The following is a 55,973-nucleotide window of genomic DNA, read 5'->3' as shown; positions in this document are numbered from 1 at the left end:
ACACCGGCATCCTGGAACTCTTCTACGGCACGCCGCGCACCCAGACTTCATGGGAACTCGGCACCGACGCCGTCATCCGCACCTCCACCGCCAAGGACGTCAACGGGGCGAAGCGCCTGTACGGCCTGGTCAACGGAGATCTCGGCTGGGTCGAGGAGCGCGCGATGATGGGGCAGTCCCTGCAGCCGCACGCCTCGGCGATGCTCACCCGCGTGGTCGGCTGACCGTAGGCTGAGCGGCATGCGATGGCTGCCGTACGGCCCGGACGCGGCCCTGCTGGAGTGCGACTCCTCCGACCGGATGGCCGCGGCCCGCGCCGTCGTCGCGGACGCCCGGCCGGACGGGCTCGTCGAGCTGGTTCCCGGCGCCCGGACGTTGCTCGTCGCCGCCCGTCCCGGATCGGGGGCGTTGGCCGCCGTACGCGCTCTCCTCGACGGGGCCGACCTGGCGCACCCGCCGGAGGGCCGGGGCCGGGAGGTCACCATCGACGTGCGCTACGACGGCGCCGATCTCGACCAGGTCGCCCGTACCGCGGGGATCTCCGCGGACGAGGTGGTCGATCTGCACACCGGCGCCGAGTACACGGTCGCCTTCACCGGTTTCGCCCCGGGATTCGGCTACCTGACCGGACTCGCCGAGCCATTGCGGCAGGCCCGGCTGGACAGCCCGCGCACCTCGGTGCCCGCGGGCTCGGTCGGTGTCGCGGGGGAGTTCACCGGCGTCTACCCGCGTTCCTCACCCGGCGGCTGGCGGCTGATCGGGCACACCGGCACCGTGCTGTTCGATCCGCGCGCGCGGCGTCCGGCGCTGCTGTCGCCGGGCGACACCGTCCGCTTCCGGAGCCGCTGATGCGGGCCGTCGAGGTGGTGTCGGCGGGGGCGCAGGCGCTCGTGCAGGACCTGGGCAGGCCCGGTCACGCGGAGTTGGGCGTGCCGCCGTCGGGTGCGCTGGACGTGCCCGCGCTGCGGCTGGCGAACCGGCTGGTGGGCAACGCGGAGGACGCGGCCGGGATCGAGGCGCTGCTCGGTGGGCTGTCGCTGCGGGCACGGACGCCGGTCACCGTCGCCGTCACCGGGGCACCGGTCGCGGTGGACGTCGACGGGGCGGCGGCCGGCTCGAACGTCCCGGTGCACCTGGCGGCCGGGTCGACGGTCACCCTCGGCAACCCGGACGAGGGGCTGCGGTGCTACCTGGCGCTCTCCGGCGGCGTCGACGTTCCCGCGGAGCTGGGCAGCCGGTCGCGGGACGTGCTGTCCGGGATCGGCCCGGCGCCACTGGCGGAGGGGGACGTGCTGCCGCTCGGACGGCCGGGCGTGCCATGCGGGGCGGACGTGGTCGCGCCCGCCCGGGTACCGGCGGAACTCGGCGTGCCGGTGTGGCTCGGCCCCCGCGAGGACTGGTTCGCCGAGGCCGCGTCCGCCCTCGCCGGGCCGTGGACGGTGACCCCGGAGTCGAACCGGGTGGGCCTGCGCCTCGACGGCACGCCGTTGCGCCGGACGCCGGATCGCGCGGACGCGGAGCTGCCCAGCGAGGGCCTGCTCACCGGTGCGATCCAGGTGCCGCCGAACGGCCTGCCGGTGCTGTTCCTCGCCGACCACCCGACGACGGGCGGCTACCCGGTGATCGGGGTGGTGGACGCGGACGCCCTGCCCGCGCTCGCGCAGGCCCGTCCTGGCAGCACCGTCCGGTTCCTGCCCTCGGCCGCGCCGTCCTCCGGCTGACTCCCCGGTGACGCCCGGTCAGGCGTACTCGGCCTCGTAGGCGGCCGAGAGTTCGGCGTGCGCCTCCGTCGCGGCGGGCAGCGCGGTGCCGTCGAGCGAGCGGACGCGGGTGAGCTTGCGCACCGAGGAGGCGAGGAACAGCCCGTCGCCGGTGAGCAGGTCGTCCACCCGCAGCGGTTCCACCTTGGTCGCGAACCCGGCCTTCTCCGCGCCGCGGAACACCCCGGCCTGCGTGGTGCCGGGCAGGATGCCGATGTGCTCGGGCGGGGTGAGGATGGTCCGGCCGCGCAGCAGGATGACGGTGGAGGTCGGGCCCTCCAGCACCGAGCCGTCGCTCGCGGTGAACACGACGTCGTCCGCGCCGCGCCGGACCGCCTCGCGGATGGCCGCCATGTTGATGCCGTACGACAGCGACTTCGCGCCCAGCAGCAGCCACGGCGCCCGTTCGGCCAGGCCCGGGTCGATGCCGCGGTCGAGGGTGATCGCGGCGACGCCCTCGGCCCTGCCGCGCAGCACCGCCGCACCGATCTCCATGCCCAGGGCGAACCCGGTCGGCCGCTGCTCCGGATCGCCGTCGATCCCGCGGGTGAGCACCAGCTTCAACGCGAGCTCCGCGCCGCCGGACCAGTTGTCCAGTACCGCGCGCACGGCCCGCTCCCAGGCCGCCCGGTCCGGTTCGGGCAGGTCGAGCATCTTCGCCGAGCGTGCGAGCCGGTCGAGGTGCGGGCCGAGTTCGCGGGGCCGGCCGTCGGTCACCAGGATCGTCTCGAACACCCCGTCCCCGCGCATCAGCCCGAGATCGTCGACACGGATGTGCGCCGCGTCGGGGTCGGCGAGGGTTCCGTCCAGGAAGGCAAGCACGCGCATAACCCCACACGGTAGTCCCGGCCGCCGCGAGACCTCACCACGGCGTCACGGCGACTACGATGGGAGATATGCCGCAGCCGTCGCCACTTCTCGATTTCCCGGGTTCGATCGCCGCCCCGGAGGGGCATCCGGAGTACGGCGTCCCGTGGCACTGGGGCGACCCGTTCGCCGAGCAGCGCACGGCCACCCGCGGCGCCGTGGTGATCGACCGTTCGCATCGGGAAATCCTTGCGGTGCAAGGAGATGAGCGACTCTCCTGGCTGCACCTGGTGATCTCCCAGCACGTGACGCAGCTTCCGGAGAACAGCGGGACCGAGGCGCTGGTGCTGGACAGCCACGGCCGGGTGGACGCCCACTTCGTGCTCGCGCACGTGGACGGCACCGTGTGGATCGACAGTGACCCCGGTGCCGAAGCCACCAGCGCCCTGCCCAAGGGCGGCAAGCAGACCCTGCTGCAGTACCTCGAAGCGATGAAGTTCTGGGCGAAGGTGGAGATCCGCGACGCGAGCGACGAACTGGCGCTGCTGACCGTCCTCGGCCCGGACACCGCTCGAATTCTGTCCACTGTGGACGTCGACCTGCCGGACGAGCCGTACGCCGCCGTCGCGCTCCCCGGCGGCGGGTTCGCCCGCCGCATGCCATGGCCCACCCGTTCCAGTGTCGACCTCGCCGTCCCGAGGGCCGAACTGGCCGACTGGTGGCGCCTGCTGACCGACGCGGGCGCCCGCCCGGCCGGGAGCTGGGCCTTCGACGCGCTGCGCGTCGAGTCGCTGCGCCCCCGGCTCGGCATCGACACCGACGACCGCACCATCCCGCACGAGGTGAACTGGATCGGCTCGGCCGCGCACGTCGCGAAGGGCTGCTACCGCGGCCAGGAGACGGTGTCGAAGGTGCACAACGTCGGCAGGCCGCCCCGGCGGATGGTGCTGCTGCACCTGGACGGCTCGCCGGAGATCGCTCCGGAGACCGGCGACCCGGTGGTGCTCGGCGAGCGCACGGTCGGCCGGGTCGGCAGCGTCATCCAGCACCACGAACTGGGCCCGATCGCGCTGGCACTGGTCAAACGGTCCGTGCCGACGGACCAGGAACTGCTGGCGGGCGGCGAGGATCGGGTGGTGCAGGCCGTCGTGGATCCGGACTCGGTGCGGGCGGAGGGGCCGGCACCCGGCCGGGAGGCCGCCGCCCGTCTGCGCGGATGAACACCTGGTGAAGCGCTCTGTACGCGCGAGTAGGAAAGGTGAAGAATGCGGCGATCCGCTGTGGCGGACACCTTGGCCGTGTGAGAACTAGGTAGAGCAGGATGATCGCGTGATCGAAGTCCGACCCGGCGGCCGTCGCCGGATCGACCGGGTACTGGCCGAGGACTACGTACGCGCGCTCGGCGACCTGCCCCTCGCCGACCTGCGCGACCGCCGCAACGAGGCCGCCCAGGAAGAGACCGACCTCTCCTACCTGCGCAGGCTGCTGCACGTCCGGATCGACATCGTGCTGGCCGAGCAGACCCTGCGCAGCTCCGGCGGCACGGGCAGCGTCGTCGACCGGCTCGCCTCGATCCTCGCCGACAACGCACTCGGCCCCGCCACGGGCTCGGGCAGGCATCAGCCGCTGGAGCCGTCCCGCGCGGGCGAGCACCGCAGGCAGGCGGAGGCGCTGGTCGGCGACTCCGACCTCTCCGACGTGAGCGCGCTCTCCGACGACAAGCTGGTCGGGACGCTCGGCACGTACCGGGAACAGGAGGCCTCCGTGTCGCAGCGCAGGCGCGAGGTGCAGGATGTCGTGGACACCCTCAACGCCGAGATCGCCGGGCGCTACGCCACCGGCATGGCCTCGGTGGACGAGCTGATCAGCCGTGAACGCGGCCGCCCCGGGAAGGACGAACGCACCGAGTGACCGAGCTTGCGCGCGAACACGACCAGCACAGCAACCCCGTCCTCGTCGAGGCGGTCCGTTCCGGATTCGTCGAAAGCGTGCATCGCGGTTCGGTCGTGATCACCGATCCGGACGGTTCCGTGCGTTTCGCCATCGGCGAGGTCGCCGCGCCGATGTTCCCGCGCTCGTCGAACAAGCCGTTCCAGGCACTCGGCATGCTGCACGCGGGCCTGGAGATCGGCGAGGCCGACCTGGCCCACGCCTGCGCCTCGCACAACGGCGAGCCCGGTCATGTCGCCCGCACCATCGCCATGCTGGAGCGGGCCGGGCTGGACGAGTCGGCGCTGTCCTGCCCGCCGGACTTCCCACTGCTGGAGTCCGCGCGGCACGAGGTCGTCCGGGCGGGTGGCGACCGCAGGCGAGCGGCGATGAACTGCTCCGGCAAGCACGCGGCGATGGCGGCGACCTGCGCCCAGCTCGACTGGCCCGTCGCGGGATACGCGGAGTCCGGGCACAAACTTCAGCAGGTGATCGCCGGGACGGTGGCGGACCTGACCGGGGAGCCGATCGCCGCGACCGGTGTCGACGGCTGCGGCGCGCCGCTGTTCGCGTTCTCGCTGACCGGCCTGGCGCGCGCGTTCGGCAGGCTGGTCACGGCGGAGCCGGGTTCGGATCGCCGCCGGATCGCCGACGCCATGCGGGCACACCCGTGGCTGGTCGGCGGCACCGGCCGGGAGGACACGCTGCTGATGCTGGCCGTCGAGGGCCTGCTGATCAAGGGCGGCGCCGAGGCCGTGCACGCGATGGCCCTGCCGGACGGCACGGCGGTGGCGCTGAAGGTCGACGACGGTGGGGCCCGCGCGCGCAATCCCGTGCTGGTGGCCGTACTGCGAGCGCTCGGCGTCGAAGCGGCCACACCCGCAGCGGAGTCCACTCTGGACGGGCTGGGCAGCGGGGCGGGCGAGATCGTCGGCGCGGGCGGTCAGGTGGGCGAGCTCCGCGTCCCCGCCGGACTGTTCGACGGCCTCGGAGCCCAGCCGGTGGGCTGAGGGCCCGGCCCGGTCAGTTGAAGCGTTCGCGGGCGGCGAGTTCGGCCCAGTAGCCGCGCAGGTCCTCGAACAGCTCGGCCAGATCCTCCGGCGATCCGGTACGCAGCGCGTCGACCATCCGGTGCACCTCCTCCGCCGAGCTGTCCGACTCCAGGATCGGGTCGGCGATGAGCTGCACGATGCCGCCGTAGTCGAGTTCGACGGCGGAGGCGGGGTGGAAGTTGTCCAGCCAGTGCGCGGTCTCGGCGAGGATGCGCGCGGGCCCGGCGTCCTCGCCGAACGTCCCCTCCACGAGCATTTGCGCCTCCAGTGCCCGCTCGCGCGCGTCCGGCATGGCCACCCGCCAGGACAGTTCGCGCGCGGGGTCGTACTGACCGGAGCCGAGCACCAGCCTGCGCTGCTCCGGATCGACCAGCGCGAACCACGGCAACGGCACCGTCCACGTCGTGGACAGCACGTGCATGGCGGCGGTCCGCAGGTCGCCGAGCGCGGCCGTGGTCCTGGACCGGACGGCGTCGTCGGAGACGCCGCCAGAGATGAGTACGGACGCCTTCAGCGCGGGGTGCGCGTCACTGAGGAAACTGACGAGCGCGGCGGCCGACCGGGCGCGCAGTTCGAGCGGGCAGACGAGCGGCTCGGACCCCAGTTCGGCCTCGGCGGAGCCCGGTACCTCGGACGGATCGAGGACCAGTACGTCGGTCTCGGTGCTGGGCGCGGCGCGGCCGTCGGCGAGCTCGGCGGGCAGCAGCCGGACCGGCGCCGCGACCTGTGACTTGAGCCACATCTTCTGTTCGCGCTCGCCGACGGAGGCGCGCGTCAGTTTCGCCGCCTCGACGGCGCTGAGCAGGGCGGCGGGTGGCGGATCCCCGAAGGCCGACAGGGGTTCGTACACCCGCAGATAGGCCACGAACGGACGGAGCACGAGTGAATCGTGGCACGTCGCCCGGCGTGGCCGCGCACCGGCCGCACATACCCCCGCCGAAGCCGCCACGGGTGTCGCGGCACGCACACCGTGCCGCGTCGCGTTCGTACCCTCGGACACGGTACTGTGTGCACAGGAAATAGTTGTCGAGACGATGCGGGGCCGCCGTTTCCCCCGGCCGCCCCGCCCCTGTACGAGGGGGTCGAGCCATGGGGCGCGGCCGAGCCAAGGCCAAGCAGACGAAGGTGGCACGGGAGCTCAAGTACAGCTCTCACGAAACCGACTTCGATGCTTTGCAGCGCGAGCTGTCCAGTAGTTCCTCTGACGACGGGCATGAGGACACCAAGCGGTACACCGAGGATCCGTACGAAGACGGGTACGACGAGTACCGCCGTTGAGCATGCGCGAGACGTGAGGGTGGGCACCGGATCATTCCGGACCCACCCTCAAATCTCGCGCGCTCGTTTCTGTCGCCCCCGCCGCGCCGATTCCGCCGCGCGATCCCGTCGAGGTGGTCGTCACACCTCGGAGCACTGGGCCGTACCCCGCCATGCCTGATTTAGTAGGGCAACCTAGTAATCACGCACGGCGGCAACGCGCACACGACGGGAGTATCAGGTGACGGAGATCCGACGGGTCGGTGTCATCGGTGCGGGGCTGATGGGCTCCGGTATCGCCGAGGTACACGCACGGTCAGGCCAGGACGTGACGGTCGCCGAGGTGACCCAGCCCGCGCTGGACGCGGGCCGGGCCCGGATCGAGAAGTCGCTGCGGCGCGGTGTGCAGAGCGGCAAGCTCTCCGAGTCCGACGCCGAGGCCTCACTGAGCAGGCTGCACTTCACCACCGATCTCGACGCCTTCGCCGATCGCGACCTGGTCATCGAGGCCGTCGTCGAGCGCGAGGCCGAGAAGGTGGAGGTCTTCCGGAAGATCGACAAGATCGTCGAGACCGAGGACGCGATCTTCGCCTCGAACACCTCCTCCATCCCAATCATGAAGCTCGGCATGGCGACCGGCCGGCCGCAGCAGGTCGTCGGCATCCACTTCTTCAACCCGGTGCCGGTGCTGCCGCTGGTCGAGCTGGTGCCCTCGCTGCTGACCGGCGAGGAGACGATCGCCCGCGCCGACGCGCACGTCACCGAGGCGCTCGGCAAGACCGTGATCCGTTCCCAAGACCGGGCGGGGTTCATCGTCAACTCGCTGCTGGTGCCGTACCTGCTCTCGGCGATCCGGATGATCGAGTCCGGCTTCGCCTCGGCGGAGGACATCGATCGCGGAATGGAACTGGGCACGGCGCACCCGATGGGTCCGCTGCGACTGTCCGACCTGATCGGCCTGGACACGATCAAGGCCATCGCCGACTCGATGTACGCCGAGTTCAAGGAGCCGCTGTACTCCGCGCCGCCGTTGCTGCTGCGCATGGTCGACGCCGGGCTACTCGGCAAGAAGACCGGACGCGGTTTCTACTCCTACGGCTGACCGCCGGACGGCTGCGGCGACCCACACCAGACAAGGAAGAGGCGATGCGCCGGAGGTGCCGGGTTCGACACCTCGGGCGCGTCGGCCTCTTGCGGAAGGTCCGCACCGGGCGGCCACTCCGTCTCAGGAACCTTCCTGCAAGGTTCGTACGGCAGCGGAGGCGATTCCTTCGGCCGCCTCCCTGGCCTCGTCCCGCTTCCCCTGCCCGTAGGGACCGACGCTGACGGAGAACGTCAGGTCATCAGCAACCCCGACCGCCAGCGAGTACTTACCTATTTCGCGAACGTCCGTCACGTCAGAAAATACTGCCGGATAATCCTCGACTGTCGCCGCCTCCAGATACGCGAAACGCCCTGCCTCAAATGCGGCGTATACACCTGAAAGACCGCCGGTTCCACGCTTTCTGTTCTCAGTTTCTATAATAATAGTAGAAGAGCCACCTTTTATCGGCGACTTGAAATTACAAACAGGTCCAGCAAGTTTGGCTTTTCCTTCGGTTTTCTCGGTGGAGTTCTCACCTGGCTCCGTGTAGCCGAACTGACTCATGACTTGCTGCGACACAAGGGAGCAAGGCCGTTCTTCATACGGAGAAGCGTCCAGCGGTATCGAAACCCGAGGTGCCGTCTCGACGGATGACACCGAAGACTCAGGTTGGGCGACCCCTTCCTCGGTGCCACCACAAGAGTTGAGCACTATTGCCAGCGGCGCGAGAACCGAGACCGCAAGCCGATACTTGGAGGATTCTTCTCTCACGACTTGTCAGCCTCAAGAAATGTTCCTACAGAGTCCACGGATGACTCTTCGGCGGCTTCGACGCCAGCTTTCGCCTCACGAAGCTTTGCCAAATAGTCATCCACATACGCAATCATAGACGAGTTGGAAGCCTGCAGGGAGGCGAGGCCTTTCGTGACAGAATCCACGAAGCCTCGGCTCATCGGCCGCAGGCGGCGTGATCGCCCGCGTGGCCTCATCAATCAGGCTCTGGTCCGCCAAGAACTCGTCGCGGAGGGATTCTCACTGGCCGATGACGCCGTCGATCTCCTCCGGTTCGAACTCGTAACCCCCACCCGTACCGGCCGCCGCGGCGACACCGGCCCCGAGAGCGGTACCACCGTAGACCTGCCGCACCTTGTCGGCGGTACCGAGCCATGCGTCCTGTGTTCCCACCTGCCCGCTCCTCAGATTCGTGCTCCACCGGTCACGAGATCGAGGGTATCCGATCGCTCAGGGCCACACGGACGGTTTGGACCTGCCGGGCCGTCCGGCAGAAGAGCGTCCGCGGCCGGCCACCGAACGCCACCGTCCGGCCCTCGCCGCGGCTCTGCCCTAGGCTCGCGGCCGTGGACGAACAGCTTCGAGTAGGTCTCGTCGGCGCGGGCCCCTGGGCGGCGGAAGTACACGCTCCCGGGCTCGCCGACCATCCCGGCACGGTGCTCTCCGCCGTCTGGACGCGCAGGCCCGAGCCCGGCCGGGAACTCGCCGAGGCGCACGGCGCGACCGCGTACACCGACGTCGACGCGCTGATCGCCGAGGTCGACGCGGTCGCGTTCGCCGTGCCGCCCGCCGTGCAGGCCGAACTCGCCGTGCGCGCCGCGAAGGCCGGCAGGCACGTGATCCTGGAGAAGCCGATCGCGGCGGACCTGGCGGGAGCGCGCCGCGTGGCCGAGGCCGTCGAGGAGGCGGGAGTCGCGTCCCTGGTGATGCTGACGCTGCGCTACGCGACCGAGACGCAGGACTGGCTGGCGAACCTGGCACAGGCCGGCGGGTGGACGGGCGGCAGCGCGCACTGGGTTTCCGGCGCGCTGCTGAACGAGAAGTACAGCGATTCGGCCTGGCGGCACGCCGACGGTGCGCTCGCCGACGTCGGCCCGCACGCGATCGACCTGCTCGAGGCCGCGCTGGGCCGGGTCGAACGGGTGCTGGCCGCGCATCGCACGGCGGACGACCTGTGGCACCTGATGCTGGCGCACGAGACCGGGGCGACCAGCGACGCGACGCTCTCCCTGCGCACTCCGGTGGAACCCAGCCTCATCGCGTTCCGGGTCTACGGCGAACACGGCTACCGGGCGATGGAACGCCGGCCGGGCAACGCCACCGACTCCTACACCGCCATGCTCGACGACTTCGCCGCACTGGTCGCCAGCGACACCCGTACCCACCCGCTGGACGTGCACCGCGGCGTCGAACTGCAACGAGTGCTGGACGAGGCCTTCCAGCTCGCCCGGCCGTGACACCGCGTCTGTCCGGCCCGCGTCACCTGCTGCGCCAGCGGAGTCCCTCCCACCAGCGAGTTCCGCCGAACGCGACCGGGTCGAACGGTGCGTGGTCCAGGTAGACGGCGTCCAGCCCGCGTACGACGGCCGCGAGTTCCCGCGCGCCGCGCGCGGGCAACGCGTGCACCGCGTCTTCGAGGAGCTTGCGGGCCTCGTGGCCGGTGCAGCACGGGCACAGGGCCGTGGTGCTCACGGGCAGACCGGGATCAGGACCATGAACCGCGCGGGACCAGCGGGCCACCGCCATGGCGAGCTCGCCGGGCCGGTTCTCGTACCGGGCGATGTACCGCTGCGCCGCCGCGGAGACGCCCGGTACTACCGGAGGCTGTCGCGGTTCGCCGGGGTGTGGTCGTCGTGACAGTTCGGCCCGAACCCGGGCGGGTGGCTTACGCGCCACGGCTCCTTGCGGCTGTCGTCATCCCGCGATTGTGGCACCGATCCGCCGGTGCGGAAAGGGGCCGGCCGGACGGCGCTGCGGGGGAACCACACCGTCCGGCCGGGACCTCAGGCGTCGATCCGTTCGTGCTCAGGGGACGCCGGCTTGCGCGGTCCGATGACCTTCCGCAGGAGCGGCCAGGCCAGCAGGATCGCGATGATCACGTACACGACGATCGCCATCGGCGAGTTGACCAGTCCGCTCAGGTCACCGTCGGAGAGTTGCAGTGCCCGGCGCATCTGCTGTTCGGCGGCCGGTCCGAGGATCACGCCGATGATCGCCGGCAGCACCGGCAGACCGTAGCGGCGCATGGCGAAACCGATCAGGCCGATGACGAACAGCAGCAACAGGTCCAGCACCTCGCCGCCGACGGCGTACGCGCCGACGCTGGCGAAGAACAGGATGCCCGCGTAGAGATACGGCCGCGGGATCTGCAGCAGCTTCGACCAGACCGGTGCCATCGGCAGGTTGATCACCAGCAGCAGGACGGTGCCGACGAACAGGCTGGCGATCAGTCCCCACACCAGTTCCGACTCGCGTTCGAACAGCAGCGGTCCTGGCTGGATGCCGTACTGCTGGAAGGCGGCCAGCATCACCGCGGCGACCGCGGTGGTGGGCAGGCCGAGCGTCAGCATCGACACCAGGGTTCCCGCGGCCGAGGCGCTGGCCGTGGACTCGGGTCCGGCGACACCCTCGATGGCGCCCTTGCCGAACTCGTCCTTGTGCTTCTTCGACAGGCGCTTCTCGGTGACGTAGGACAGGAACGTCGGGATCTCGGCGCCGCCCGCGGGGATCGCCCCGAACGGGAAACCGATCAGCGGGCCCCGCAGCCAAGGCTTCCACGTGCGTTTGAGGTCGTCCTTCGACAGCCAGGCCCGGCCGACCGGAATGGCCTTCGCCTGCTTCTGCCGCAGGTGCGCGGCGACCCACAGCGACTCACCGACCGCGAACAGGCCGACCGCCACGATCACCACGTCGACGCCGTCGGACAGGTGCAGCGAACCGAAGGTCAGCCGCGACTGGCCGGTCATCTCGTCCAGCCCGATGAGGCCGATGGTGAGACCGATCAGCAGGGACGCGAACCCGCGGATGCGGGAACTGCCTAGCACCGAGGTGACGGCGATGAAAGCCAGCACCATGATCGCGAAGTAGTCCGGGGCGCCGATGTCGACGGCCAGGGAGGCGACCGTCGGTGCGAGCAGGACCAGCGCGATGGTGCCGATCAGCCCGCCGACGAAGTGCCCGATAGCGGCGGCCGCCAGTGCCTGCGAGCCCCTTCCTTTGCGCGCCATGGGGTTTCCGTCGATCGCCGCGACCACCGCCGCGCTCTCACCGGGAGTGTTGAGCAGGATCGAGGTGGTGGAGCCGCCGAACATCCCGCCGTAGTAGATGCCAGCGAACATGATGAACGCCGAGGTGGGGTCGAGTCCGTAGGTCACCGGCAGCAGGAGCGCGACGGCCATCGCCGGCCCGATTCCCGGGAGGACGCCGATCGCGGTACCCAGGATGACGCCGACGGCGGCGAAGAGCAGGTTCGACGGGGTGAGTGCGGTGGAGAACCCGTCCATCAACAGGGAGAAGGAATCCATCGGTTACAGCACTCCCATCAGCGGGCCGCCGGGCAGCGGAACTCCCAGCAACTCGTTGAACGCGAACCAGGTGACCAGCGACAGGCCCGCCGCGATGAGCGGGTCACGGAAGTGGTTGCGGCTGCCCAGTGCGTAGGCGGCACCCCAGAACATCAGGGCCGAGGAGATCGGGAAGCCGACGGTGTCGATGAGTGCCGCGTTGAGCAGGAACGCTCCGCCCAGCATCAGCACCGTGCGCCAGTCGGCGGGCGCGTCCAGGTCGACGTCCTCGCCTGCCTCCGCCTCCCCGCGTCCGCCGCGCAGTACGTCCACGGCCAGCAGTAGCGCGACGAGCACCAGCGCCGAGCCGACGACCACCGGAACGGCGGCCGGGCCGACCGGTCCGCGCTGGGTGAAGTCGGCGGGAATGGTGAGCGCGTCGGTGAGCACGAGTACCCCGACCGCGAGCAGCAGCACGCACACACCGAGTTCGGAATGCGTTCGCCACCAGCTCTTCTCGGTGTCGCCACCGGGTTCTTCCACGGTGTTGTCCACAGTAGACGTCATGCCAGTCCCAACTCCTTCAGCACCGAGGCGACCCGGTCGGTCTCCGACTTGAGGAAGGCCCCGTAGTCGTCGCCGGTCTGGAAGGCGTCGGTCCATCCGTTGCGCTGCACGGCTTCCTTCCACTCCGGCGAATCGTGCAGCCTGCTGAACAGGCCGATGAGCTTGTCCCGGTCGCCCTGGCTCAGGCCGGGGGGCGCCACGATGCCGCGCCAGTTGGTGAACCGGACGTCCACACCGGACTCCAGCAGGGTGGGCACGTCCAGTTCGGGGGATCGCTGCGGGCTGGTCACCGCCAGCGCACGCAGTTCGCCCGCCTCGATCTGGTCGCGGTACTCGCCGATCCCGGAAACGCCGAAGGCGACCTTGCCGCCGAGCACCGAGGCGAGCAGTTCGCCACCGCCGTCGAAGGGGATGTAGTTGACGTCTCCCGGCGGGAGGCCGATCGCCTTGGCCGTCAGCATCGGGGCGAGGTGATCGGGACCGCCGGGCGCCGAGCCGCCGCCGACCGGCACGCCACCGGGGTCGGCCTTCCACGCTTCGAGGAGCTGGCCGATGTTCTGGTATGGCGAGTCCTTGGACACCACGACGATGTCGGGCTCCTCGGTGAGTTTCGCGATCGGCGTGGTGTCGGTGAGCGAGGACGGCGCCTGGTTCGTGTAGACGGCGCCGACCACGCCGAGACCCATCGACATGGCGAGTTTGCCGTTGCCGGTCTCGTTGACGATGCGGCCGAGACCGACCGTGCCACCGGCGCCGGGGAGGTTGAAGACCTCGGTGTTGCCGTTGAGTTCCGAGTCCTCCATCGCCTTGGCGGCCGTCCGGGCGGTGACGTCGTAGCCACCGCCGGGGGAGTTGGGCACCAGCATCCGCAACCCGCGGATCTGGGCTCCCGACTCGTCCTCGCCGGAGGACACCAGTGGCGGTATCACCACCACCAGCAGTGCCGCGGCGAGCACCGCGAGCCAGTTCTTCGGGTTCTTCATCAATGCACTCCGATGTGCGTTGGGCGGTTGTGCGCCTGGTGTGCGTTGTGACGCCGGACTCATGTCGCGCCGATGGTGGGTCATCGTGCCCTTCGCCGCCGCCGTCTGTCTGCCTTGCGGGCGTAGAGGTACTTGTGTTCGTTGTGCTCACGCCCCGGGAACGGCGAACGTGCCGCACACTGGAACCGCAATATGTCGACGTATTGCGGTCGTGCGCACCGCAATACGTCGACAAATTGCGGAGCGGGTTACCACGAACGGGTGGTCGCAGGCGGTGGTCACGAGCAGGCGAGGGAGGCGGCATGGGCGCGAAGGGTTCACTCGCGCGGCAGCTTCTTGGCTGGCAGCTCGTGATCGTGTTCGCCCTGCTGGGGTGCGTCGCCGCGTTCTCGGCGATCCAGTCGAACGAGAGCTTCGCCGACACCGAAGGACGCAGGCTGCTGTCGGTCGCCGAGAACGTCGCCGCCACCCCGGGCGTGCGGCAGAGCCTCGCCGACCCGGTACCGCGCGACCCGTTGCCGATCTTCGCCGAGGGGGCGCGCAGCCTGTCCGGTGCCGACTCGGTGGTGATCACCGGCCCGGAGCTGCGGGTACTCACCGCGCCCGACCCGGCCGAACGCGGCGCCACCCTGCCGATCGGCGACAGTACCGTCACGCAGGGCCGCTCCTGGGTCGGCGAGGTGGACGGGTCACTGGTGGCGCACGTGCCGGTGGTCGGCGACACGGACGGCACGCTGGGCGCGGTGGTCGGTTACGTGGCCGCGGGCAAGGCGATGCCCGGGTTCCTGGACGGCCTGGCCAACTCCCCCGGCAACGCGCTGCTGCTGCTCGGTATCGCCACCTTCCTCGGGCTGGCCGGCTCGCTGTTCCTCGCCTGGCGGGTGAAACGGCAGACCCTCGGCCTGGAACCCAGCGAGATCACCGGCCTGGTGGAGCACCGGGACGCGCTGCTGCACGGCATCAAGGAGGGCGTGATCGCCCTCGACCAGCAGCACCGGGTGACGCTGGTCAACGACGAGGCGCGCGAGCTGCTGGCACTGCCGGAGGACTGTCTCGGCCTGCCGATCAGTGGGCTGGAGATCAACGAACGCCTGCGCGACGTGCTCACCGGCAACGCGCTCGGCAGCGACCAGATCGCGCTGCGGGCCGGCCGGGTACTGACGATCAACCGGCTGCCGATCTCCCACGACGGACGGGAGCTGGGCGCGGTGGCGACCCTGCGCGACCGGACGGAGTTCGTCGCGCTGCGGGAGGAACTGGCGGAGAGCTCACGGGCCGGCGACACGCTGCGGGCGCAGGCACACGAGTTCACCAACCGGCTGCACACGATCGCCGGGCTGATCGAGCTGGGCGAGTACGACGAGGTACGCAACTACGTCGACCTGGTGAGCCGGGCGCACGACGACTGGCACGAACAGGTGAGCGCCCGGATCGCCGACTCCGCCGTGGCCGCGCTGCTGATCGCCAAGGCGAGTCTGGCCGCCGAGCACGGCGTCGGCCTGCGGCTGACCGACGAGAGCGGACTGGGCCCGGTCGACGACGCGCTGTCGATCGACCTGGTGACCGTGGTGGGCAACCTGATCGACAACGCCCTGGACGCGCTGCGCGGCCACGATGGCGACGCGGGCGGCCGGGACGCCGGAGAGGACTGGGTCGAGGTGGCGGTGTCGCACGAAGCCGAGCGGGTGTCGGTGGTGGTGCGCGACTCCGGCCCCGGGGTGGCCCCCGAGATCGCGACCGAGGTGTTCACGCACGGATTCACCACCAAGGCCGCCGAGTCGGGCGGGCAGCGCGGGCTGGGGCTGGCGCTCACCCGGCAGACCTGCATCCGTCGTGGCGGGTCGGTGAACGTGCACAACCGGGGCGGTGCGGTGTTCACCGCCGTCTTGCCAGTGGTGCCCGATCGCGCGAAGGTGTCGCCGTGATCAGGGTGCTGGTGGTGGACGACGACTTCATGGTCGCGAAGGTGCACAGCGGTTACGTGGAGCGCACGGAAGGTTTCACCGTCGTCGGCGCGGCGCACACCGGCGCGGACGCGGTACGGGCCGTGCGGGACCTGCGTCCGGATCTGGTGCTGCTGGACATCTATCTGCCCGATATGGACGGCATCGCGGTGCTGCGCGAGCTGCGCGCCGATCCGTCCACAGAGGACACCGATGTCATGGTCATCACCGCCGCCCGGGATGTGGACACCATTCGTGGGGCCATGCGCGGCGGGGCGCTGCACTACCTGATCAAGCCGTTCTCGCATGCGGCGCTGCGCGACCAGTTACTCCACTTCGGCTCCATGCAACAGAAACTGGACAAGCTGGCACTGAACTCGACAGCGGCGCAGCGCGATGTGGACGATGTGTTCGGCACCAGGCCGCGCGGCGCGAGCCCATGGCCGAAAGGACTGACCGCGCAGACCGCCGAGCTGGTGATCGGGGCGCTGCGCTCCCGTCCGGACGGCCTGTCGGCGACGGAGTGTGCCCAGGCGACCGAACTCTCGCGCCCCAGCGCGCGTCGTTACCTCGAACACCTCGCCGAGACCGGCAGGGCGGAGGTCCGCCTGCGTTACGGCGGTACCGGCCGCCCGGAACGCCAGTACCACTGGCGCGGCTGAGCAGGGCTAACGCCGACGCGACGCGAGCAGTGCCGGTAGGTCGATGGTCAGCGGAGCCGGGGTCGTCAGCGTCATCGCCGCCGAGTCTTCGGCGTCCAGTTCGTACTCGCCATCGACGAGTCGGTATGCGGACATGCTCAACGGAGACTCGGTGTCGATGATCCAGTAGTTCGGGATGCCCGCCTCCGCGTACTCGGCGAACTTGGTGACCCGGTCGGTCCGGGCCGTTCCGGGGGAGAGCACTTCCACGGCCAGCACGACGTCTCGTGCGTGAATATGGGACGGATCGTTGTTCAGCAGGGACGTCGGCACTACCACCACGTCCGGAGCCCGAACCGTGGCGTGTGCGCGGTCTCGGATCATGACCTCGACGCTTGGCACACCTTCCAGTTCGGAAGGCAGTTCCCGGTCGAGTTGAGCACACAGCCGAACGAGCGCCCGCTGATGGTCCCACCCCGGCTTTGCCGTGGCCACTACGACGCCGTTCACCAACTCGAAGTGCCGGGAATTGTCCTCGGGCAACAAGAACCACTCGGCCAGCGACAGTACTCGCCCGTTCCAGTAGCTGACAGTCATATCGCGCCCTGATCCTGCACAGGATTCGGAGTGAAATAATTATCCTGATTGATTTCGCGCATCAGGTCCAGCGATCGTTCGGCGGACAATGAATGCGCCAGCACATCGGAGAAAGCAAACCGGATCTTCACCAGATCCTCGCTTTCCTCCAGGTATATGGCCGCTGCCTGCCCCTCTATCGCGGCGACGCTCGGCTCTTCCGCGAAGTCCAACAGATACAACGGCCCGCGCACCCCGGCGTACAGGCCGGTTCGCAACGGCACGATCCGCACGTCGACATTGGGTGCCGCGCAGTTTGATTAACTTGAGTAGCTGCCCCCGCATCGTTTCGAAATCGCCGATCATCCGATGCAGTACCGCCTCATCCAGAACTGCGATCAGCCGGTTTCCTGGCCGTCGCAACCACCTCTGCCTGGCGACTCGAAGCGATACCGCCTCGGTCACCTCGGCAGACGTCAGTAACGGGTCGAGTCCGGCCATCACCGCTCGCGCATAGTCCGCGGACTGCAGCAAGCCCGGCACGAGGAATGGCTCGAAGCTGCGAATCCGGTTCGCACCGAACTCCAGATCCGTGAGGGTTCGCCAGCGTGTCGGTACATCCGATCGTCCGGCGGACTGCCACCACCCTCGTTCAGTGGATTTCCGAACCAGATCCAGGATCTCATCCCGCCGACGCTCCGGCACCCGGTACAGCCCGAGCAGAGCCGCCACGTCCTCGACCTGAAGTCCACGTTTTCCGGTCTCGATACGGCTTATTTTGCTCGCCGACATCCCCAGGATCCGGGCCGCGTCGGCCCCGGTCATACCGGCACCTTCCCGAAGGCGGCGTAGTTCCGCCGAGACCTGGCGGGGTCGCACACTCGTACTTTGAATCGGTGGCACGGGAGAAGTATTGCCGATCGACACGGGCGCGGCGCAATAGCTCGAAGGGCTCCCCTTGCTTGCACCTACCGCAAGGGTGCATCGTCTCGGCACCATCGACCGGGAGGGCCATGAACATCAATCCGCGCAGCCGGGAACTCTGCCTGCACGAGCTGGACAAGTACGTCCGCTTCGACCGTCCGCGCATCTTCGCGATCTACGGTGTGTACCAGGAGGACCACGAGAACCTGGACATCATCTGCGGCTGGGGTATGGAGTGGGAGGCCGAGTACGGCGGTGCGCTGTTCTACGACCCGTCCAGCCGCGCGACCTGGCATTCCGACTCCGCCGACAACCTTGTCCAGCGGTACCGAAGGATCGCGGACGTCCGGCTGGTCCGCTTCGATACCGATACCGATACCGATACCGACGCCGTGCCGTGACGCGCACCGTCGCGAGTGGACCGTTCGGCCACACGGTCCACTCGCGACAGTCACGGCCCGTTGTGATCGTGCCTGCTCAGGCGAGGATGTCGGTCGCCAGAACGTGTTCGATGTTGCGTTCCGCCAGTGCGGCGATGGTGACGAAGGGGTTGACGCCGGTGCTGCCGGGAATCAGCGAGCCGTCGGTGACGTACAGGTTCGGGTAACCGTGCACCCGGCCGTACAGGTCGGTCGCGCGGCCGAGCACCGCGCCGCCGAGCGGGTGGTAGGTGAACCGGTTCTCGAACGCCCGCGTGTCACCGAAGAGGTCGCGCCGATAGAGGGTGCCGTTGGCCTGGTTGAGCCGGTCGGCCAGCGCCCTGGCCGCATCGATCGATGGCTGCCCCTGCGCCTCGGTCCAGTGCAGCCGGGCGGAGTCCGTCGCGGCGTCATAGGTGAAGTGCCCGCGTTCCGGATTCCTGGTGATCGCCAGATACAGGCTCACCCACGTCTCGATCCCCGCGGGCACCGGCGCGATCTCCGCGAACACCGGGTGCACCGGGTCGTCCCGATTGTCGATGCCGAGCGCGGGCATGCCGGACTGGAGCAGGCCGGTGACGTCGTGCGGATGGTTGGCGCGGCCGAACATCACGTTGCCGTTGGTGCCCCAGCCCTGGCCGATCTCCGCGCCCAGCGCGGGCAGCCTGCCGGTGTCGCGGGCCCGCAGCAGCAGCTCCGTCGTGCCGACGCTTCCCGCGCCGAGGAACAGGTACCGCGCGTCGATCTGCTTGCGTGCCAGCACGTTCCCGTTCACGTCGCGCTGCCGGACGGTCAGCGTGTACGTTCCGTCCTGCTGCCGGGCGATGTCGCGGACCTCGTGCAGGCTCTGGATGGTGACCTTGCCGGTGCCCAGCGCGGCGGCGAGGTAGGTACGGTCCAGCGAGCGCTTGCCGTGGTTGTTGCCGTAGATCACCTCGGAACCGAGCGCCGAACGTTCGGCGTCCCCGGCCTCCTCGCGTTTCAGGTACTCGAAGTCGTAGACGCTCGGCACGAACTCGGTCCGGAATCCGGCCCGTTCCGCGTGTTTCCGGGAAAGTCGCGCGTACCGGTAGGAATCGCAGTGCTCGAACCATTCGCGGTCCACCTCGTTGACGCCGAGTTCCGCGTTGGCGAGCGGGTAGTAGTGCTCGTACATCCGGTTCGGGTCAACGCCGGGCAAGATCTCCGCGAAATGGTCCCGGCGCGGCGTGACCGCCATGGCTCCGTTCACCAGCGACCCACCGCCGACACCGCGGCCGAGGTAGACGGACATGTCGCCGTAGTGGACCCGGTCCAGCACCCCGGCGTATCTGCGGATGTTCCGGTTGACCACGTCGAGCCAGAGAAAGGTCGCCAGCGGTGCTTCGGTGCGGTCGGTGAACCACATCGCCCGCTCGTCCGGGGCGAGCATGTCGGAGAAGACCGTGCCGTCGGGACGCGGGGTGTCCCAGAGCTGCCCCATTTCCAGCATCACGGTGGGAATCCCGGCCTGTCCCAGCCGCAGGGCGGTGACGGCGGCGCCGTAACCGGTGCCGATCACGACCGCCGGAGCGGAACGGGGCAGCGGAAGGTCACGGCGGCCCGCGACGGCGGGGGTCGCGGAGACGGCGGTGAGACCGAGGGCCGCGGCGGAGTTCAGCGCGGCAAGACCGAGGAAACGACGGCGTGTCACGGAAAAAGGCATGCGCCGCATCGTGGGTCGAGTACGCGCCGCACACAAGAGAACACGAAGAATTCTCGGGTAAACGGCGTTTATTTCACTCGATAGCGTGGCCCGGATTTTCGCGGTCCGGAAGACCGAAGCCTGTCGGTGCCTTCTGCCACCCTCCCACCATGACCACGATCCCGGACGGCAACTACTCGGCGGCATGGCCGGGTGACGAGCGTGCGAGCCCGCCGACCCTCGGCGGCGAACGCGAGGTCCTCACCGCGCACCTCGACCGCGCTCGGCACACCCTGGAACTCAAGTGCGCCGGGGTTCCGGCGGAAGCCTTGTCACGCAAGAGCATTCCACCGTCCGGGCTGAGCCTGCACGGGATCGTGCGGCATCTCGCCGGCGCGGAGCAGTGGTGGTTCCGTACCCAGTTCGCCGGGGATCCGGCTCCGCTGCCCTATTACTCCGACGAGGACCCGGACCAGGACTTCGAGCGTCTCGACGGTGACCCGGCCGAAGCGCTCGACTTCTGGCGGGAGCAGTGTGCGCGTTCCCGCGAGATCGTCGCCGTCGCCTCGCTGGACGACACCGGGACCGTGCAGCGCACCGGCGCGCCGATCTCGCTGCGCGTGATCCTGGTGAAGATGATCGCCGAGTACTCCCGGCACAACGGGCACGCCGACCTGCTCCGCGAGCGGATCGACGGCGCGAAGGGAGAATGAGCAGCCATCCATTGTGGATAGTGCTACTCGTCGAACTTCCTGCGCCTGCCGCGTTTCACGTCGCCACGACGCTTCTTCGACGCCAGCCTGCGCTCCTTCGACCCCCGGGTCGGCTTCGTCGGCCTGCGCTTCGCCGGCGGTGGCGCGGACGCCTCGCGCAGCAGGGCGACCAGCCGCGCACGCGCCGCCTCCCGGTTGGCGAGCTGTGCGCGATGCTCGCTCGCCGCGATCGTCAGCACCCCGTCGATCAACCGGGAGCCGAGGCGTTCCAGCAAGCGGTCCCGGGTGTGCGGCGGCAGCGAGGGCGAACCCGCGACGTCGAACGACAGCTCGACGCGCGAGTCCGTGGTGTTCACCCCCTGCCCGCCCGGACCGGACGAGCGGGAGAACCGTTCCGACAGCTCGGCCGCCGGAATCACCAGCCGTCCACTGACGACCAGGTCAGAACCGGGGGTGGTCACCGGAGAGCTGCGCACGCGGGCCGTCGGGATCGTCCGCGGCCTGCACGTCACCGAGCACCCAGGCCGGGACGTGCCGCGCGGTCAGCACGGCCAGTGCCCGGTCGACGTCCTCGGGCGAGACGATCGCGACCATGCCGACGCCCATGTTGAAGGTGCGCTCCATCTCGGGACGCGCGACCCGGCCCCGGTGCGAGATCACCGCGAACACCGGCTCCGGCGTCCAGGTACCGCGCTCCAGCCTGGCGACCAGCCCGCGCGGCATCACCCGCGCCAGGTTCTCCTCCAGCCCACCACCGGTGACGTGCGCGAACGTCCGCACGTCCGTCTCCGCGACCAGCGCGAGGCAGTCCTTGGCGTAGATGCGCGTCGGCTCCAGCATCACCTCGCCGAGTGTGCGGCCGAACTCCTCCACGTGCCCGTCCAGCGGCATCCGGCCGATCTCCAGCAGCACGTGCCGGGCCAGCGAGTAGCCGTTGGAGTGCAGGCCGGACGAGCCGAGCGCCAGCACCACGTCGCCGGGGCGAACCCGGTCCGGACCGAGCAGCTCGGACGCCTCGACCACACCGACCCCGGTCGCCGAGACGTCGTAGTCCCCGTCGGCCATCATCCCGGGGTGCTCGGCCGTCTCGCCGCCGAGCAGCGCGCACCCGGCCTGGACGCAGCCCTCGGCGATACCGCCGACTATCGCCGCGATGTGCTCGGGCACGACCTTGCCAACCGCGATGTAGTCCTGCAGGAACAGCGGTTCCGCACCGGTGACCACCAGGTCGTCGACGACCATGGCGACCAGGTCGATGCCGATGGTGTCGTGCTTGTCGAGCGCCTTGGCGATCGCGATCTTGGTGCCGACCCCGTCCGTGGAGGACGCGAGCACCGGCTCCTTCCAGCGGTCGAGCTTGAGCGAGAAGAGCCCGGCGAACCCGCCGACCCCGCCCATCACCTCGGGCCGCCCGGCCCGAGCGGCGTGCGGCTTGAGCAATTCGACGGCCCTGTCGCCGGCGTCGATGCTGACCCCGGCCCCGGCGTACGTCGCGCTCGTGGACTCGCTCACGCAATCTCCTCGCTCACGCCGGTCGGCAGCGGTCGCCGAGCCGCGGTGCTGTTCGGTTGGCTCGCAAGCTCGCTCACGCCGACGCGTTCTCCATCTTCGAAGTCGTCCTGCTCCTGGTCCCGCCGCGCGCGGGGGCTACCCGTGGATCAACGAGACAGAACCGGATCAGGGACGCCGGACAGCGTCCTCGGCACCGTACCCGGCGGGCACGACGGGCAGCGCGGGGCCGACCGGCGCGTCACCGCCGGTGAGTCCCTCCAGCAGATGCTTGCCGATCAGCGCGTCGTCCGGCAGCGGGATCGGGTACTCGCCGTCGAAGCAGGCGGCGCACAGACGGGACCGGGGCTGCTCGGACGCCGCCACCAGCCCGTCGAGCGAGACGTAGCCCAGCGAGTCGGCGCCGATGGAACGGCGGATGCCGTCGGCGTCCGCCCCGTTGGCGACCAGCTCGGCGCGGGAGGCGAAGTCGATGCCGTAGAAGCACGGCCAGCGCACCGGCGGCGAGGCGATCCGCACGTGCACCTCCAGCGCACCGGACTCGCGCAGCATCCGGACCAGGGCGCGCTGGGTGTTGCCGCGGACGATCGAGTCGTCGACGACCACCAGCCGCTTGCCGCGGATGACGTCGCGCAGCGGGTTGAGCTTCAGCCGGATACCGAGCTGGCGGATCGTCTGCGAGGGCTGGATGAACGTGCGTCCGACGTAGGCGTTCTTCACCAGGCCGGAGCCGTAGGGAATGCCGGACGCCTGTGCGTAGCCGATCGCGGCGGGCGTACCGGACTCGGGCACCGGGATCACCAGGTCGGCGTCCGCGGGATACTCCTCGGCGAGCCGCTTGCCGATGTCGACGCGGGTGGCGTGCACGCTGCGTCCGGCGATGGTGGTGTCCGGCCGCGCCAGGTAGACGTACTCGAAGACGCAACCCTTCGGCTGCGGGCTGGCGAACCTGCTGGAACGCAGACCCTCCGCGTCGATCGCGATGAGCTCACCCGGCTCGACCTCGCGGACGAAGGAGGCGCCGACGATGTCCAGCGCGGCCGTCTCACTCGCGACCACCCAGCCGCGTTCCAGCCTGCCCAGCACCAGCGGGCGGACGCCGTGCGGATCACGGGCGGCGTAGAGCGTGGTCTCGTCGGCGAAGGCGAGGCAGAAGGCGCCGCGCAGGGTCGGCAGCAGGTCCATCGCCGCCGCCTCGATGCCCTTGTCCGCGGCGGTCGCGGCGAGCAGCCCGCAGATCAGGTCGGAATCGGTGGTCGCGCCGTTGCGGCTGAGCACGCCCAGCTCACGCGCGCGGGAGTGCAGCTCGGCCGTGTTGACCAGGTTTCCGTTGTGGCCGAGGGAAAGCCCGCTGCCGGTCGGAGTGGTGCGGAAGTTCGGCTGGGCGTTCTCCCAGCTTCCGCCGCCGGTGGTGGAGTAGCGGCAGTGGCCGATCGAGATGTAGCCCTGCAGGGAGGACAGCGTCTGCTCGTCGAAGACCTGGCTGACCAGCCCGAGGTCCTTGAAGACGACGATCTGCCTGCCGTCGGAGACCGAGATGCCCGCGGCTTCCTGCCCACGATGCTGCAGCGCGTACAGCCCGTAATAGCTCAGTTTCGCGACGTCCTCGCCGGGAGCCCAGACGCCGAACACACCGCATTCCTCGCGCGGTTCCGGATCCGGCTGATCGACTGTGCCCGTTGCGGGATTTCCAGCTTGTGACTGGTCGGAACGCACCGAGGGGCTCCTGCGCATCTGTGGACTGGGGCACGCTCAGTGTAGCCCTCGCGAGCCGGGATCCGAGCCGCCGCAGGCGCTTTCGGCAGCGTTCGTGTCCAGCGCCACCCTGGTCACGCCGCCGTGGAGACGACGGTCACCGGCAGCGGGAGGCGGTCAGGAAGCGGCGAGCCACTTCGCCCGGCCGGGGCGGCCGGGGACCCAGCAGCCCTGCTTGCCGGACGAGGTCTCGGCTGGCCCCTCGTCGTCGGGCAGCGCGAGCACCTTGTCCACCACCGCGACCATCGAGCCGGACTCCTTCCAGAGCACGGTCTCCGGCGCCAGGATGTCCGGCTCGCCGCCGGGGATGCGCATCGCCACGACGTCGTCCTCGGCTTCGAGGCGCACGACGTCGACGACGCTCCCGTGGGCGCGCACGCCGACCACGGCGACGACCTCGCCGGAGGCGTCCCGGGGATGCACGAAGCTGTAGCCGCGATCCATCAGGCCGCGCAGGCGGGCCTCGGTGTCGGTCTCGGCGCCGACCCTGGTCGGTTCAGCCTGCGACGTCATCGAACTCACCGTCCTTGGCACCGGCGACGAAGGCGGCGATCTCGGCGCGGGTGTAGATGAGCGCGGGCCCGTCGGGGAAGCGGGAGTTGCGGACGGCGATGTCGCCACCGGCCAGCGGTGCGACCTCGACGCAGTTGCCGGCGGCACCGCTGTGCCTGCTCTTGCGCCATTGGGCGTCGGACAGCAGCGTCGCGGACATGCCGTTGCGGACCTCGGCTGACATGATCCCCACCTTCCCGAACTTGGGGATGCACATGCACGTGCATTGGATCGTGCGCCGAAGGTAACACGGTCGAATGCAGGTGTGAATGCACGTGCAGAAGAAAGTTGGTTATGTTCAGCCCATCGTTGACATCTCGTTAACGAGTCAACGGAGCGTGTTCGCCGTGCCGCCACGATCGGCGGCAGGCGACGCCCTACACCTCGTTGTACAGCTTCGAGAGCAGTTGCCGACTGCGATCCGGCGTCTCGGCGTCGACGGCCAGCCGGTCCAGCGCCCGGCCGTACAGCTCCTGGTCCTTCTTGTTGTCCAGGTACAGCGCGCCGCCGAGATGCTCGACGTAGACGATGTCCGGCAGCTCGGTCTCGGCAAACCGGAGCATGGTGAACGGACTCTCCGCCGCGCAGCCGCTGGAGGTGTACGGCAGCACCTGCAGGGTGATGTGCGGCGAAGCAGTGACCTCGAGCAGATGCGCGATCTGCTTCTTCAGCACGGCGGGCCCGCCGACCTCGCGGTGCAGCACCGACTGGTCGACGACCGCCCAGAAGCGCGGCGCGTCCGGACCGGAGAGCAGCTTCTGCCTGCGCATCCGCAGCGAGACCCGGCGATCGACCTCCTCGTCGAAGACGCGCGAGTTGCCGTGACTGACGATCGCCCTCGCGTACTCCTCGATCTGCAGCAGGCCGGGCACGACCTGCAACTCGAACGTCTGGATCCGGCCCGCGGCCTCCTCAAGCCCGACGTAGTCGTGGAACCAGTTCGGCATCAGGTCGGTGTAGCGATGCCACCAACCCGGCTGGTTCGACTGGCTGACCAGTTCCATGAACTGCGCGCGGTCGACACCGTCCTCGATGCCGTACATCGTCAGCAGATCGTTGACGTCGCGCTCCTTGAAGCCGACCCGGCCGAGCTCCAGCCTGCTGATCTTCGACTCGGAGCTACGGATCGAGTAACCGGCGGCCGAACGGCTGATCCCGGCCGCCTCGCGAAGCCTGCGGAGCTGGCTGCCCAGCACCATCCGTCGTGCCGTCGGTCCGCTGCCGTGTTCAGCACCGCCCGTGGTCATTGCTCGGCCTCCGATTGCTCACGCTCGAGGATTACTCCGTGCCCCCGAAGCAGGGGCGTACGACGCCATCAGTACGCGACTGACAACCATATCGCGATTGCACGCAATGCGGTTACCTGCTCACTGCAAGTACAGCCGGATCGCTCTCGGTTACCTGGGGACCTGCGTTCACCGGACCGGCCCGTACGCCTACTCTAGGTGGCATCCGTGACGTTCAACACCCATCGCACTGTGAGGGCCTCAGATGACTTCCGCGCAGCCGACCGACAAGCGTCCCCCCGTCGGTGTGGACCCCACCAGGCCTAGCGTCGCCCGCGCCTACGACTACGCGCTCGGCGGCAAGGACAACTACGAGGTCGACCGCCAGCTCGTCGCGATGGCCGCCAAGGTCATGCCGGAGGTGTTCGACCTCGCGGTGGAGAACCGGGCGTTCCTGATCCGCGCGGTGCGGTTCCTGGCCACCCAGACCGGCATCAACCAGTACCTCGACTGCGGTTCCGGCATGCCGACCACGGAGAACACCCACCAGGTCGTGCAGCGGATCAACCCGGACGCGCGGATCGTCTACATCGACAACGACCCCGTCGTCCAGGCGCACGGCCGGGCGCTGCTGGAGGAGAACGACCAGACCCACTTCGCCTCCGCGGACGTCTTCGACCCGGACGAGATCCTGGCCAACGAGACGGTCCGCGAGCACATCGACTTCTCCGAGCCGGTCGCGCTGCTGCACTTCGGCACGCTGCACCACTTCCCCGGCGAGCGGCACCGTCCGGCCGAGATCATGAAGAAGTACATCGACGCGCTGCCCTCCGGCTCGTTCGTCACCATCTCGCACTTCTTCGACCCCGAGGACGAGTACAGCGAGGTCGCTCGCCGGACCGAGCAGATCCTGCACGAGAGCCCGCTGGGCGCCGGGTCGTTCCGCACCATGGCCGAGATCCGGGAGCTGTTCCACGACCTGGAGATGATCGACCCGGGCGTGACCGAGTGCGTGAACTGGTGGCCGGACGGCCCGCAGATCAAGGCGCTCAACCAGGCGCAGCACTGCATCGCGGGCGGCATCGGCCGCAAGCTCTGACTCCTTCACGTCACAGACGCAGGATCGGCAGCCAGTGCGAGAGGTCGGCCCGGGTTCCCGACGCGGACACCCGGCCGGCCTCCACCGCGTCCGTCCACAGTAGACGGCCGGTGGCGAGTTCCAGCCAGGTGCGCGGATCGGTCTCGATGACGTTCGGCGGGGTTCCGCGGGTGTGCCGGGGGCCCTCCACGCACTGGACCGCCGCGAACGGCGGCACCCGCACCTCGACGCTGCGCCCCGGCGCGTCGGCGGCCAGCGTCCGCAGGCTCGACCGGACCGCCGCGGCCAGTTCCGGACGGGCCGGATCGGGCCCGTCTCCGCTCAACCAGGCCGAAATCGCCTGCACAGCCGCCCGCATTTCGGCCGGGTCGACCGGACGTGAAGAAGCCATTCGTTAACAGTAGAGTGATCGACGAGATCTTCGCCCGAGGCCGGTTGGAAAATGCCGGCACGGGATCGCGCTCCGGCGCGGGCACCTCCACACGTGCGGCGACGAGAGGGCGAGCGATGACCCAGCGGGACGAAGCGGATCATCTGGACCCGGACCCGGCCGTCGCGGCGAAGCCCGCGATCACCCCGGAGATGCGCGCCAACGCCAGGGCCAACCCGAACAGCTGGCTGTACGTGATCGACGAGGCGTTCGACCCGGGCGGCCGCGTTCCGCCCTGGGCGGTCGTAGGGGCCTACCCGGTGAACGCCGCGGGCGACATCGTCGAGGACTTCCACCCGAACGACCGGTACCGCCCCTCGCCGAAGGCGCTCGGCTTCCCCGAACCGGGGAACGAGCTCGAACGGATGCTGCAGCTCGTCCGTACCCGGAACCGGCCGAAGGAAGACCTGCCGGGCGTCGTACTCGACGCGACGCTCTACATCTACGCCCTCGCTCCGTCGCAGACCTCGGCGATCGGCTTCCACGACACCTCCGGCCGGGTGCTGGTGCCCGCGTACACGTCGAAATCGCTGGTACCGAAGGAATGGCCGCACGCCAGGGCGATCCTCGGCCGCGATCTGTACCCGTTGCTCGGCGGCACGCCGATCGCGATCAACCCGCACGACGCGGTCACCGCGGTGGTCCCGCCGGAGCAGCTCGCCAGGGCGATCGAGGAAGAGCTGCGCGACCTCTGACACCGTCCCCGGTGTCCGATTCGCCGTCATCCCACCGGGTGACGTAAATCGCGAATCCCGTTCAGAACAGGCATCGTTTGCCCCGGACCAGGCCGCCAACGCTTCGGGAGCCACGGTGAACGCTGCCCCTGACCACGCCCGCCGACCCTCGACCGGCGTCGCGCTCGCCGCGCTGACGCTGGGTGCCCTCCTCGTCCCCGGCACGCCGGCCTCCGCCGCGTCCGCCACCTCCGACGCCCCCGGCGGGCCGGGATCAGTGGTGACCGGTGCAGGTGCCGACTACAGCCTGGCCGCGAGCAACCGTGCCGGAGTCCGGATCGCCGCCGAGGAGGGCGTGCACGGTGGCCCCTCCGCGCGTTCGGTCGCCGCCGGCCAGACCTGGGGCCACGATGTCAGCGGTCACCAGGGCCCGGTGGACTGGAAGGCGGCGTCCGGCATGGGCGCACGGTTCGTGTACGCGAAGGCGACCGAGGGCACCGGCTACCTCAACCCGCACTTCGACCAGCAGTACGGCGGCGCGCGAGCCTCCGGGATGGTCCGCGGGGCCTACCACTTCGCCCGCCCCGACGTGGGCCCCGGCGGACCGCAGGCCGACTACTTCGTCGACCACGGTGGTGGCTGGTCGGCCGACGGCAACACGCTGCCCGGTGCGCTGGACGTGGAGTACAACCCGTACAGCGAGGACAAGTGCTACGGCCTCGATCCGGCCGCCATGACGGCGTGGATCAAGGACTTCTCGGACACCTACCAGCGGCGTACCGGCCGGGCTCCGACGATCTACACGAGCACGAGCTGGTGGCAGTTGTGCACCGGGGGCAGTACGTCGTTCGGATCGACGAATCCGCTCTGGCTCGCGCGGTACGCCCCGGAGATCGGACCATTGCCCGCAGGCTGGCCGACGCACTCGATCTGGCAGTTCGCCGCGGAGGGGACGTTGCCCGGGGACCAGAACTACTTCAACGGGTCATTCGACCAACTCGGCACGCTCGCCCGTGGATAATTCACGACTCGTGGCTAATTAACAAACCACTCGTCGCAGGTCAACACGTCCAAGATCGCGCACGACCGAGGGCCATTCGTGTGAATCACTCACCCGCAGAATCAATTTCACGCGATTTCGTGACAAACGGGAATTCGTCCATAACAATCAATGCCCGGACGGCTACCTGCAGTGCCGTCCATCGCGAGGGCTATCAATGGAGGATCCCCCTATGTCCACCGCAGGAAGAAGCTGGCGGCGTGCCCTTGGCGCTGCTGTCACCGCAACGGTCGGAGTGCTCCTGCTCGGCACGACGACCATCCCCGCATCGGCGGCACCGGCAGCCACAGAGGCCGCTCCCGCCTACGTCGACGGCGTTCCCGTCGCCGAGTACGTCCAGGCCAACGATCACGAGCTGGGCTCGCAGATCCGGATCGCCGAGGGCGACGCGTCCAGCCCGCAGACGCAGGCGAGCGCACTGACCCCGCAGGGCCTGAACTCCGACGGGGCGCAGGCGCTGGCCACCGTCCCCGGCATCGACGTCAGCGGCCACCAGGGCAACGTCGACTGGAACGCATACTGGGGCCAGGGCAAGAAGTTCGTCTACGTCAAGGCGACCGAGGGCACCGGCTACAAGAACCCGTACTTCACCCAGCAGTACAACGGTTCCTACAACGTCGGCATGATCCGCGGCGCGTACCACTTCGCGCTGCCGGACCGTTCCAGCGGAGCCGCCCAGGCGAACTACTTCGTCGACGGTGGCGGCGGCTGGTCCCGCGACGGGAAGACCCTGCCCGGGGCGCTGGACATGGAGTACAACCCGTACGGCGCGACCTGCTACGGCCTGAGCCCCACCGCGATGGCCAACTGGATCAAGGACTTCCACGACACCTACCAGGCCCGCACCGGGCGCTGGCCGACCATCTACACGTCGACGAGCTGGTGGAACCAGTGCGTCGGCGGGCACAACTTCGGTGCCACCGTCCCGCTGTGGATCGCCCGCTACTCCGGTTCGGTCGGCGCGCTGCCGAACGGCTGGGGTTTCCACACGATCTGGCAGTACAGCTCCAGCCCCATCGACCAGAACTCGTTCAACGGCGCGTTCGATCGGCTGCAGGCACTCGCCAACGGCTGAGATACCGACCCGCACGACGAAGGGCTCCCCTCCGGCACCGCCGGGCGGGAGCCCTTCGCCGTCCGCGCTGGTCACCCCCTGATAACGGCCGCCACCCCTGCCCCTCGGAACAAGACGATCGGGGGCACAATGCGGTGGCACAAGCGCCGTGACTCCGGCCAGGGGGAACCACTGCCTCAGTCGCCACGTCGCACCACCGAGCGCACCAGCGTGGGCGCAGTGATCCACGGAAGGCTTTGGCATGACGTACCCACCACAGCCGGGGCAGCCTTACGGGCAGCAGCCCGACCCCTACGGCCAGGGTCAGGGCGGCGGTTACCCGCAGTCCGGCGGCTTTCCCCAGCAGGGCGGCGGTTACCCGCAGCAAGGCAATTACCCCCAGCAAGGCGGCTATCCCCAGGACGGCGGTTACCAGCAGGGTGGTTACCCCCAGCAGGGTTATCCCGGCCAGGACGGCGGCTACCAGCAGCAGTACCCGCAGACGGGTGCCTACCCGCAGCAGGGCTACCAGGACCCCAACCAGTACGGCGGCGGCTTCGGTGGCCCCCCGCCGCCGAAAAAGAAGAAGACCGGTCTGTGGATCGGGCTCTCCGGTGGCGCGGTCGTGGTGATCGCGTTCCTGATCACCGGTTTCCTCGCCCCGGGCTTCCTGCTCGGTGACGACGGTGGCGACAAGGAGGCGGGCGCCTCGCCGGAGGACACGACCAACAGCCTCGTCTCCGCGCTCAACGCCAAGGACAAGAACGCGCTCAACGCGCTGAAGTGCCCGGACGCCGAGCGTCGCGTGCAGAGCGCCATCGACGACATCGACGCGGTGGAGTCGGCGAAGCTCGCCGGCGCCGGTACCAAGGTCTCGGAGACCGAGTACACCGCCCTCGTCGACGTGGTCACCAAGAAGGACAACGGCCAGGTCAAGGGCACGCTCGCCAAGCAGGGCGAGAAGTGGTGCTGGAAGAACATGACCAACGCGGGCTCCGCCGGTGGCAAGCAGGACAAGCCCTCGGCGGAGCGTCCCTCGCGGACCTCCAAGTCCTCCGAGGAGAGCAGCAGCAAGCCGTCGAGTTCCTCGTCCGGCAACGGCCCCAGCGAGGGCAACCCGGCGTCGATCGCGCTGGCCCAGGACGTCGTCGCGAAGCTCAACGCCAAGGACAAGGCCGGCGTCGAGGCGATGATGTGCGAGAACGCGATGGACGCCCGGGACGCCATCGAGAAGGTGACCAGTGCCTCCGCGCCCGCACTGGCCGCCGCCGACACGGTCGATGCGAGTGACTTCGTGGACATCAGCGGCACCATCGACGGCAAGGAAGCCAGCGGTTTCATCTCGGTCATGGCCGACGAGAACCCGCCGTGCGTGTTCAACATCTTCGTGATCGGTTTCTGAGCCGAAGCGCTCCACCAGCGACACCACACCGCGAACGGCGGCGACCCGGGATTCCGGGCCGCCGCCGTTCGCGGTGTGAGCTGCCCGGCACAGAACTATCCGGGGCCCGGGCGGGTGGATTACGGTTACGCCGCACGCGGAGGCCGGACCTGACGCCGGGTCTCCACCACGCGCGTCCACGGATCTGACGCCGCGACCGGCGAGAGGCACCCCGGAATGACCGAACCCCCTGGTCGTGGCATGTTCACCGACGCCTCGGCCCCGGAGCCGCCACCGGCCGCTCCGACTCCCGCGCCGCCGCGGCCGCCGCGTCGCCGTCCCGGCTTGTGGGCGGGGCTGACAGCCGCGGTGGTGGCACTGGCGGTGCTGGCGGTGACCGGGTTCCTTGCGCCGGGTTTCCTACTCGGCGAGGACGAGCCGGGCGATCCGCGCGCCGTCGCCGACCGGCTCGTCGGCGGCCTGAACTCACGGGACGCCGTCGCTCTCGACGAGCTGAAGTGCCCGACCGCCGAACCGGACGTGGACCGCGCGATCACCGGTGCGGACCGGGTGCGGGATCTCAGCGTCGACAGCGTCCGCGAGGGCTCGGCCATGGAGGCGGTGGTGAGCCTTCGCGGCCAGGTGGACGGTGTGCCGTCGAGTATGCGGGGACGGCTGCTGAACTCCGGCGGCTCGTGGTGCTGGCAGGACTTCTCGCTGTTCACCAGCGGGCCCCGATCGTCCGCTCCCTCGTCTGCGTCACCGTCCGCCGATCCCGCCCAGAACAGCCCGCTGGCCGTCGCCCAGCGCTTCGTCGACGCGCTCAACGCCAAGGACGGCCCGGCCGCCGAGGCCATCGCCTGTGGCTTCGCAGGTCAGCAGCTCTCCACCGCCGTCGGCAAGATCACGGCCGGGGCGCCCGCCCTGACCGTGGGCGCGGACACGGGCACCGGCGCGGAGATCGGCGGGCAGCTCGACGGTGGCCCGGTGAGCGGGTCGGTCGAGGTCCAGGACGGCTGCGTGGCCGCGCTGAACCTGGCCTAGGCCGCCGGGGGGATCGGGGCACCCGGGCAGGTGGCGTTGGAGGTTTTGCCGGTGTCGAAGAACTCGACCGCTTTCGAGGCGCACGGCAGGTTTGCCAGTGAACCGTGCACGTCGTCCTCGACAGTGAGGAGCGAGCCGCCAATGCGGGCGCGCATGTCGTGGGCCCAGGGTAGCGGCGTGACCGACTCGTAGGCGTGACCGACGAGCTGCAGTGGGCTCTTGCCCGGCTTGAAGTCCCACGTGGTGGCGGGCCGTGGCCAGCCGGCGCAACGGCCGTCGTGGGAGCCGTGGCTGCCGGCGACCGGGAGTTCGGCGGACAGCGCGAGGTGGTTGCGCCAGTGCGTTTCGAAGTCGCGGGTGCCGCTCGATTCGTTGCAGATCAACGCGTTCTCCTGGTCCGGGTTGAACGTCGGGTTCGGATCGTTCCAGTCGAAGCCGATGCGGGCGGGCACGGCCGCGCCGGGCACCTCGCCGCCGGAGCGGAGCTGCACCAGCTGCTGGGCCGACTCCGGCCATTCGCCGCGGGCTCCGAGGAGCAGGCCTTCGACCGTGCTCCGGTCGGACGCCTGCTCCCGCAGGTCCAGCAGGGCCTTGGTGACCGCCTCCTTCGTGGCGCCGAAGTGGTAGACGCGGTCGTTGTCTGCCAACCAGCCGGCGAAGTCATGGAACGAGTTCTCCAGCGCCGTCATCTGATCGTGGTCGACCGCGGTGAGGTCGAAGGTGGACCCCATGACCGAGTCGAGCAGCATCGCGGCGACGTGGTCGTCGAACAGCGTGCGGTATTCGGCGCCCAGCGCGGTGCCCCAGGAAATCCCGTAGTAGCCGATCTTTTCCTCGCCGAGCGACTGCCGGATCCGGTCCATGTCGCGGGCGACGTTCGCGGTGGTCAAATTCGCCGTGAACTCCGGGTCCCGCGCCACGCAGTCCTGGTAGTGCCGGGCGTCGCGTTCGGACTGCAAGCGGGCTTCTTCCTTGTCGGACAACGAAGGATCCGGTGCGGGGCTGTCCTGCGGGCAGGCCAGCCCGGCGCTGTAGCCGACTCCGCGCGGGGCGAAGCCGATGATGTCGTGGTGCACACCGAGTCCCGCGGCCTTCGTGGCCAGCAGATCCCGCGGCATGCTCATGCCGGAAGCGCCGGGACCGCCCGGGTTGACCAGGATAACCCCGTCCCGGCTGCCGGTGGCCTTGATCCGGCTCACCGCCAACTCGAACGTGCGCCCGTCCGGTTGCGCGTAATCAATTGGCACCGTAATCGTGGCGCATTCGGTGCGCTGGTCCTCAGCGGGCCAGCCACCCGCGACGGTTCGACACGGCTGCCAGGACAGGCCCTCCGCAGCCGTTGCTGTTACCGGCAACAGCGGTACGAGCAGCAGGCCGACAAGTACCGGCCCGGCGAGTTTCTTGATCGACATGCGGCTCATGGTGACAGCCCACCAGATCCGGGCTGATCGGCCGATCGGCCGCCCCAGGGCGACGATCGGCCGATCGCGGGGGCCGCTACCGCAACAAAGCGGTACGCGGCCCTGGCCGAGGAGCTGGGGTTGCGTGTCACCGAGGCCGGCACGGCGACGACCCGCAATCCGTTCCCGCCCCCGACCCAGCTCAGCCGCCACCACATCCATCACCCACGACTTGATCCACTAGCCGCCCCACGAGTGCCGTTGCAGTACTAGGCCCTGGGTCGGGTCCGGCAATTCCGTGGTCGCGGTAATCCCGTCGACCGAAAATTGCCGGACCCGCCCTAACCGGTCAGCGTGCGGATCATGGTGTACGCGCCGGGTTCCTTCGCCACCACCGTGAAACCCTCGCCTCGGTAGAGGTGCACGGCGTGGTTGTCCCGCTCCACGCTCAGCGACACGGTGGCCACCCCCGCCGCGTGCGCGTCCTCCAGCAGGGCGCGCAGCAGCGCCCGGCCGACGCCGCGCCCGCGCCACGCGGCGGTGACGCCCATCGACAGCTCGGGCACGTCCGCGGCGACGAAACCGTATCCGGGGTCGTCCGCGGGCAGGTAGCGCAGCCACGCCGCGCCGACCGGTTCGCCTGCCACCGCCACGACGCCACGGTCACCCGTACGCGGCCAGCCGTCGACGTAGTGCGCGACGGCGGGATCGGCGAGCACGTCCGTCCCGGTGGCCTCCTCGCCGGGACGCCAGGTGGCGGCGGCGAGCAGCATCTCCCGCAGGAAACCGGCGTCCTCGGCCGTGGTCGTTCTGATCCGGAAACCCTTGTCGCCCATGGGTTTCCGGTCAGCCGAAGAGCGCGGGCAGGGTCCCTTCCCACGAGGCGCGCAGCTCGTCGAGGCCGAAGGTCGCGACGTCCTGGATCTCCAGCGCCCCGGAGTCCGGATCGACGACGCCGGTCTTGCGCCACGGCATGCCGCGAGCGTCGCACATCTCGGTGAACCGCAGTTCCTCGGTGCGCGGGACGGCGACCAGCACCCGTCCCGCCGACTCGGCGAAGAGCTGCACGAACGGATCCTGGTCGTCGGCGAGGACGACGCGGGCACCGCACTGTCCGATCAGGACGGTCTCGACGAGCGTCTGCGCGAGCCCGCCGTCGGAGAGGTCGTGGGCGGCGGAGACGAGACCGTCCCGCGAGGCGGCGACCAGGATCTCGGCCAGCAGCCGCTCACGTTCGAGGTCGACGTCGGGCGGCAGGCCGCCGAGGTGACCGTGCACCACCTCGGCCCATGCGGAGCCACCGAACTCGTCACGCGTGTCCCCGAGCAGCAGCAGCGATTCCCCGGCCTCCGCGCCGATTCCGGTGGGAATGCGGCGGCGGACGTCGTCGATCACACCGAGCACACCGACCACCGGGGTGGGCAGGATCGCGGTGCTGCCCGTCTGGTTGAAGAAGCTGACGTTGCCGCCGGTGACCGGAATGCCGAGCTGGGCGCAACCGTCGGCGAGGCCGTGCACCGCGCGCTCGAACTGCCACATCACCCCGGGATCGGTGGGGGCGCCGAAGTTCAGGCAGTTGGTGACGGCCAGCGGGCTCGCCCCGCTGGTGGCCACGTTGCGGTACGCCTCGGCCAGCGCGAGCTGCGTGCCGGCGTACGGGTCGAGGTGGACGAACTTGCTGTTGCAGTCCGTCGAGACGGCGACGCCGCGGCCGGTCTTCTCGTCGATGCGCACCACACCGGAGTCGGACGGCTGTGCGAGCACGGTGTTGCCGCGCACGTACCGGTCGTACTGGCTGGTGACCCATTCCTTCGAGCACAGGTTCGGCGAGGAGATGAGGCGCAACACCGTCTCCCGGAGCTGGTCCGGAGTGGACGGACGTTCCAGCGCGTCCGGCACCTCGGCCTGCAGGGCGTCCTGTCCGGACGGCCGGGCGAACGGGCGCTCGTACACCGGCCCCTGGTGCGCGACGGTGCGCGGCGGCACGTCCACGACGGTCTCGCCGTGCCAGGTGATCACCAGGTTCTCCCCGTCGGTCACCTCACCGATGTCGGTCGCGGTGACGTCCCACTTCGCGCAGACCTCCATGAAAGCGTCCACATCGGATGGTGCGACCACGGCGCACATCCGTTCCTGCGACTCGCTGGAAAGGATCTCGGCGGGCGTCATTCCCTTGGCACGCAAGGGAACCTGGTCGAGCACGACGTGCATACCACCATCGCCGGCGGCGGCCAGCTCGGAGGTCGCGCAGGACAGCCCGGCGCCGCCGAGGTCCTGGATGCCGACGACGATGCGCTTGGCGAACAGTTCGAGGCAGCACTCGATGAGCACCTTCTCCGCGAACGGGTCACCCACCTGCACGCTGGGCAGCTTTTTGCGTCCGGTGCTCTCGTTGAAGCTGTCGCTGGCGAGCACGGACACGCCACCGATTCCGTCGAGACCGGTGCGCGCCCCGAACAGGATGATCCGGTTACCGGTGCCCGAGGCGTGCGCGAGATGCAGGTCCTCCACCCGCATCGCGCCGACGCACATGGCGTTGACCAGCGGGTTACCGGCGTAGCTCGCGTCGAAGACGACCTCGCCGCCGACGTTGGGCAGGCCGAGGCAGTTGCCGTAACCGGCGACCCCGGCGACGATCCCTGGCAGCACCCGCGCGGTGTCCGGGGCGTCGGCCGGGCCGAAGCGCAGCGGGTCGGCCACGGCGAGCGGGCGGGCGCCCATGGCCAGGATGTCGCGGACGATGCCGCCGACGCCGGTGGCCGCGCCCTGGTACGGCTCCACGTAGGACGGGTGGTTGTGGCTCTCCACCTTGAAGGTGACGGCCCAGCCGTCGCCGATGTCCACCACACCCGCGTTCTCGCCGATCCCGGCGAGCATCTTGGAGCGCATCTCCTCGGTGGTGGTCTCGCCGAAGTACTTCAGGTGCGTCTTGGACGACTTGTAGGAGCAGTGCTCGCTCCACATCACCGAGTACATCGCCAGCTCGGCGTCGGTCGGCCTGCGTCCCAGGATCTCCCGGATGCGGGTGTACTCGTCGTCGGCGAGGCCGAGTTCGGCGTACGGCTGGGGCACCTCGGGGGTGCTCTCGGCGTGCGCGGTGGTGTCGATGACCAGGGTTTCCGTCTCAGGAGTCGCCACAGGGAGAGGGTAACCGGGGCCCGATCGGCGCCACGCAACCCGCCACCCCGCCCACCGGTACCACGTCCGCCAGCCCCCCACGAGCCCCCGCAATATGTCGACGTATTGCGAAGCATCGTGCACAAGGCATCGCAATACGTCGACATATTGCGCTCCGCCCGGCCGCAATACGTCGACATATTGCGCTCCCAGGGAGGAGTACGGAGCTGGAGGGGCACCGGGGAGGCAAGGGGCGGGGGCGGAAAATCGGTCGCCGGGCGGAGGTGGGCGCGCCTACCGTCGGACGGTGACCGTGACCGCTCCGACGTTCCGCCCGCCCGCGCGGCTCACCCCCCTGCGATACCTGACGGCGCTGCTGCGCGCCCGGCCGTGGGTGGTGGTGTCCGCGGCGGTGTTCGGCGCACTCTGGTCGCTGCCCGGCGCGGCGCTGCCGATCGTCGCCGGTAAGGGTGTGCAGGCGATCGCGGACGGCGACTCGGCTGGAATCCGGCTTGCCGTCCTGCTGGTACTACTGCTCGGCCTGGTGCAGGCCGGGGCCGGTGGCGGGTTGAGCTTCTCCGCCCACACGCTGTGGATCCACGGCGCGACGGGCACCCAGCGGGCGGTGGCCGAGCACGCTGCCGGTCTCGGGGCGACGCTGCGGGGGGCGGCGTCGACCGGCGACGTGGTGGCGATCAGCGGCGCCGACGTCAACCACATCGGCAACGCGCTGGAAGTACTCGGCCGCGCGTTCGGCTCGGTGCTGGTGTTCCTCGGCGTCGGCGTCGTGCTGCTGACCACCTCCCCGCTACTGGGCCTGGTCGCGCTGCTCGGGGTGCCGCTGGCCGTGCTGGGGGTCGGCCCGCTGCTCGCCCCGCTGCAACGCCGGAAGGCGGCGCAGCGCGAACAGCTCACCGACGTGACCTCGCTGGGCGCCGACATCGTGTCCGGCCTGCGGGTGCTTCGCGGCATCGGTGGCGAGCGGCGCTTCCTCGGCCGTTTCCGCACGGCCAGCCAGCGGGTCCGCGTGGCGGGCGGCGAGGTCGGCCGCAGCGAGGCCTGGCTGGCCGCAGCGGAGGTGGCGCTGCCCGGACTGGTGACGATCGCGATCACCTGGCTGGGGGCACGGCTGGCGCTCGACGGCGCGATCGGCGTCGGGGACCTGGTCGCGTTCTACGGGGCGTCGGCGTTCCTGGTGGTGCCGGTGGGCACGGCCATCGAGGCGGCGAACGCGATCAGCTCCGGACTGGTCGCCGCCCGGAAGCCGTGCGCGGTGCTGGCGCTGCGCCCCGCGCTGCCCGAACCGGACCGCCCGGTCGACCTGCCGCCCGGGCCGCTGGACCTGCACGACTCCGCCACCGGCATCACCGCGGTCGCCGGCAAGCTGACCGTGATCGACGCGGGTCCGGACGCCGAGGTGCTGGCCGATCGGCTGACCCGCTTCGCCGAGCCGGACGCGGGTGAGCACGTGCTGGTGGGCGGGGTGCGCGCGGATCGCGTGCGGCTGAAGGAACTGCGCAGCCGCGTGGTGCACGCGCACAACCAGGACCTGTGGTTCTCCGGCATCCTGGGCGAGCAGGTGGCCCCGGACCGGGTGAGCGGGGTAACGGTCGCGGCGGCACTCGACGCCGCGGACGCCGGCGACATCGTGGACGCGCTGCCGGACGGCGTCGGCGAACTGATCGGCGAGCGGGGGCGTGAGGTCTCCGGCGGGCAGCGGCAACGGCTCAGCCTGGCCCGAGCGCTGGCCACCGACGCGGACGTGCTGGTACTCGACGAGCCGACGTCCGCGGTCGACGCGCACACCGAGGCGCGGATCATCGAACGGGTCGCCGAACTCCGCCGGGGCCGCACGACGGTCGTGTTCAGCCAGAGTCCATTGTGGACGTCGCAGGCGGACGACGTGGTCGTCCGGCGGGAGGTCACGCCATGATCCGGCTGCCGCTGGCCACCAACCGGGACGCCCGCGAGTGGGCTCGCCACCTGTGGCGGACCCACCGGCCGCGCTTCGTGGTGGTGCTCGTGCTGTTCGGCGCGTCCGCCCTGGCGGGGCTGGCCGGGCCGCAGATCCTCGGCGTACTGGTGGATTCCGTCGTCGCCGGAACCCAGGCCGCCCGGATCGACCTGCTGGCCGTGGTGTTCCTGGGGGCGCTCGCCGTGCAGGCGACGCTGAAGCGGGCCGCACGGTATCGGGCGCGACTGCTCGGCGAGCAGGTGCTGGCCGACACCCGCGAGGAGTTCGTCGGGCAGGCGCTGGCACTGCCGCTGGGCACCGTCGAGGCGGCGGGCACCGGTGACCTGCTCAGCCGCGCCACCACCGACGTGAACCGGATCGACCACGCCGTGCGCAACGCCGCGCCGGACATCACCGTCGGCGTCATCAGCTCCGTGTTCATCGTGGTCGCCATGGTGGCGACCTCACCGCTGCTGGCGTTGTGCATGCTCACCTCGCTGCCGATCCTGATCGGGGCGAACGTCTGGTACCAGCGGCGGGCGGGAACCGTGGTGACGCGGATGCTGTCGCGCTGGGCGGACGTCCAGGCGGAACTGCACGAGACCGTCGAGGGCGCCCGGACGGCGGAGGCGCTGAACCTGACCAGGCGGCGGATCCGGTCCGGCAACGCGCGGCTCGGCGACGCCGTCCACAGCGAACGGGAGCTGCGCAGGCTGCAGGTGTGGTGGCTGCCGAGTCTGGACCTGACCTACGTCCCGCCGATGGCGACGATGCTGCTGCTCGGCGGCTGGGCGTACACGCAGGGCTGGACCGACCTGGGCACGATCACCACGATGCTGCTCTACGCGCAGGCGCTCGCGCTGCCGTTGAACGAGATGCTGTGGTGGATCGAGGATCTGCAGGTCTCGATGATCGCCGTCCGGCGGATTCTCGGCGTGCGGGCTCCGGCGGCCGGCAGGCAGCCGGCGTCCACTCCGGACGGCCGGGAGATCGTGGCCACGGGCGTCCGTTACGGGTACACCGCGGACCGGGAGGTGCTGCACGGCGTCGACCTGCGGGTACCGGCAGGGCAGCGACTGGCGATCGTCGGTCCGTCCGGAGCGGGGAAGTCGACGTTCGGCAGACTGCTCGCCGGGATCGCCGCGCCCTCGTCGGGTTCGGTGACGATCGGCGGGGCGGCCGTGTCGGAGCTGCCGGAGGACCTACTGCGCGGCGAGGTGCTGTTGCTGACCCAGGAGCAGCACGTCTTCACCGGGTCGCTGCGCGACAACCTGACGTTGCCGGTCCGCCGTGGCGGTGGTGACTGGACGGACGCGGAACTGCTCGCCGCGCTGGACGCCGTCGAGGCGCGTTCCTGGGCCGAGGGCCTGCCGGACGGGCTGGGCACCGTGCTCGGCTCGGGTGCGGTCGCGGTGGCTCCCGCGATGGCGCAGCAGCTCGCCCTGGCCAGGGTGGTGCTGGCGGATCCGCACACGCTGGTACTGGACGAGGCGACGTCCCTGCTGGACACCGGGTCGGCACGGGACCTGGAGCGCACGCTGGCCCGGGTACTCGACGGACGCACCGTGATCGCCATCGCGCACCGACTGCACACGGCCGCCGCGGCGGACCGGGTGGCCGTGATGGAGGGCGGGCGGATCACCGAACTCGGCAGCCACGCGGAACTGCTCGCGGCGGACGGGCCGTACGCGCGCCTGGTCACCGCGGCCACCGCACGCCAGTGACTTTCGTATGTCCGGACCGCACACTTTCGTCCGATGCGAAATGCACGATACGACACCAAGGTTCGTTGCCGGTTTTCCGCCGCTCGTTAGATTGGTATCCGGGCCGCGACACGAACAGCGCGGCCGAATTGGGGAAAGAAATCGACGAGGGGTAATCATGAAGAAGAGTATTGGCGCGGCAGTGGGTATCGGTGTGGCGACGGCGGCCACGCTGCTCACGATGTCCGCGCCGGCCGGTGCGCAGACTTCGGACGTTCAGCCTGCCGATGTGCACGCTGCCGACACGCTGCTCTACGCAGGGCCGAACGGGGCCAGCATCCGGGAGACGGCGTCGTCGAAGGGAAAGCTCGTCGAGCACGTATCGGCCGGCACGGGAATTCGCGTGCAGTGCCGGACGACGAGCAGCGCGGGCAATTACTGGTACCGGATCTACTCGTTGCCGAAGAACACCTACGTGTACTCCGGCAATATGACCAGCGCGCCGGGAATCCCGTCCTGCTGACCCGGTGAGGGTTTGCCGGGCGGGCTACCCGGCGGGCCCGCACCTGGAAATCTCGTCGGCGAGTTCCCCTTCTGGCGGGGTGCCTGGGGGAACTCGCCGACGAGTTGTCGCGTGACCGGGACGAGCAACTCAGGCGGAGGCGACCAGCGTGTCGACAGCGGAGTAGAACAGGCCGAGACCGTCGTCGGACGGCCCGGTGAGCGCGTCGATCGCGTGCTCCGGATGCGGCATCAGGCCGACGATGCGACCGGTGGCGTCACTGATCCCGGCGATGTCGCCGAGGGATCCGTTCGGGTTGACGCCGACGTAACGGAAGACGACTCGCCCCTCACCCTCCAGCTCGTCCACAGTGGACTGTGCGGCGGTGTAGCGGCCGTCCATGTTCTTGACCGGGATGATGATCTCGGCCCCCTGCTCGAACCGGGTGCTCCACGCGGTGGTGTTGTTCTCCACCCGCAGCCACTGGTCCCGGCAGACGAAGTGCAGACCCTCGTTGCGCAGCAGCGCACCCGGTAACAGCCCGGCCTCGCAGAGCACCTGGAAACCGTTGCAGATTCCGAGAACCGGCATGCCCTTGCGCGCAGCCTCGATGATCGACTCCATCACCGGGGCGAACCGGGCGATGGCGCCGGCGCGCAGGTAGTCACCGTAGGAGAAGCCACCGGGCAGGATCACCGCGTCGACACCGTGCAGCTCGGCGTCACCGTGCCAGAGGGCGACGGCCTCGGCACCGGCTCGTTCGATGGCGCGCGCGGTGTCGGTGTCGTCGAGGGTGCCGGGAAAGGTGACCGCGCCGATCTTCACGACTGGACCCGCCGGACGACGAAGTCCTCGATCACCGGGTTGGAGAGGAAGCCCTCGGCGATCTTGTCGAGCGTCGCGTCGTCGACCGAGTCGTCGACCTCCAGCTCGAAATGCTTGCCCTGACGGACGTCGGATACGCCGTGGAAACCGAGGCGCGGCAGCGCTCCGGCCACCGCCTGCCCCTGCGGGTCCAGGATCTCCGGCTTCGGCATGACGTCCACGACGACTCGAGCCACGGCAGGTGTTCTCCCAACATCTGTGCAGGTCGGCGGTACCCCCAGAGAATAACCGAGCCGGGCCGAGGGACCCCCGACGCCCCTCGGCCCGGCTCGTGGCCGACGCTCACGACAGACTCCTCACCCGGGGTCAGGCGACCACCTCGACGGTGTCGCCCGGCTCGAGCCCGTTGAAGAACTCGACCGACGCCTCCGGCGAGAGGTGGATGCAGCCGTGCGACAGGACATCCAGGCTGCCTTCGTGGAAGGCGATGCCGCTGGTGGTGAAGAAGACGGCGTTCGGCATCGGGGCGTCGTAGGCCTGGCTCCAGTAGTCCGCGTCCTTGAACGTGACCTGGAAGGTGCCGGTCGGCGTCTCGTAACCGGGCTTGCCGGAGGTGATCGGCACGGCGCCGTAGGTGGTGTTGCCGTTGTCCATCACCCAGGCGGCGTTGATACCGAGCTGGATGCAGGCGTCGGCAGCGGCGCTGCACGGTGCGATCTCGGCGCTGGCCGCCGGTGCGGCGATCGCTCCCGCCGTGCCGAGGGCGGCCGTGGTGGCAGCGATACCGACGATCTTCCGGACGGTTCCCATCGTGTACCTCCCATCTGCCCGCCGGAGCGGCGAGCTCGTGTTTGGTGCTGACAGGTAGACGGTCCGGTGACCAGGTTGGTTGCTTCTTAACCAACATTTGGCCGATTCGGCCTAATAATCTCCGGCTCGGTCGCTCAGCGTCACCCTGCTATCCGGTCATCCTTCCTACCTGCCCGGATACGGGGCATGATCGCTACTGACCCCCCGTCAATGAAGGAGGCATCGTGGCCGAATCGTTCGACTACGTCATCGTCGGCGCCGGCAGTGCGGGCTGTGTGCTCGCCGCCCGGCTGAGCGAGGACCCCTCGGCGCGGGTACTGCTACTCGAGGCCGGCGGCGAGGACACGGCGGACGAGGTGCGGATCCCGGCGGCGTTCGCGTCACTGTTCAAGACGAAGTGGGACTGGAACTACGAGACGACTCCGCAGAAGCATCTCGGCAAGTCGGCGTACTGGCCGCGCGGGAAGATGCTCGGCGGCTGTTCCTCGATGAACGCGATGATCTACATCCGCGGAAACCGCGCCGACTACGACGGGTGGCGCGACGCGCACGGCGCCGAGGGCTGGGGGCACCAGGACGTGCTGCCGTACTTCGTCCGGGCCGAGGGCAACACCCGCCTCGGCGGACCGCTGCACGGCACCGACGGCCCGCTGCACGTCGAGGACCGCCGGTTCACCCACGAACTCACCACGGCCTGGGTGGACTCCGCGGTGTCCTGGGGAATGAAGCGCAACGAGGACTTCAACGGTGAGACACAGGAGGGCGCGGGCGTCTACCAGGTGACCTGCCGCAAGGGCCGCCGCTGGTCGGCCGCCGACGGCTACCTGCGCCCGGCGATGGAACGGCCGAACCTGACGGTACGCACCGGCGCCCACGCCACCGGCGTCGTGCTCACCGGTGTCCGCGCCACCGGAGTGTCCTATGTGGACGCCGATGGTGCGCACACCGTGTACGCGGACGGGGAGGTGCTGCTGTGCGGCGGCGCGATCAACTCCCCGCAACTGCTGATGCTCTCCGGCATCGGACCGGCCGAGCACCTGCGCGAACACGGCATCGAGGTGGTCGCCGGCCTGCCTGGCGTCGGTGCCAACCTGCACGACCACCCTGCCGCGCCGATCGTCTGGTCCACAAAGGGCACCACCGACGTGGTCGACGCGGCGACCCCGGCCGGACTCCTCCGCTGGCAGCTCACCAAGCGGGGCCCGCTCAGCTCCAACATCGGCGAGGGTGGCGGGTTTCTGTCCACAGTAGATGGCCTCGCCGGACCGGACATGCAGTTCCACATCGCGCCGACGCTGTTCTACGACAACGGCCTGCGCGAGCCGACCGTCTCCGGGTTCACCTCAGCGGCCACGCTGGTCGACGTCGCCAGCCGGGGCAGGCTGCGGCTGCGTTCGGAGCACCCGATGTGGCGGCCCGAACTCGACCCGGACTACTTCTCCGACCGAGCCGATCTGGTGGCCATGCTGTCCGGCCTGCGCACCCTGATGGAGATCGGCCGTTCCGGCCCGCTCGCGCGCTTCCTCGACGCGCCGTTCCTGCCTGGACGGCACGATCTGGACGACGAGGCGCTGACCGAGCACGTCAAGAAGTGGACGCAGACGCTGTACCACCCGGTGGGCACCTGCGCGATGGGTACCGGCGAGAACGCTGTGGTGGCACCGGATCTGCGGGTGCACGGCGTGGACGGGCTGCGCGTGGTGGACGCCTCGGTGATGCCGGTGGTCCCGCGCGGCAACACGAACGCCCCGACGATCATGGTGGCGGAGAAGGCCGCTGACCTGATTCGCGGACGCTGACGCACGTCGCCGGTGTGCCGCGGACGTTCCCGTGGCACACCGGCGAACGCACCGTTCACCAGCCGCCGTTCACCAGCCGCCGTTCTCCGAGAGCGCGTTGTGCGCGGCCTTCAACGGGGCCCAGCCGTTCGTGGTGTCGTGCGATTCACCCTCGCTGGAGTGCCAGAACCGCAGGTTGTACTTGCCGCTGTACCACTTGCGGATGCCGGAGTGGGTGACCGTGTGCTCGTTTCCTTCCAGGTAACGGAACTTGTGGTCGGCGTGCCGTCCCTTGTCGATCGCGGAGGAACCGCTCACCGTCTCGTCCTCGTCCGCACCGGCGAACGTCCAGTCGGTGCCCGAGGCCCAGTCCTGGCTCACCCGGTTCTCCGGCGCGTCGAGCACTCTCATGAACTCCGAGTCCGGGTCCATCGACTTCCACTGCGTGTCACCGTGCTTGCCGGGCTCCTTGACGCCCTGGTGCGGGGTGCCGAGCGTGACGAGATCGCCGACTTTCAGCTTGCCCTTCGGGAAACCGTCCCAGCCCTTCGCCGAGCCGAGCAGCGCTACCCGGCCGATCAGCCCGCCCATCGAATGGCCGACGATCTCGACGGACTTTCCCTTGCTGGTGTAGTTGTCGTGGATGTGGTTCGCCAGGTCGGCGGCGATGTGCTTGATCCGGGTGTCCTTGGTCGCCGTGGCACCGTCGATGGACACATCGCAGTTCTTGTCACCGGTGTAGTAGCCGACGGTCTTCAGCGAACCGGCCGCCCAGCCGCGTTCGGTGAAGTACTTCCGTGCGTTGCCCCAGATGTTGTCGCAGTCCTTGCCGCCCTCGACACCCTCGTCGTAGCCGTAACCGTGTACGAAGAAGACGGGTTCGTCCGCCTTCGCCGACGGTTCGGCCTGTGCGGTCCCGGTCGTGCTCGCGGTGGCCAGCACCGCGGAAGCGGCGAGCGCCGCCAGCACGCGGCGCGCGTTCGTGTTCGTCATGGATCCCCCTTCGCCTCGCGGCGGTCCGGTACCCCCTGCACCGGACCGGCACCGAAATTACCGCACCCGCACGCCCCCTGTGCATCCCCCACATGCAGCACGACGAAGGCCGTCGCTCCAGGTTTCGAAGCGACGGCCTTCGTCGTGGTATCGAGTCTTCGTGCGTGGAACCCTTACGCCAGGCCGAATTCCTCGGCGATCAGGTCGGCGCGGGCACCCTGGTTCGGGCAGCCGCCCAGGTGGTGCAGCGCGATGACCTTGTTGGTGTCCTTGGACAGCACCGGCGAACCGGAGGAGCCGCCCATCGTGTCGCACTGGTAGCCGATGTCGGACTCGGGGATCTCACCGACGCCGCCGGTCTTCACCTCGTTGACGATGCAGTTGCCGTTGTCGCTGGTGTCGTCGGCCATCGAGAGCTGCTTCGGCATCGCGTCGGGGTGACCGATGATGTACATCTCCTCGCCGACGTCCGGCAGCCGGTTGTCGAGCTCAAGGAAGCCGAACTCGGAGATGCTGTCGAAGTCCTTCACGGAGAACAGCGTCGCGTCCAGGCCGCTGCTGGTCTTGAGGAACTCCTCGCCCGCGACCTTGGTGCCCTCACCCTCGTCGCCACCGCCACAGGTCGCGCACTCGTAACCGAACTGCACCTCGGCACCCGCGATCTCGGACTCGGAGCCGATGCAGTGGTTGTTCGTCATCACCTGGTTCTCGGCGCCGATGCGCCACGCGGTGCAGAAGCCGCCGCCGGAGAGGAGCAGCCTGCCGACCGCGGGGGTGTTGCCGAACTGTTCCGGCGCCTCGCTCTCGTAGCAGACGGTGTCCTTGAAGTCGGTGCCGTCGCCGCACACCGAGTACGGCTTGACGTCGCGGCGTTCGCGCAGTTCGGTGTCGCTGAACCCGCGGGTGACCTTGTCCAGGGTGGCGGTGCTGGCCGGGTCCGGCGCTCCGCCGTCGGCGGCGGTGATGCTCACCGACACGCTGTCGCCGTCCACCGACAGCGCCCACAGGCCGTCCGGCAGCAGGTCGCCCTGGGTGTAGCTGCGCTGCTCGGCACCGTCGGCGCCGGCGACGCTGAGCACGTCGCCCGCCTTCAGGTCGAGCGCGGAGGCGTGCACCTTCAGGTAGTTCGCGTCGGGCCGCGAGATGACCTCGCTCGCCTGCGCACCGGTCAGCGTGGTGGAGATCTGCTGCTGCTCGCCGGCGAAGCCGGGAGTGGGGGCGGCCACGGCGGCCGGGGCGGGGGCGGGCACGGCGGTGTCGGCGCCCGCCGGGACGGTCAGTGCGGCTGCGGCGGCCGGCAGCGCGAGCGCGCCGACGGCGAGAAGGCGCAGGGAGCCTCTCATTGCATCACCTCATGGAGTGAGTCGGTGATGCTCAGAATGCAGAGAGTCCGGCCGGTGTGTTAGCGCCGAAAGTCTGGCGAAACAGCACACCGATGGGAACGTCGTGGCACTCTCACCAGCGGCTCCGATGAATTCCACTGGGCCGGACGGGTGCCTTTCCCTGACATGCGGGGAAAGGCACCCGTGGCGTCAGCGTTTGCCGTGCAGAACGGTCATCAGCTTGCCGACGAGCGCGTCGGTCTTCTCCGTCCTGGCGAAGGTGGTGAGGTTCAACGGCGAGGAGAACCGTTGCCGCGCAATGGCTTTGGGCCAGGCGAACTCGCGCAACCCCTCGTCACCGTGGATCCGGCCGAAGCCGGATTCGCCGATGCCACCGAACGGCAGGGAGGCGATTCCGGCGAAGGACAGCGGCGCGTTGATCGCCGTCTGGCCGGTGCGCAACCGCCGGGCGAGTTCCATTCCGCGCTTCTTCGAGAACACAGTGGAGCCGAGGCCGTACTTCGAATCGTTCGCCCGCTGGACCGCCTCGTCCATATCGCGCACCTTCGCGATGGTGACGGTGGGGCCGAAGGTCTCCTCGCGTACCGCCTCGGAGTCCTCGGGAACGTCGACGAGAACGGTCGGCTGGACGTACCGCTCGCCGACCGCGTCCGCGCCACCGACCAGCGCCCGGCCGCCGCGGGCGAGCGCGTCGGCGATGTGCCCGCGGATCACGGCGAGCTGGGCGGGCATGGTGACCGGACCGTAGGCGGAACCCGCGGCGGAGCCGGGCTTCACGTCCTTGGCCAGCGCGACCACCTTGGCGACGAACTCGTCGTGCACCCGCTCGTGCACGTAGACCCGTTCGACGCCGATGCAGGTCTGCCCGGAGTTGGAGAACGCGCCCCAGACGGTGGCCTCGGCGGCGGCGTCCAGATCGGCGTCGGCGTCGACCAGCACCGGGTCCTTGCCGCCCGCCTCGATGACGACCGGCGTCAGGGTGTCGGCTGCCGAGGCCATGATCTTCTTGCCGGTGGCGGTGGAGCCGGTGAACGCGATCTTGTCCACGCCGGAGCGGACCAGCGCGGCCCCGGTCTCGCCGAGTCCGGTGATCAGTTGCAGCACCGGGTGCTCGGGCACCACCTCGGCGAACGCGTCGACCAGCCACTTGCCGACGCCGGGGGTGAACTCGCTGGGCTTGAACACCACCGCGTTGCCAGCGGCGAGGGCGTAGGTGATGGAGCCGAGCGGGGTGAACACCGGGTAGTTCCACGGGCCGATCACGCCGACCACGCCGAGCGGCTGGTACTCGACCGTCGCCGCCTGGTTCGACATGAGCGAGCCCGCCGCGCGGCGCTTCGAACCGAGGACCTTGCGGGCGTTCTTGCCCGCCCAGGAGATGTGCTCGATGGCCAGCACGGATTCGAGCTGGGCGTCCCCGACGGGCTTGCCGGTCTCCGCGCGGACGAGCTCGCAGAGCTGCGGCAGGCGCCGGGTGACCACGCCCTTCCACCGGCGCAGCCGCTCGCCGCGTTCGGCGAAGGACAGCGATCCCCACCAGGCCGCGGCGCCACGCGCCCTGGCGACGGCCGCGTCGACCTCCTCGGCGGTGTGCACGGGGTAGGTGCCCACGACCTCGTCGGTCGCGGGGTCGAGCGAGTCGAACGTCTCGGTCGTACGCGGCGTCTGCGCGATCGTCATCCGTATCTCCTCCGGTGGCTGCTGCCCCCGACGTTACTCGCCGGTATCCACCGGTGAAAGCGGTGCGGACGTCCACAGCAGCACGCATCCGGCGAGGGCGCTGAACACGCCCAGCGCGGGGGCCAGTTCCAGCGGCAGTACGCCGACGCTGAGCGAGCCGAGCCCAAAGCCGGTGGACTGCACGGCGAACGAGAGCGAGAAGCCCTCCGCCCGGCGCCGCTCCGGCAGCAGCCGCTGGAGCTGCACGGAGGCGACGGTGAGCAGCGGCGCCGTGCAGACGCCGATGAGCACGACACCGAGCAGCAGTCCCGGCCAGCCCAGGTCGAGGCCCACCACCATGCCGCCGGCCACGAAACCGCACAGCAGCACGGTCGCCTGCCATCGCGGCGTGGCCCGCAGCCGTGCGCCGCGCCAGGCGTAGAACGCACCGCCGAGGATGCTCGCCCCGGAGACGGCGACGATCACCAGTGGCGCCGCGGCGGCGTCCGCGCCGAGCCGCTGCACCAGCGGCAGCGGGGCGACCTCGATCGTCGCGAGCAGGTGACCGATGGCGAACTGGCAGGCCAGCCAGCAGGAGGCCGCACGCAGCGGCACGCCGGGCCGTCCGCCGGAACCGGTGTCCGGACGAGGTGGCGCGAGCCCGCGCGGGACCAGCGCGGCGGAGAGCAGGTACGCCAGCGCCATCACCGCCAGCGGCACCAGCGGATCGGCCACGGTCAGCAGCGCGACCAGCACCGGGCCGAGGATCAGCACGGCGTCGATGATCATCGCGTCGACGGCGATGGCCCTGGTGAGCAGACCGTCGTCGACGGTCCCGGCGAGCAGGGTGCGGAAGCCGCCGGACAGCCCACCCGCGATCAGACCCGGCACGGCGACCAGTACCAGCAGCGCTCCGGCGGGCGCTCCGGCCGCGGCGGCGGTGGCAAGGCCGCCGAGCGCGAGCGCGGCGCAGGTCAGCAACAGCATCAGGCCACGGGCGGGGCCGATCCGGTCGAGCAGCCTGCCCGCCGGGACGGCACCGGCCAGCTCTGCCAGGACGAACACCGTCATCATCACGCCGCCGAGCCGGTAGGAGCCGGTCAGTTCGGTGGTGAGCACGGTGAAGGCGAGCGGCGCCATGGCGGCGGGCAGCCGGTTGAGCTGGACCCCGGCCGACCAGCGCCAGTAGGCGCGGTGACGGGCGAGGGATACGGGGTGTGCGGTCACCGGTCCACGCTTGCGGACCGTCCGGGTACGGCACACTGATTCGGGTATCGCCGAATGGAGACGAGCTGCCGTGATCGAACTGGTGCTGGACGGGACGAGCGCGCGCCGGGTGCGGTTCGGGATCTCCCCGCTGGAGGAGGCTCTCGGCGCGATCCAGGTGCTGCTCGGCCTGCGCGGGCACCCGGCGCACGAACCGTGGCTGCGGGACACCGCCGCGGCGGCCGCCCGCCTGCCCGTCGGCGAACTGCGCACCGTGCTCGGCGCCCGGTACTACATCACCGACTTCCTCAGCCCGCCTCCGCACGGCCCGCGGACGACGGCCGGGGCGCAACTCGCCGCCGTACGGCGGACCCCGGCGGCGCAGGTGGAGGCGGAGCTGGCGATGGTGGACGCCGACCTGAGCGCCCTGCCCGAGGATCCGGTGGCCGCCCGCGATCTGCTCGCCGACCAGCTCGAACTGGTGTGGACCCGGCTGGTCGCCCCGCACTGGCCCCGCCTGCGCTCGATCGTCGCGGCGGACATCGAGTACCGCTCGCACCGGCTGGCCGACGAGGGCGTGGCGGGGGTGTTGAACGATCTGCACGAGTCCGTCCGGCTGCGCGGGGACGTGCTCACCGTCCGGGCACGATCCCGTTCCCGGGTCCGGCTGGACCGGCGGGGCCTGTTGCTGCTGCCGTGCGTGTTCGCCTGGCCGCGTGTCGGCGTCATGCTGGTGCCGCCCTGGCAGCCGACCGTGCTGTACCCGGCGCGAGGGGTGGGCCGGTTGCGCGAACCGCCGGCCGTCGCGTCCCGGGAACTCGCCGGTGTGCTGGGCCGGACCAAGGCCGCCCTGCTCACGGCACTGGACGAGCCGATGAGCACCTCGGCGCTGGCGGTACGGCTGGGTCTCGCGGCGAGCACCGTCTCCGAGCATCTAGGCGCGCTGCGGGCGGGCGGACTGCTGGACACCGCCCGGCACGGGCACGCCGTCCTCTACCGCCGCACCGAGCTCGGCGACGCACTCCTCGACTCCTGAGCACGTCCGGCGGGATCGGCATACACTTGCCGGATACTTTGCCACGTAAGGGAGAACCAGATGCGGATAGTCCATTTCGGACACTCATGCGTGCTGCTGGAGAGCGAGGGCGCGCGCATTCTCATCGACCCCGGCACGTTCTCGTCCGGGTTCGAGGGGGAACGGGAGCTCGACGCCGTGCTGGTCACCCACCAGCACCCGGACCACGCCGACCCGGACCGGCTGCCCGCGCTGATGAAGGCCAACCCGGACGCCCGGCTGATCCTCGACCAGGGCACCGCCGAGCAGACCGGACTGGCCGCCCAGATCGCCCGTCCCGGCGACGCGCTGGAGTTCGGCGACCTGACCGTGGACGTCGTCGGTGGCGAGCACGCCGTGATCCATCCGGACGTGCCGACCGTGGACAATCTCGGATTCGTCGTCGACAAGGGTGCGTTCTACCACCCCGGCGACTCGTTCTTCGTTCCACAGCAACGGATCGACGTGCTTGGCCTGCCGACAGGGGCGCCGTGGCTGAAGCTCTCCGAGGCGGTGGACTACCTGCGCGCCGTCGCGCCGCGGGTGGCCGTGCCGATCCACGAGGCGGTGCTGGCACGGCCGCAGATGCACTACGGCATGTTCGCCGGCCTTGCCCCGGAGGGCACCGAGGTTCGCGTGCTCACCCAGCAGGAGCAGTCGGAGCTCTGAGCACACCACCGATCCTGGGCGGGCACGATGCGACCCCGGAGGGAAGGAGATCCCACCGGGGCCGCATCGCCCCTGGCACGCCGGGAGGTCAGGCTGAGGGGACCGAGAGGAAGGGCAGCTCGGCGAGCCGGTCACGCAGCTCCGGGCTGAGCGCGTTCGCTACCTGGTTGCGGATCTGGGTCACCGAGTCCTGTGCGGCACCCAGGTTTCCGTTGAAGATCTCCCAGGGGGTACCGATCGGCAGCGGCAGCGGCGGGCCGTGCGGCACGCGCGGCGGCTGGTCGTGCACGGTGTCACCGTTGCCCATGTGCGCGTGCGGATCGATGACGTACCGGTGGTCGCCGGAAAGGTAGCCGACGACGCCGTTGGCGAATCCGAGAAGATTGGTGATCGGGTTCTCGGAGAAGCAGATCGTGTCGTTCTTGTTGCAGATCTCGTGCACGGCGATGTCGCCGAAACCGCGCTCGCCCTTCATCGACAGACCGGGGATGATCGTCGGGATGTTGCCCTCGATGCCACCGGGACCGTTGTCGCTGGGGCGGCGCGGGTCGCCGTAGAGCACGCCGTTGACCTGGCCGTGCGGGATCACGGTGTCCGCCGACAGCGCGTTCAGCACGTCTCCGGCGACGATGGCGCCCTGCGAGTAACCGGAGATGGTGATCTGCGCGCCGCCGCAGGCGCCGTGGAAGTCGCGCACCGCGCGGTCCAGGTTGCCGATGCCCTCGGCCACGGAGTCGTCCATCGAGATGGGGTTGCCGGGCAGCGGGGCGATGGAGGCCGAGTACTCGACCTTGGTGAACGCCACGCCGGCCGGGAGCCGTTCGTTCGAGCCGTTGTAGACGTCGGCCTTGGGGTCACCGTTGCCGCCGACTTCGAAGATCATCCGGTCCGGGCAGGCAGCCGCCGGCGACGCGGGTTCCGCGGTCGCGACGGTGGCGGCGGTGATGCCCAGCAGGGGGACCATCGCCGCCGTTGCCAGCAACGCCTTCACTTGCAGTTTCATGTCGTGTTCCCGTTTCCGTTCACGTTGCGGGGATGCATGGCGGGCCGGCGTCGCTCGGGGGGTCGTGCTGTGCACACGGATCGATAGTATCCACATGACGAACAAAGTTGTACACAGATAGGTCGGTTTTTGTCCGGCCGATTCGGCCGCTGGGAGGACAACCGTTCCCCAGTTACGCCGAAAGCCCCGATGTCACTGGTCCGCCCGATTCAGGAGGCGACGGCCAGCCGCTTACGGATCGCCGAGTACGTGCTGGGCACGGCCCCGTTCTCGCGGGCGACGTCGACCGCGTCGAGGAAGGCCTGCCGCCGGCCGGGGCGCAGCAGATCGTCCGCGTCGACGCCGAGCCGGACCAGCCCGCTCCGCCGCGCCGCCCGCGCGGCGGTGAGCACGAGCGCGAAACAGCGCAGGGTCTCGGTGCGCTGACGCTGGCTGCCGAAGCCCTGCACCCGGGAACGCAGCACCGCGCCGGAGCGCAGGTCGTGCACGGCCGCCAGATCGGCGCACACGCCGAAACCGTGTTCCCGCAACGCTTCCAGCGTTCCGCGGGAGGCGAACCGGCCCGGCGGGGCGAAACCCTCGGCACGCAGGCCCGCCCGGTCCAGTCCGGCGACGGCGGCGATGAGCCGCAACCGGGCCTCGTGCGCGGGCAGCGAGGCGAAGTCCACACCCCGGGAATGGTTACCCCGTAACAGGATCGCGTCACCCTGACGTACCCGTCCGGACATCCACGCGGTCGCGGCGTCTCCGGAACGGGGGGTGAACAGCATGGTCATCGGCACATGTCGGCGGTCCAGTTCCGCGGCCAGTTCGGCACAGCGGTGCAACGTCCGGGGCGTGATGCCGGAGAGCGAGACCAGCAGGCGAGCGTCCACGTCCACAGTAGACACGGCGGGGGTGACACCGGCCCGTCCCGCAGGTGACGGGCCGGGAACGTCAGGACGGCCAGTCGGCGAGCGATCGTCCGGTGATGCGCTCGTACGCCTCGACGTACCGCGCGCGGGTGGCGGCCACCACGTCCTCGGGCAGCGGGGGCGGGGGCGTGTCGGACGCCCGGTCCCAGCCAGAGGCGGCGGAGGTCAGCCAGTCGCGCACGTACTGCTTGTCGAAGGAGGGTTGCGACCGGCCGGGGGTGTAGCCCTCGGCCGGCCAGTAGCGCGAGGAGTCCGGGGTCAGCACCTCGTCGCCCAGCACCAGCGTGCCCGAGGGATCGATGCCGAACTCAAACTTGGTGTCGGCCAGCAGCACGCCCTGCTTCGCCGCGTGCTCCGCGCCGAGGGCGTAGATGGCGAGCGTGGCCGCACGGATCTCCTCGGCACGCTCGGCGCCGATGGTGCGCACGACCTGGTTGAAGGTGACGTTCTCGTCGTGCTCGCCGAGATCGGCCTTGGTGGCGGGGGTGAAGATCGGCTCGGCGAGCCGGTCCGCCTCGACCAGGCCCGCGGGCAGCTCGACCCCGCACACCGCGCCGGTACGCCCGTAGTCGGCGAAACCGGAGCCCGCCAGGTAACCGCGCGCCACGCACTCGACCGGCAACATGCCGAGCCTGCGCACCAGCAGCGCGCGACCGCGTACCTCGGCGGGGATGCGCTCGTCCTCGTAGGCGACGAGATGGTTCGGGACGACGTCGGCGAGCAGTTCGAACCAGAACACGCTCATCGCGGTGAGCACCCGGCCCTTGTCCGGGATGGGGCTGTCGAGCACGAAGTCGTAGGCGGAGATCCGGTCGGACACCACGAGCAGCAGGTGCTCCTCGTCCACCGCGTACAACTCGCGGACCTTGCCCGCGGCGATCTTGGGATAGTCAGCCAGCGTCGTCACGGCCCGAACTGTAGTTCCCGCGTTCCGGCCTCGCCGCGTCCGGTGCCGGGTCGTGCGTGTTGCGACACTTTCCCGGGCGTGCTCAGTACTTGCTCATGGTCCAGCGCAGGGAGTCGTCGGTTTCGACCTGGGTGTGTCCGTCGCTGAAGGTGTTCAGCACCCTGGAGCGCTTGTCGTTGTCCTCACCGGCGAGATCGAAGAACAACTGGAAGTCGGTGTCCGCGGCGACCCCTCCGGTCTTGACGCAATCGCCGGGGAACACCTTCCTGCTCGTCGAGCCGTCCTCGAACTCGGCGGTCAGGTTGTACTTGGTCGAGCTGTTGCACAGCCTGAATTCGTAGTCGGCCGCGTTCGCGGTTCCCGCGAATCCCACCATCGTGGCCGCACTGATCGCGGCACCCGCGACAGTCGCACCGGCAACGGTCTTCATACGCTTCGTGAACGACATGGGTGATCGCTGTCCTCTGCTCGGAGATGTCGGTCTGGCGAACGCGGGCGAGCATGCCGGACCGAAGATGCTGCCGTACATGGAAAGCGGCGAGGACGGTACGTCGGGGCAAGAAAACCTGACTGGGAGACTCCACTCGCACCCGCGGCTCCGCGACCCACGAGAGCAGGGCTGCCTGTCGCGCGGCCCGATTCGCCGATTCGCCGGATACGGACCGTTCCGCATCGCCGAATTCGCAGGGGTGGCGGAAGCGCACCCGGGAGGTTCAGCCTGCCGCACGCTCGCCGGATTCGGGGATGTACCGGAGTCCGTGGATTTCCACCGCCGTACGTAACGCGGTGACGATCACGCCGGTGATCCGGTCGGCGGGACCCTGCTCGAAGATCACCTCGGCGCCGGGCAGCGGGATACTCCTGCCGTTCGCCGGGACGCCGATCAGCTCGCCCAGCCAACGCGCCGAACGTTCCGGTTCCGGGGTCTCGACGACCAGTGCTTTCAGGTCGGACGGCCCCGGGTCGTATTCGCCGGTCAGCTCCACCCCGGCGAGCAGTTCCTCGCGCGGCGGGCTGTAGGTGATGAAGAACGGTGCCCACGCGGGAGTGTCCGGCAGGAACACCTCCACGAAGCCCACCGAGTCGTCGAAGGCGACCGGAACCTCGATCGCGCGGTGCCCGTTCTCGCGCAGGCGCGCGGCCGTCGCGGTGGCGTCGGGGACGTTGACGGCGAAGGTCATCGCACCGCCACCCCGTCCGGAGGTCTCCGCGACCGCGGGTCGCAGCTCCGCCCACGCAGGCGCGTACGGCGAGACGGCGAACTCCTCGGCGTCCACGACGGTCAGGATCTCCACGTAGCGCTCGTCCAGCCGCCAGCCGCCGTTCTGGAAACCCCAGCGCGGCTCGTTGACGTGTGCGAGCAGCCCGGCCGCGCGGTACCTGTCCACGGCGGCGGGCACGTCCGGCACCCAGTGCAGCAGGTGGTCGAACTCCGCTTTCTCCTCGGCCACAGGCTCAGCCCTCCAAGTTAGGTGACCCTAACTTAGGCTGGCAGGGTTCACTGGCGCAAGGATCGCCGCTCAGGATTCGGCGCGTTCCATCTCGTCCAGCGCCCGCTGGGAGGCCGACGCCAGCGCGGCCAGACCGGAGCGGGTGGCGACGATGCTCAGCGAGGCCGCGCGGTCACCGATCTCGAACTCGGCCTCCCCGCCGACGACCTGGCAGCGAACCGGGCAGTCGCCCTCGATGCGCGCCCATGCGTCCACGGCGATTCCTTGGCGAGTGAACATGGCTGACTT

Annotated in this window: 58 protein-coding genes and 2 pseudogenes (1 of these 60 cut by a window edge); 25 read left to right on the top strand and 35 right to left on the bottom strand. The window is 69.9% G+C overall.

The genetic code is table 11. The features are described 5' to 3' along the window. The 3 genes in view from CFN78_RS20420 to CFN78_RS20410 are tightly spaced (at most 16 nt apart) and all read left to right on the top strand, a layout consistent with a single transcriptional unit that may run on beyond the window. Positions 1-224 carry the 3' portion of a heme-binding beta-barrel domain-containing protein gene (locus CFN78_RS20420; protein ID WP_094864452.1) on the top strand. Its footprint begins 400 nt before the window's first position, so the window shows 224 of its 624 coding nt (coding positions 401-624); its start codon lies off the left edge, out of view; its stop codon occupies positions 222-224. A gap of 16 nt (positions 225-240) precedes the next feature. Then, positions 241-849: a 5-oxoprolinase subunit PxpB gene (gene pxpB, locus CFN78_RS20415; protein ID WP_094864451.1), complete on the top strand. Its 609-nt coding sequence runs from the start codon at positions 241-243 to the stop codon at positions 847-849. Continuing rightward, positions 849-1,721 (top strand): 5-oxoprolinase subunit C family protein, encoded by an 873-nt coding sequence (locus CFN78_RS20410; protein ID WP_094864450.1) that lies wholly within the window; start codon positions 849-851, stop codon positions 1,719-1,721. Before pxpB ends, CFN78_RS20410 begins: the two co-directional genes overlap by 1 nt. 18 nt (positions 1,722-1,739) lie before the next feature. Here the strand turns inward: CFN78_RS20410 and CFN78_RS20405 are convergent, their stop codons facing one another. Further along, positions 1,740-2,588, bottom strand: coding sequence for an aminodeoxychorismate lyase (locus CFN78_RS20405; RefSeq protein WP_094864449.1), 849 nt, complete (start codon positions 2,586-2,588; stop codon positions 1,740-1,742). Between the two features lie 68 nt (positions 2,589-2,656). On the opposite strand from CFN78_RS20405, the gene ygfZ reads away from it, so the two are divergent. The 3 genes from ygfZ to CFN78_RS20390 all read left to right on the top strand — a co-directional run bounded on the left by ygfZ (position 2,657) and on the right by CFN78_RS20390 (position 5,506). Beyond that, complete coding sequence (gene ygfZ, locus CFN78_RS20400) at positions 2,657-3,787, top strand: CAF17-like 4Fe-4S cluster assembly/insertion protein YgfZ (protein WP_094864448.1); 1,131 nt, start codon at positions 2,657-2,659, stop codon at positions 3,785-3,787. A 109-nt stretch (positions 3,788-3,896) separates the two neighbouring features. After that, on the top strand, positions 3,897-4,478 hold the full coding sequence (locus tag CFN78_RS20395; protein ID WP_094864447.1) for an RsiG family protein: 582 nt from the start codon (positions 3,897-3,899) through the stop codon (positions 4,476-4,478). Next, positions 4,475-5,506: an asparaginase gene (locus CFN78_RS20390; RefSeq protein WP_094864446.1), complete on the top strand. Its 1,032-nt coding sequence runs from the start codon at positions 4,475-4,477 to the stop codon at positions 5,504-5,506. Before CFN78_RS20395 ends, CFN78_RS20390 begins: the two co-directional genes overlap by 4 nt. 13 nt (positions 5,507-5,519) lie before the next feature. On the opposite strand, the gene CFN78_RS20385 is transcribed toward CFN78_RS20390, so the two are convergent. Next, complete coding sequence (locus CFN78_RS20385; protein WP_094864445.1) at positions 5,520-6,428, bottom strand: DUF8083 family protein; 909 nt, start codon at positions 6,426-6,428, stop codon at positions 5,520-5,522. Between the two features lie 209 nt (positions 6,429-6,637). Between CFN78_RS20385 and CFN78_RS20380 the strand changes: the two genes are divergently transcribed. Next, positions 6,638-6,826, top strand: coding sequence for a DUF3073 domain-containing protein (locus CFN78_RS20380; RefSeq protein ID WP_094864444.1), 189 nt, complete (start codon positions 6,638-6,640; stop codon positions 6,824-6,826). 220 nt (positions 6,827-7,046) lie between these two features. Then, complete coding sequence (locus CFN78_RS20375; protein ID WP_094864443.1) at positions 7,047-7,907, top strand: 3-hydroxybutyryl-CoA dehydrogenase; 861 nt, start codon at positions 7,047-7,049, stop codon at positions 7,905-7,907. A gap of 123 nt (positions 7,908-8,030) precedes the next feature. On the opposite strand, the gene CFN78_RS20370 is transcribed toward CFN78_RS20375, so the two are convergent. Both CFN78_RS20370 and CFN78_RS29260 read right to left on the bottom strand, forming a co-directional pair. After that, positions 8,031-8,660 (bottom strand): DUF3558 family protein, encoded by a 630-nt coding sequence (locus tag CFN78_RS20370; RefSeq protein WP_094864442.1) that lies wholly within the window; start codon positions 8,658-8,660, stop codon positions 8,031-8,033. Between the two features lie 261 nt (positions 8,661-8,921). After that, on the bottom strand, positions 8,922-9,074 hold the full coding sequence (locus CFN78_RS29260; RefSeq protein WP_165777635.1) for a hypothetical protein: 153 nt from the start codon (positions 9,072-9,074) through the stop codon (positions 8,922-8,924). Positions 9,075-9,247: 173 nt separating this feature from the next. Between CFN78_RS29260 and CFN78_RS20365 the strand changes: the two genes are divergently transcribed. Further along, complete coding sequence (locus CFN78_RS20365) at positions 9,248-10,138, top strand: Gfo/Idh/MocA family protein (protein ID WP_240519571.1); 891 nt, start codon at positions 9,248-9,250, stop codon at positions 10,136-10,138. Positions 10,139-10,160: 22 nt separating this feature from the next. Here CFN78_RS20365 and CFN78_RS20360 read toward each other — a convergent pair whose 3' ends face one another. From CFN78_RS20360 to CFN78_RS20345, 4 genes are all read right to left on the bottom strand, one after another. Continuing rightward, positions 10,161-10,373 carry a hypothetical protein gene (locus CFN78_RS20360; protein WP_133116398.1) on the bottom strand — a complete coding sequence of 71 codons (213 nt, stop codon included), beginning with the start codon at positions 10,371-10,373 and terminating at the stop codon, positions 10,161-10,163. Positions 10,374-10,684: 311 nt separating this feature from the next. After that, positions 10,685-12,205: a tripartite tricarboxylate transporter permease gene (locus CFN78_RS20355; RefSeq protein WP_094864439.1), complete on the bottom strand. Its 1,521-nt coding sequence runs from the start codon at positions 12,203-12,205 to the stop codon at positions 10,685-10,687. Between the two features lie 3 nt (positions 12,206-12,208). Then, positions 12,209-12,751 (bottom strand): tripartite tricarboxylate transporter TctB family protein, encoded by a 543-nt coding sequence (locus tag CFN78_RS20350; protein WP_094864438.1) that lies wholly within the window; start codon positions 12,749-12,751, stop codon positions 12,209-12,211. Continuing rightward, the gene (locus CFN78_RS20345; RefSeq protein ID WP_094864437.1) at positions 12,748-13,734 is read right to left on the bottom strand and encodes a Bug family tripartite tricarboxylate transporter substrate binding protein; all 987 of its coding nucleotides are present in this window, start codon (positions 13,732-13,734) and stop codon (positions 12,748-12,750) included. The genes CFN78_RS20350 and CFN78_RS20345 overlap by 4 nt, the downstream gene beginning before the upstream one ends. Before the next feature lie 302 nt (positions 13,735-14,036). Between CFN78_RS20345 and CFN78_RS20340 the strand changes: the two genes are divergently transcribed. Both CFN78_RS20340 and CFN78_RS20335 read left to right on the top strand, forming a co-directional pair. Beyond that, complete coding sequence (locus CFN78_RS20340; protein WP_094864436.1) at positions 14,037-15,659, top strand: sensor histidine kinase; 1,623 nt, start codon at positions 14,037-14,039, stop codon at positions 15,657-15,659. Continuing rightward, a complete protein-coding gene (locus CFN78_RS20335) occupies positions 15,656-16,339 on the top strand; it encodes a response regulator (RefSeq protein WP_094864435.1) in 684 nt (227 codons plus the stop codon). The genes CFN78_RS20340 and CFN78_RS20335 overlap by 4 nt, the downstream gene beginning before the upstream one ends. 6 nt (positions 16,340-16,345) lie before the next feature. On the opposite strand, the gene CFN78_RS20330 is transcribed toward CFN78_RS20335, so the two are convergent. The 3 genes and pseudogenes from CFN78_RS20330 to CFN78_RS30145 form a co-directional block, all read right to left on the bottom strand. Further along, entirely contained in the window at positions 16,346-16,915 is a 570-nt protein-coding gene (locus CFN78_RS20330; protein ID WP_094864434.1) for a Uma2 family endonuclease, read from the bottom strand. Then, positions 16,912-17,190 (bottom strand): annotated as a pseudogene (locus CFN78_RS30150) (Scr1 family TA system antitoxin-like transcriptional regulator); the annotation flags it as partial. The pseudogene CFN78_RS30150 and the gene CFN78_RS20330, both read right to left, overlap by 4 nt. 28 nt (positions 17,191-17,218) lie before the next feature. Continuing rightward, positions 17,219-17,893 (bottom strand): annotated as a pseudogene (locus tag CFN78_RS30145) (helix-turn-helix domain-containing protein); the annotation flags it as partial. A gap of 14 nt (positions 17,894-17,907) precedes the next feature. Here CFN78_RS30145 and CFN78_RS20320 point away from each other — a divergent pair. Then, entirely contained in the window at positions 17,908-18,219 is a 312-nt protein-coding gene (locus tag CFN78_RS20320; protein WP_094864432.1) for a hypothetical protein, read from the top strand. A gap of 76 nt (positions 18,220-18,295) precedes the next feature. Here the strand turns inward: CFN78_RS20320 and CFN78_RS20315 are convergent, their stop codons facing one another. Then, positions 18,296-19,921, bottom strand: coding sequence for a GMC oxidoreductase (locus tag CFN78_RS20315; RefSeq protein ID WP_094864431.1), 1,626 nt, complete (start codon positions 19,919-19,921; stop codon positions 18,296-18,298). Between the two features lie 149 nt (positions 19,922-20,070). Between CFN78_RS20315 and CFN78_RS20310 the strand changes: the two genes are divergently transcribed. Then, positions 20,071-20,613, top strand: a complete 543-nt coding sequence (locus CFN78_RS20310) for a DinB family protein (RefSeq protein WP_094864430.1) — start codon at positions 20,071-20,073, stop codon at positions 20,611-20,613. 23 nt (positions 20,614-20,636) lie between these two features. On the opposite strand, the gene arfB is transcribed toward CFN78_RS20310, so the two are convergent. From arfB to CFN78_RS20280, 6 genes are all read right to left on the bottom strand, one after another. Then, entirely contained in the window at positions 20,637-21,074 is a 438-nt protein-coding gene (gene arfB, locus CFN78_RS20305; RefSeq protein ID WP_165777633.1) for an alternative ribosome rescue aminoacyl-tRNA hydrolase ArfB, read from the bottom strand. Continuing rightward, positions 21,055-22,125, bottom strand: coding sequence for a phosphoribosylformylglycinamidine cyclo-ligase (gene purM, locus CFN78_RS20300; RefSeq protein ID WP_094864429.1), 1,071 nt, complete (start codon positions 22,123-22,125; stop codon positions 21,055-21,057). Before purM ends, arfB begins: the two co-directional genes overlap by 20 nt. A 165-nt stretch (positions 22,126-22,290) precedes the next feature. Beyond that, a complete protein-coding gene (gene purF / locus CFN78_RS20295) occupies positions 22,291-23,838 on the bottom strand; it encodes an amidophosphoribosyltransferase (protein WP_094864428.1) in 1,548 nt (515 codons plus the stop codon). Positions 23,839-23,994: 156 nt separating this feature from the next. Beyond that, positions 23,995-24,390, bottom strand: a complete 396-nt coding sequence (locus CFN78_RS20290) for a hypothetical protein (protein WP_094864427.1) — start codon at positions 24,388-24,390, stop codon at positions 23,995-23,997. Beyond that, complete coding sequence (locus CFN78_RS20285) at positions 24,374-24,613, bottom strand: DUF397 domain-containing protein (protein ID WP_094864499.1); 240 nt, start codon at positions 24,611-24,613, stop codon at positions 24,374-24,376. The genes CFN78_RS20290 and CFN78_RS20285 overlap by 17 nt, the downstream gene beginning before the upstream one ends. Before the next feature lie 193 nt (positions 24,614-24,806). After that, positions 24,807-25,676, bottom strand: coding sequence for a helix-turn-helix domain-containing protein (locus CFN78_RS20280; RefSeq protein ID WP_094864426.1), 870 nt, complete (start codon positions 25,674-25,676; stop codon positions 24,807-24,809). Positions 25,677-25,920: 244 nt separating this feature from the next. On the opposite strand from CFN78_RS20280, the gene CFN78_RS20275 reads away from it, so the two are divergent. Then, on the top strand, positions 25,921-26,754 hold the full coding sequence (locus CFN78_RS20275; RefSeq protein WP_094864425.1) for an SAM-dependent methyltransferase: 834 nt from the start codon (positions 25,921-25,923) through the stop codon (positions 26,752-26,754). 10 nt (positions 26,755-26,764) lie between these two features. Here CFN78_RS20275 and CFN78_RS20270 read toward each other — a convergent pair whose 3' ends face one another. After that, positions 26,765-27,145 (bottom strand): sterol carrier family protein, encoded by a 381-nt coding sequence (locus tag CFN78_RS20270; RefSeq protein ID WP_165777632.1) that lies wholly within the window; start codon positions 27,143-27,145, stop codon positions 26,765-26,767. Between the two features lie 116 nt (positions 27,146-27,261). On the opposite strand from CFN78_RS20270, the gene CFN78_RS20265 reads away from it, so the two are divergent. From CFN78_RS20265 to CFN78_RS20245, 5 genes are all read left to right on the top strand, one after another. Next, positions 27,262-27,879 (top strand): type VII secretion system-associated protein, encoded by a 618-nt coding sequence (locus CFN78_RS20265; protein ID WP_094864424.1) that lies wholly within the window; start codon positions 27,262-27,264, stop codon positions 27,877-27,879. Between the two features lie 115 nt (positions 27,880-27,994). Further along, entirely contained in the window at positions 27,995-28,879 is an 885-nt protein-coding gene (locus CFN78_RS20260) for a lysozyme (protein WP_420807909.1), read from the top strand. A 211-nt stretch (positions 28,880-29,090) separates the two neighbouring features. Continuing rightward, entirely contained in the window at positions 29,091-29,993 is a 903-nt protein-coding gene (locus CFN78_RS20255; RefSeq protein ID WP_094864423.1) for a lysozyme, read from the top strand. 241 nt (positions 29,994-30,234) lie between these two features. Next, positions 30,235-31,374 (top strand): hypothetical protein, encoded by a 1,140-nt coding sequence (locus tag CFN78_RS29570; protein WP_205660589.1) that lies wholly within the window; start codon positions 30,235-30,237, stop codon positions 31,372-31,374. Between the two features lie 216 nt (positions 31,375-31,590). Then, the gene (locus CFN78_RS20245; protein WP_133116397.1) at positions 31,591-32,397 is read left to right on the top strand and encodes a hypothetical protein; all 807 of its coding nucleotides are present in this window, start codon (positions 31,591-31,593) and stop codon (positions 32,395-32,397) included. Here CFN78_RS20245 and CFN78_RS20240 read toward each other — a convergent pair. The 3 genes from CFN78_RS20240 to purL form a co-directional block, all read right to left on the bottom strand. Continuing rightward, on the bottom strand, positions 32,394-33,809 hold the full coding sequence (locus CFN78_RS20240; RefSeq protein ID WP_094864421.1) for an alpha/beta fold hydrolase: 1,416 nt from the start codon (positions 33,807-33,809) through the stop codon (positions 32,394-32,396). The two genes, CFN78_RS20245 and CFN78_RS20240, sit on opposite strands and share 4 nt — an antisense overlap. Positions 33,810-34,138: 329 nt before the next feature. Beyond that, positions 34,139-34,633: a GNAT family N-acetyltransferase gene (locus CFN78_RS20235; protein WP_094864420.1), complete on the bottom strand. Its 495-nt coding sequence runs from the start codon at positions 34,631-34,633 to the stop codon at positions 34,139-34,141. A 10-nt stretch (positions 34,634-34,643) separates the two neighbouring features. Continuing rightward, entirely contained in the window at positions 34,644-36,935 is a 2,292-nt protein-coding gene (purL, locus tag CFN78_RS20230; RefSeq protein ID WP_094864419.1) for a phosphoribosylformylglycinamidine synthase subunit PurL, read from the bottom strand. Positions 36,936-37,227: 292 nt separating this feature from the next. Between purL and CFN78_RS20225 the strand changes: the two genes are divergently transcribed. The 3 genes from CFN78_RS20225 to CFN78_RS20215 all read left to right on the top strand — a co-directional run bounded on the left by CFN78_RS20225 (position 37,228) and on the right by CFN78_RS20215 (position 41,094). Next, positions 37,228-38,847, top strand: coding sequence for an ABC transporter transmembrane domain-containing protein (locus CFN78_RS20225; protein WP_240519582.1), 1,620 nt, complete (start codon positions 37,228-37,230; stop codon positions 38,845-38,847). Beyond that, entirely contained in the window at positions 38,844-40,592 is a 1,749-nt protein-coding gene (locus tag CFN78_RS20220) for an ABC transporter ATP-binding protein (protein WP_094864417.1), read from the top strand. The genes CFN78_RS20225 and CFN78_RS20220 overlap by 4 nt, the downstream gene beginning before the upstream one ends. Positions 40,593-40,749: 157 nt before the next feature. Further along, positions 40,750-41,094, top strand: a complete 345-nt coding sequence (locus CFN78_RS20215) for a hypothetical protein (protein ID WP_133116396.1) — start codon at positions 40,750-40,752, stop codon at positions 41,092-41,094. 129 nt (positions 41,095-41,223) lie between these two features. Here CFN78_RS20215 and purQ read toward each other — a convergent pair whose 3' ends face one another. The 3 genes from purQ to CFN78_RS20200 all read right to left on the bottom strand — a co-directional run bounded on the left by purQ (position 41,224) and on the right by CFN78_RS20200 (position 42,708). Further along, on the bottom strand, positions 41,224-41,898 hold the full coding sequence (purQ, locus tag CFN78_RS20210; protein ID WP_094864415.1) for a phosphoribosylformylglycinamidine synthase subunit PurQ: 675 nt from the start codon (positions 41,896-41,898) through the stop codon (positions 41,224-41,226). After that, complete coding sequence (purS, locus tag CFN78_RS20205; RefSeq protein WP_094864414.1) at positions 41,895-42,134, bottom strand: phosphoribosylformylglycinamidine synthase subunit PurS; 240 nt, start codon at positions 42,132-42,134, stop codon at positions 41,895-41,897. Before purS ends, purQ begins: the two co-directional genes overlap by 4 nt. A gap of 130 nt (positions 42,135-42,264) precedes the next feature. Further along, entirely contained in the window at positions 42,265-42,708 is a 444-nt protein-coding gene (locus CFN78_RS20200) for a L,D-transpeptidase (protein ID WP_094864413.1), read from the bottom strand. A gap of 224 nt (positions 42,709-42,932) precedes the next feature. On the opposite strand from CFN78_RS20200, the gene CFN78_RS20195 reads away from it, so the two are divergent. Beyond that, a complete protein-coding gene (locus tag CFN78_RS20195; RefSeq protein WP_094864412.1) occupies positions 42,933-44,507 on the top strand; it encodes a GMC family oxidoreductase in 1,575 nt (524 codons plus the stop codon). Between the two features lie 69 nt (positions 44,508-44,576). On the opposite strand, the gene CFN78_RS20190 is transcribed toward CFN78_RS20195, so the two are convergent. From CFN78_RS20190 to CFN78_RS20175, 4 genes are all read right to left on the bottom strand, one after another. Next, positions 44,577-45,479 (bottom strand): esterase/lipase family protein, encoded by a 903-nt coding sequence (locus tag CFN78_RS20190; protein ID WP_094864411.1) that lies wholly within the window; start codon positions 45,477-45,479, stop codon positions 44,577-44,579. 173 nt (positions 45,480-45,652) lie between these two features. Further along, positions 45,653-46,822, bottom strand: coding sequence for a trypsin-like serine peptidase (locus CFN78_RS20185; protein WP_094864410.1), 1,170 nt, complete (start codon positions 46,820-46,822; stop codon positions 45,653-45,655). Between the two features lie 189 nt (positions 46,823-47,011). Continuing rightward, positions 47,012-48,502 carry an aldehyde dehydrogenase family protein gene (locus CFN78_RS20180; protein WP_094864409.1) on the bottom strand — a complete coding sequence of 497 codons (1,491 nt, stop codon included), beginning with the start codon at positions 48,500-48,502 and terminating at the stop codon, positions 47,012-47,014. A gap of 33 nt (positions 48,503-48,535) precedes the next feature. After that, the gene (locus CFN78_RS20175) at positions 48,536-49,708 is read right to left on the bottom strand and encodes an MFS transporter (protein ID WP_420807908.1); all 1,173 of its coding nucleotides are present in this window, start codon (positions 49,706-49,708) and stop codon (positions 48,536-48,538) included. Positions 49,709-49,778: 70 nt separating this feature from the next. Between CFN78_RS20175 and CFN78_RS20170 the strand changes: the two genes are divergently transcribed. Both CFN78_RS20170 and CFN78_RS20165 read left to right on the top strand, forming a co-directional pair. After that, the gene (locus tag CFN78_RS20170; protein ID WP_094864408.1) at positions 49,779-50,723 is read left to right on the top strand and encodes an ArsR/SmtB family transcription factor; all 945 of its coding nucleotides are present in this window, start codon (positions 49,779-49,781) and stop codon (positions 50,721-50,723) included. Positions 50,724-50,783: 60 nt separating this feature from the next. After that, positions 50,784-51,410 carry an MBL fold metallo-hydrolase gene (locus tag CFN78_RS20165; protein WP_094864407.1) on the top strand — a complete coding sequence of 209 codons (627 nt, stop codon included), beginning with the start codon at positions 50,784-50,786 and terminating at the stop codon, positions 51,408-51,410. A gap of 88 nt (positions 51,411-51,498) precedes the next feature. Here the strand turns inward: CFN78_RS20165 and CFN78_RS20160 are convergent, their stop codons facing one another. The 6 genes from CFN78_RS20160 to CFN78_RS20135 all read right to left on the bottom strand — a co-directional run bounded on the left by CFN78_RS20160 (position 51,499) and on the right by CFN78_RS20135 (position 55,940). After that, positions 51,499-52,413, bottom strand: coding sequence for a cutinase family protein (locus CFN78_RS20160; protein WP_240519570.1), 915 nt, complete (start codon positions 52,411-52,413; stop codon positions 51,499-51,501). A 209-nt stretch (positions 52,414-52,622) separates the two neighbouring features. After that, positions 52,623-53,288, bottom strand: a complete 666-nt coding sequence (locus tag CFN78_RS20155; protein ID WP_240519569.1) for a DUF2334 domain-containing protein — start codon at positions 53,286-53,288, stop codon at positions 52,623-52,625. A 61-nt stretch (positions 53,289-53,349) separates the two neighbouring features. Then, the gene (locus CFN78_RS20150; protein ID WP_094864406.1) at positions 53,350-54,234 is read right to left on the bottom strand and encodes a phosphoribosylaminoimidazolesuccinocarboxamide synthase; all 885 of its coding nucleotides are present in this window, start codon (positions 54,232-54,234) and stop codon (positions 53,350-53,352) included. 82 nt (positions 54,235-54,316) lie between these two features. Continuing rightward, on the bottom strand, positions 54,317-54,682 hold the full coding sequence (locus CFN78_RS20145) for a hypothetical protein (RefSeq protein ID WP_094864405.1): 366 nt from the start codon (positions 54,680-54,682) through the stop codon (positions 54,317-54,319). Between the two features lie 265 nt (positions 54,683-54,947). Continuing rightward, a complete protein-coding gene (locus CFN78_RS20140; RefSeq protein WP_094864404.1) occupies positions 54,948-55,685 on the bottom strand; it encodes a VOC family protein in 738 nt (245 codons plus the stop codon). 69 nt (positions 55,686-55,754) lie between these two features. Beyond that, positions 55,755-55,940, bottom strand: coding sequence for a hypothetical protein (locus CFN78_RS20135; protein WP_094864403.1), 186 nt, complete (start codon positions 55,938-55,940; stop codon positions 55,755-55,757). Between the last annotated feature and the right edge of the window lie 33 nt (positions 55,941-55,973).

Origin of the sequence: Amycolatopsis antarctica (assembly GCF_002262875.1) — a bacterium.
Taxonomy (GTDB): Bacteria; Actinomycetota; Actinomycetes; order Mycobacteriales; family Pseudonocardiaceae; genus Amycolatopsis; species Amycolatopsis antarctica.
Note: the sequence above shows the minus strand (reverse complement) of the source record. Positions and strands in the feature narration are given on the sequence as shown.

What these genes read in the sequence shown, in the direction of transcription:
- pxpB (WP_094864451.1), top strand. Translation starts at nt 241, where the DNA reads ATGCGATGGCTGCCGTACGGCCCGGACGCGGCCCTGCTGGAGTGCGAC.
- CFN78_RS20410 (WP_094864450.1), top strand. Translation starts at nt 849, where the DNA reads ATGCGGGCCGTCGAGGTGGTGTCGGCGGGGGCGCAGGCGCTCGTGCAG.
- CFN78_RS20405 (WP_094864449.1), bottom strand. Translation starts at nt 2,588, where the DNA reads ATGCGCGTGCTTGCCTTCCTGGACGGAACCCTCGCCGACCCCGACGCG.
- ygfZ (WP_094864448.1), top strand. Translation starts at nt 2,657, where the DNA reads ATGCCGCAGCCGTCGCCACTTCTCGATTTCCCGGGTTCGATCGCCGCC.
- CFN78_RS20380 (WP_094864444.1), top strand. Translation starts at nt 6,638, where the DNA reads ATGGGGCGCGGCCGAGCCAAGGCCAAGCAGACGAAGGTGGCACGGGAG.
- CFN78_RS20355 (WP_094864439.1), bottom strand. Translation starts at nt 12,205, where the DNA reads ATGGATTCCTTCTCCCTGTTGATGGACGGGTTCTCCACCGCACTCACC.
- CFN78_RS20350 (WP_094864438.1), bottom strand. Translation starts at nt 12,751, where the DNA reads ATGACGTCTACTGTGGACAACACCGTGGAAGAACCCGGTGGCGACACC.
- CFN78_RS20345 (WP_094864437.1), bottom strand. Translation starts at nt 13,734, where the DNA reads ATGAAGAACCCGAAGAACTGGCTCGCGGTGCTCGCCGCGGCACTGCTG.
- CFN78_RS20340 (WP_094864436.1), top strand. Translation starts at nt 14,037, where the DNA reads ATGGGCGCGAAGGGTTCACTCGCGCGGCAGCTTCTTGGCTGGCAGCTC.
- CFN78_RS20330 (WP_094864434.1), bottom strand. Translation starts at nt 16,915, where the DNA reads ATGACTGTCAGCTACTGGAACGGGCGAGTACTGTCGCTGGCCGAGTGG.
- CFN78_RS20320 (WP_094864432.1), top strand. Translation starts at nt 17,908, where the DNA reads ATGAACATCAATCCGCGCAGCCGGGAACTCTGCCTGCACGAGCTGGAC.
- CFN78_RS20315 (WP_094864431.1), bottom strand. Translation starts at nt 19,921, where the DNA reads ATGCCTTTTTCCGTGACACGCCGTCGTTTCCTCGGTCTTGCCGCGCTG.
- CFN78_RS20310 (WP_094864430.1), top strand. Translation starts at nt 20,071, where the DNA reads ATGACCACGATCCCGGACGGCAACTACTCGGCGGCATGGCCGGGTGAC.
- CFN78_RS20290 (WP_094864427.1), bottom strand. Translation starts at nt 24,390, where the DNA reads ATGACGTCGCAGGCTGAACCGACCAGGGTCGGCGCCGAGACCGACACC.
- CFN78_RS20285 (WP_094864499.1), bottom strand. Translation starts at nt 24,613, where the DNA reads ATGTCAGCCGAGGTCCGCAACGGCATGTCCGCGACGCTGCTGTCCGAC.
- CFN78_RS20280 (WP_094864426.1), bottom strand. Translation starts at nt 25,676, where the DNA reads ATGACCACGGGCGGTGCTGAACACGGCAGCGGACCGACGGCACGACGG.
- CFN78_RS20275 (WP_094864425.1), top strand. Translation starts at nt 25,921, where the DNA reads ATGACTTCCGCGCAGCCGACCGACAAGCGTCCCCCCGTCGGTGTGGAC.
- CFN78_RS20270 (WP_165777632.1), bottom strand. Translation starts at nt 27,145, where the DNA reads ATGGCTTCTTCACGTCCGGTCGACCCGGCCGAAATGCGGGCGGCTGTG.
- CFN78_RS20265 (WP_094864424.1), top strand. Translation starts at nt 27,262, where the DNA reads ATGACCCAGCGGGACGAAGCGGATCATCTGGACCCGGACCCGGCCGTC.
- CFN78_RS20255 (WP_094864423.1), top strand. Translation starts at nt 29,091, where the DNA reads ATGTCCACCGCAGGAAGAAGCTGGCGGCGTGCCCTTGGCGCTGCTGTC.
- CFN78_RS29570 (WP_205660589.1), top strand. Translation starts at nt 30,235, where the DNA reads ATGACGTACCCACCACAGCCGGGGCAGCCTTACGGGCAGCAGCCCGAC.
- CFN78_RS20245 (WP_133116397.1), top strand. Translation starts at nt 31,591, where the DNA reads ATGACCGAACCCCCTGGTCGTGGCATGTTCACCGACGCCTCGGCCCCG.
- CFN78_RS20240 (WP_094864421.1), bottom strand. Translation starts at nt 33,809, where the DNA reads ATGTCGATCAAGAAACTCGCCGGGCCGGTACTTGTCGGCCTGCTGCTC.
- CFN78_RS20235 (WP_094864420.1), bottom strand. Translation starts at nt 34,633, where the DNA reads ATGGGCGACAAGGGTTTCCGGATCAGAACGACCACGGCCGAGGACGCC.
- CFN78_RS20220 (WP_094864417.1), top strand. Translation starts at nt 38,844, where the DNA reads ATGATCCGGCTGCCGCTGGCCACCAACCGGGACGCCCGCGAGTGGGCT.
- CFN78_RS20215 (WP_133116396.1), top strand. Translation starts at nt 40,750, where the DNA reads ATGAAGAAGAGTATTGGCGCGGCAGTGGGTATCGGTGTGGCGACGGCG.
- CFN78_RS20200 (WP_094864413.1), bottom strand. Translation starts at nt 42,708, where the DNA reads ATGGGAACCGTCCGGAAGATCGTCGGTATCGCTGCCACCACGGCCGCC.
- CFN78_RS20190 (WP_094864411.1), bottom strand. Translation starts at nt 45,479, where the DNA reads ATGACGAACACGAACGCGCGCCGCGTGCTGGCGGCGCTCGCCGCTTCC.
- CFN78_RS20185 (WP_094864410.1), bottom strand. Translation starts at nt 46,822, where the DNA reads ATGAGAGGCTCCCTGCGCCTTCTCGCCGTCGGCGCGCTCGCGCTGCCG.
- CFN78_RS20180 (WP_094864409.1), bottom strand. Translation starts at nt 48,502, where the DNA reads ATGACGATCGCGCAGACGCCGCGTACGACCGAGACGTTCGACTCGCTC.
- CFN78_RS20165 (WP_094864407.1), top strand. Translation starts at nt 50,784, where the DNA reads ATGCGGATAGTCCATTTCGGACACTCATGCGTGCTGCTGGAGAGCGAG.
- CFN78_RS20160 (WP_240519570.1), bottom strand. Translation starts at nt 52,413, where the DNA reads ATGAAACTGCAAGTGAAGGCGTTGCTGGCAACGGCGGCGATGGTCCCC.
- CFN78_RS20145 (WP_094864405.1), bottom strand. Translation starts at nt 54,682, where the DNA reads ATGTCGTTCACGAAGCGTATGAAGACCGTTGCCGGTGCGACTGTCGCG.